Origin of the sequence: Cryobacterium algoritolerans, assembly GCF_004402785.1 — a bacterium.
Lineage (GTDB): Bacteria > Actinomycetota > Actinomycetes > Actinomycetales > Microbacteriaceae > Cryobacterium > Cryobacterium algoritolerans.
On the sequence record NZ_SOFP01000057.1, the window covers coordinates 1 to 48,906 of the forward strand.

41 protein-coding genes are annotated in these 48,906 nt (G+C 68.3%); 13 read left to right on the forward strand and 28 right to left on the reverse strand.

Features of this window, described 5'->3' with window-relative positions; all coding sequences use genetic code 11:
• Positions 1 to 1,153 (forward strand): ABC transporter permease (locus E3O19_RS17845; RefSeq protein ID WP_166804566.1); only part of this gene is annotated, 1,153 nt, incomplete at its 5' end.
• A gap of 21 nt (positions 1,154 to 1,174) precedes the next feature.
• Here the strand turns inward: E3O19_RS17845 and E3O19_RS12580 are convergent.
• Both E3O19_RS12580 and E3O19_RS17960 read right to left on the reverse strand, forming a co-directional pair.
• Positions 1,175 to 2,770 carry an ABC-F family ATP-binding cassette domain-containing protein gene (locus E3O19_RS12580; RefSeq protein ID WP_134568109.1) on the reverse strand — a complete coding sequence of 532 codons (1,596 nt, stop codon included), beginning with the start codon at positions 2,768 to 2,770 and terminating at the stop codon, positions 1,175 to 1,177.
• A gap of 247 nt (positions 2,771 to 3,017) precedes the next feature.
• Positions 3,018 to 3,179 carry a hypothetical protein gene (locus E3O19_RS17960; protein ID WP_174776937.1) on the reverse strand — a complete coding sequence of 54 codons (162 nt, stop codon included), beginning with the start codon at positions 3,177 to 3,179 and terminating at the stop codon, positions 3,018 to 3,020.
• A 337-nt stretch (positions 3,180 to 3,516) separates the two neighbouring features.
• Between E3O19_RS17960 and E3O19_RS12595 the strand changes: the two genes are divergently transcribed.
• A complete protein-coding gene (locus tag E3O19_RS12595) occupies positions 3,517 to 4,452 on the forward strand; it encodes a DNA-3-methyladenine glycosylase family protein (protein WP_174776938.1) in 936 nt (311 codons plus the stop codon).
• 343 nt (positions 4,453 to 4,795) lie between these two features.
• Here E3O19_RS12595 and E3O19_RS12600 read toward each other — a convergent pair whose 3' ends face one another.
• The 6 genes from E3O19_RS12600 to E3O19_RS12625 are packed head-to-tail and all read right to left on the reverse strand — an operon-like array spanning position 4,796 to position 11,001.
• Complete coding sequence (locus tag E3O19_RS12600) at positions 4,796 to 5,899, reverse strand: VIT1/CCC1 transporter family protein (protein WP_134568111.1); 1,104 nt, start codon at positions 5,897 to 5,899, stop codon at positions 4,796 to 4,798.
• Entirely contained in the window at positions 5,896 to 6,195 is a 300-nt protein-coding gene (locus E3O19_RS12605; protein ID WP_134568113.1) for a hypothetical protein, read from the reverse strand. Before E3O19_RS12605 ends, E3O19_RS12600 begins: the two co-directional genes overlap by 4 nt.
• A complete protein-coding gene (gene gatB / locus E3O19_RS12610) occupies positions 6,195 to 7,700 on the reverse strand; it encodes an Asp-tRNA(Asn)/Glu-tRNA(Gln) amidotransferase subunit GatB (protein WP_134568115.1) in 1,506 nt (501 codons plus the stop codon). The genes E3O19_RS12605 and gatB overlap by 1 nt, the downstream gene beginning before the upstream one ends.
• A complete protein-coding gene (gene gatA / locus E3O19_RS12615; RefSeq protein WP_134568117.1) occupies positions 7,700 to 9,247 on the reverse strand; it encodes an Asp-tRNA(Asn)/Glu-tRNA(Gln) amidotransferase subunit GatA in 1,548 nt (515 codons plus the stop codon). The genes gatB and gatA overlap by 1 nt, the downstream gene beginning before the upstream one ends.
• A 2-nt stretch (positions 9,248 to 9,249) precedes the next feature.
• Positions 9,250 to 9,546: an Asp-tRNA(Asn)/Glu-tRNA(Gln) amidotransferase subunit GatC gene (gene gatC, locus E3O19_RS12620; protein WP_134507059.1), complete on the reverse strand. Its 297-nt coding sequence runs from the start codon at positions 9,544 to 9,546 to the stop codon at positions 9,250 to 9,252.
• Between the two features lie 36 nt (positions 9,547 to 9,582).
• Positions 9,583 to 11,001, reverse strand: a complete 1,419-nt coding sequence (locus E3O19_RS12625) for an alpha/beta hydrolase (protein WP_134568119.1) — start codon at positions 10,999 to 11,001, stop codon at positions 9,583 to 9,585.
• A gap of 253 nt (positions 11,002 to 11,254) precedes the next feature.
• On the opposite strand from E3O19_RS12625, the gene E3O19_RS12630 reads away from it, so the two are divergent.
• Together E3O19_RS12630 and E3O19_RS12635 are read left to right on the forward strand one after the other, a co-directional pair.
• Positions 11,255 to 11,779, forward strand: coding sequence for a PadR family transcriptional regulator (locus E3O19_RS12630; RefSeq protein WP_134568121.1), 525 nt, complete (start codon positions 11,255 to 11,257; stop codon positions 11,777 to 11,779).
• Positions 11,776 to 12,555: an alpha/beta fold hydrolase gene (locus E3O19_RS12635; protein WP_134568123.1), complete on the forward strand. Its 780-nt coding sequence runs from the start codon at positions 11,776 to 11,778 to the stop codon at positions 12,553 to 12,555. The genes E3O19_RS12630 and E3O19_RS12635 overlap by 4 nt, the downstream gene beginning before the upstream one ends.
• 2 nt (positions 12,556 to 12,557) lie before the next feature.
• On the opposite strand, the gene ligA is transcribed toward E3O19_RS12635, so the two are convergent.
• The 3 genes from ligA to E3O19_RS12650 form a co-directional block, all read right to left on the reverse strand.
• Positions 12,558 to 14,858 (reverse strand): NAD-dependent DNA ligase LigA, encoded by a 2,301-nt coding sequence (gene ligA, locus E3O19_RS12640; RefSeq protein ID WP_134568125.1) that lies wholly within the window; start codon positions 14,856 to 14,858, stop codon positions 12,558 to 12,560.
• Entirely contained in the window at positions 14,851 to 16,011 is a 1,161-nt protein-coding gene (gene mnmA, locus E3O19_RS12645) for a tRNA 2-thiouridine(34) synthase MnmA (RefSeq protein WP_241981361.1), read from the reverse strand. The genes ligA and mnmA overlap by 8 nt, the downstream gene beginning before the upstream one ends.
• Positions 16,012 to 16,174: 163 nt before the next feature.
• A complete protein-coding gene (locus tag E3O19_RS12650; RefSeq protein ID WP_134568127.1) occupies positions 16,175 to 17,362 on the reverse strand; it encodes a cysteine desulfurase family protein in 1,188 nt (395 codons plus the stop codon).
• Positions 17,363 to 17,444: 82 nt separating this feature from the next.
• Here E3O19_RS12650 and glgX point away from each other — a divergent pair, with 82 nt between their 5' ends.
• Both glgX and ybaK read left to right on the forward strand, forming a co-directional pair.
• Positions 17,445 to 19,487 carry a glycogen debranching protein GlgX gene (glgX, locus tag E3O19_RS12655; RefSeq protein ID WP_134568129.1) on the forward strand — a complete coding sequence of 681 codons (2,043 nt, stop codon included), beginning with the start codon at positions 17,445 to 17,447 and terminating at the stop codon, positions 19,485 to 19,487.
• A gap of 24 nt (positions 19,488 to 19,511) precedes the next feature.
• Positions 19,512 to 20,006: a Cys-tRNA(Pro) deacylase gene (gene ybaK / locus E3O19_RS12660; RefSeq protein ID WP_134568131.1), complete on the forward strand. Its 495-nt coding sequence runs from the start codon at positions 19,512 to 19,514 to the stop codon at positions 20,004 to 20,006.
• 220 nt (positions 20,007 to 20,226) lie between these two features.
• On the opposite strand, the gene glgP is transcribed toward ybaK, so the two are convergent.
• Positions 20,227 to 22,812 (reverse strand): alpha-glucan family phosphorylase, encoded by a 2,586-nt coding sequence (gene glgP, locus E3O19_RS12670; RefSeq protein WP_134568133.1) that lies wholly within the window; start codon positions 22,810 to 22,812, stop codon positions 20,227 to 20,229.
• An 81-nt stretch (positions 22,813 to 22,893) separates the two neighbouring features.
• Between glgP and E3O19_RS12675 the strand changes: the two genes are divergently transcribed.
• Both E3O19_RS12675 and glgB read left to right on the forward strand, forming a co-directional pair.
• A complete protein-coding gene (locus tag E3O19_RS12675) occupies positions 22,894 to 25,008 on the forward strand; it encodes a maltotransferase domain-containing protein (protein ID WP_420898612.1) in 2,115 nt (704 codons plus the stop codon).
• Positions 25,005 to 27,272, forward strand: coding sequence for a 1,4-alpha-glucan branching protein GlgB (gene glgB, locus E3O19_RS12680; RefSeq protein WP_134568137.1), 2,268 nt, complete (start codon positions 25,005 to 25,007; stop codon positions 27,270 to 27,272). The genes E3O19_RS12675 and glgB overlap by 4 nt, the downstream gene beginning before the upstream one ends.
• Positions 27,273 to 27,364: 92 nt before the next feature.
• Here the strand turns inward: glgB and E3O19_RS12685 are convergent, their stop codons facing one another.
• Both E3O19_RS12685 and E3O19_RS12690 read right to left on the reverse strand, forming a co-directional pair.
• Entirely contained in the window at positions 27,365 to 28,333 is a 969-nt protein-coding gene (locus E3O19_RS12685) for a tetratricopeptide repeat protein (RefSeq protein ID WP_134568139.1), read from the reverse strand.
• Positions 28,330 to 30,144, reverse strand: coding sequence for a DUF8094 domain-containing protein (locus E3O19_RS12690; RefSeq protein ID WP_134568141.1), 1,815 nt, complete (start codon positions 30,142 to 30,144; stop codon positions 28,330 to 28,332). Before E3O19_RS12690 ends, E3O19_RS12685 begins: the two co-directional genes overlap by 4 nt.
• A gap of 234 nt (positions 30,145 to 30,378) precedes the next feature.
• On the opposite strand from E3O19_RS12690, the gene E3O19_RS12695 reads away from it, so the two are divergent.
• Both E3O19_RS12695 and E3O19_RS12700 read left to right on the forward strand, forming a co-directional pair.
• A complete protein-coding gene (locus E3O19_RS12695) occupies positions 30,379 to 31,992 on the forward strand; it encodes a DivIVA domain-containing protein (RefSeq protein WP_134568143.1) in 1,614 nt (537 codons plus the stop codon).
• A 23-nt stretch (positions 31,993 to 32,015) separates the two neighbouring features.
• Positions 32,016 to 33,065, forward strand: coding sequence for an AI-2E family transporter (locus tag E3O19_RS12700; RefSeq protein ID WP_134568145.1), 1,050 nt, complete (start codon positions 32,016 to 32,018; stop codon positions 33,063 to 33,065).
• Here the strand turns inward: E3O19_RS12700 and E3O19_RS12705 are convergent.
• The 9 genes from E3O19_RS12705 to rpsB form a co-directional block, all read right to left on the reverse strand.
• On the reverse strand, positions 33,062 to 33,787 hold the full coding sequence (locus E3O19_RS12705) for an alpha/beta hydrolase (protein WP_241981363.1): 726 nt from the start codon (positions 33,785 to 33,787) through the stop codon (positions 33,062 to 33,064). The genes E3O19_RS12700 and E3O19_RS12705 overlap by 4 nt on opposite strands.
• A 47-nt stretch (positions 33,788 to 33,834) precedes the next feature.
• Entirely contained in the window at positions 33,835 to 34,137 is a 303-nt protein-coding gene (locus tag E3O19_RS12710; protein WP_134568148.1) for a hypothetical protein, read from the reverse strand.
• Between the two features lie 103 nt (positions 34,138 to 34,240).
• Positions 34,241 to 34,846, reverse strand: coding sequence for an aggregation-promoting factor C-terminal-like domain-containing protein (locus E3O19_RS17965; RefSeq protein ID WP_174776939.1), 606 nt, complete (start codon positions 34,844 to 34,846; stop codon positions 34,241 to 34,243).
• 114 nt (positions 34,847 to 34,960) lie between these two features.
• Positions 34,961 to 35,509 carry a DivIVA domain-containing protein gene (locus tag E3O19_RS12720; protein WP_134568150.1) on the reverse strand — a complete coding sequence of 183 codons (549 nt, stop codon included), beginning with the start codon at positions 35,507 to 35,509 and terminating at the stop codon, positions 34,961 to 34,963.
• Positions 35,510 to 35,555: 46 nt separating this feature from the next.
• Positions 35,556 to 36,569 carry a phosphatidate cytidylyltransferase gene (locus tag E3O19_RS12725; protein ID WP_338145099.1) on the reverse strand — a complete coding sequence of 338 codons (1,014 nt, stop codon included), beginning with the start codon at positions 36,567 to 36,569 and terminating at the stop codon, positions 35,556 to 35,558.
• 15 nt (positions 36,570 to 36,584) lie between these two features.
• The gene (gene frr, locus E3O19_RS12730) at positions 36,585 to 37,139 is read right to left on the reverse strand and encodes a ribosome recycling factor (protein WP_134568152.1); all 555 of its coding nucleotides are present in this window, start codon (positions 37,137 to 37,139) and stop codon (positions 36,585 to 36,587) included.
• 31 nt (positions 37,140 to 37,170) lie between these two features.
• Positions 37,171 to 37,884, reverse strand: coding sequence for a UMP kinase (gene pyrH, locus E3O19_RS12735; protein ID WP_420898613.1), 714 nt, complete (start codon positions 37,882 to 37,884; stop codon positions 37,171 to 37,173).
• A gap of 134 nt (positions 37,885 to 38,018) precedes the next feature.
• Complete coding sequence (gene tsf / locus E3O19_RS12740) at positions 38,019 to 38,846, reverse strand: translation elongation factor Ts (protein WP_134568155.1); 828 nt, start codon at positions 38,844 to 38,846, stop codon at positions 38,019 to 38,021.
• Positions 38,847 to 38,856: 10 nt separating this feature from the next.
• Complete coding sequence (gene rpsB / locus E3O19_RS12745; RefSeq protein ID WP_134568157.1) at positions 38,857 to 39,789, reverse strand: 30S ribosomal protein S2; 933 nt, start codon at positions 39,787 to 39,789, stop codon at positions 38,857 to 38,859.
• A gap of 321 nt (positions 39,790 to 40,110) precedes the next feature.
• On the opposite strand from rpsB, the gene E3O19_RS12750 reads away from it, so the two are divergent.
• Entirely contained in the window at positions 40,111 to 40,638 is a 528-nt protein-coding gene (locus E3O19_RS12750; RefSeq protein ID WP_166804567.1) for a M23 family metallopeptidase, read from the forward strand.
• On the opposite strand, the gene E3O19_RS12755 is transcribed toward E3O19_RS12750, so the two are convergent.
• Both E3O19_RS12755 and E3O19_RS12760 read right to left on the reverse strand, forming a co-directional pair.
• Positions 40,616 to 41,569, reverse strand: coding sequence for a tyrosine recombinase XerC (locus E3O19_RS12755; RefSeq protein ID WP_134568160.1), 954 nt, complete (start codon positions 41,567 to 41,569; stop codon positions 40,616 to 40,618). The genes E3O19_RS12750 and E3O19_RS12755 overlap by 23 nt on opposite strands.
• The gene (locus tag E3O19_RS12760) at positions 41,557 to 42,489 is read right to left on the reverse strand and encodes a phosphodiesterase (protein ID WP_134568162.1); all 933 of its coding nucleotides are present in this window, start codon (positions 42,487 to 42,489) and stop codon (positions 41,557 to 41,559) included. Before E3O19_RS12760 ends, E3O19_RS12755 begins: the two co-directional genes overlap by 13 nt.
• Before the next feature lie 201 nt (positions 42,490 to 42,690).
• Between E3O19_RS12760 and E3O19_RS12765 the strand changes: the two genes are divergently transcribed.
• On the forward strand, positions 42,691 to 43,179 hold the full coding sequence (locus E3O19_RS12765; protein ID WP_134568164.1) for a hypothetical protein: 489 nt from the start codon (positions 42,691 to 42,693) through the stop codon (positions 43,177 to 43,179).
• A gap of 110 nt (positions 43,180 to 43,289) precedes the next feature.
• Entirely contained in the window at positions 43,290 to 45,650 is a 2,361-nt protein-coding gene (locus E3O19_RS12770; RefSeq protein WP_134568166.1) for a beta strand repeat-containing protein, read from the forward strand.
• A gap of 89 nt (positions 45,651 to 45,739) precedes the next feature.
• Here the strand turns inward: E3O19_RS12770 and E3O19_RS12775 are convergent, their stop codons facing one another.
• The 3 genes from E3O19_RS12775 to E3O19_RS12785 all read right to left on the reverse strand — a co-directional run.
• Positions 45,740 to 46,876: an alcohol dehydrogenase catalytic domain-containing protein gene (locus tag E3O19_RS12775; protein WP_420898614.1), complete on the reverse strand. Its 1,137-nt coding sequence runs from the start codon at positions 46,874 to 46,876 to the stop codon at positions 45,740 to 45,742.
• A gap of 36 nt (positions 46,877 to 46,912) precedes the next feature.
• Entirely contained in the window at positions 46,913 to 48,169 is a 1,257-nt protein-coding gene (dprA, locus tag E3O19_RS12780; RefSeq protein ID WP_134568168.1) for a DNA-processing protein DprA, read from the reverse strand.
• The coding region (locus E3O19_RS12785) for an ATP-binding protein (protein WP_134568170.1) at positions 48,166 to 48,906 on the reverse strand (741 nt) is incomplete at its 5' end. The genes dprA and E3O19_RS12785, both read right to left, overlap by 4 nt.

Genomic DNA, 48,906 nt, shown 5'->3' on the forward strand with positions numbered 1-48,906 from the left:
CGCGGGGCTCCTCGCCGCCGGCCTGCCGGCGCCCGGTTCGGTGGCGTTCGGCGCCGGCTGGGCGGTCACGGGGGCGTGTTTCGCCGGCCTGGCCGCAGCGACCGCGCAGGTCACCACGGGCTCACGAGCCGCCAGCGGGCTGGCCCTGGCGGGGATCGGGGCCGCCTATCTGCTCCGGGCCGTCGGCGACCTCTCCGAAGCCGGACCAGGCTGGCTGTCCTGGCTGTCGCCGATCGGGTGGAATCAGCAGATCAGGGCCTTCGCGGGTGACCACTGGGGTGTCCTGGCACTCCCTCTGGCCGCCACGGCGGTGACCACAGCCGCGGCGTTCTTCCTGCGTCGTCGCCGGGACCTCGGCAGCGGGATGATCACGGAGCGCTCCGGTCCCGCGGCGGGCCGGCTGGGGACGCCGCTCGGCCTGGCCTGGCGCCTGCAGGCCCCCACCCTGCTGGCGTGGACCATCGCGCTGGCCATCCTGGGCCCGGTTCTCGGAACGATCGCGCACACGGTTGCCGATCTTCTCAACTCCCCTGGTATGAAGGCGATCGTCGAGCGGCTCGGCGGCAGCCAGGGTCTGACGGAAGCCTTCCTCGCCGCCGAGATCGGGCTGTTCGGCACCATCGTCGCCGCCTACGGAGTCGTCGCGGTGTCCCGGCTCCGGGGTGAGGAATCCGCGGGGCACGCGGAGGCGCTCCTCGCAACGTCGGTCGGGCGGGCCCGGATGCTCGCCGCTCACGGCGGGCTGGCCCTCGCCGGTGTCGCCTGGCTGCTGATCGTCGCCGGTGCCGGAACAGGCGCCGGTCATGCCCTCGCCCTGGGCGATCCGAGCCAGATCGCCCGGGTCACGATCGCGGCGATCGCGAGGATCCCGGCCGCGTGGGTCGTCGTGGGACTGGCCATCCTCATCTGGGGCCTCTGGCCCCGGGCCACTGCGGGCGTCTGGGTCGCCTACATCGCGTTCATCCTGGCCGGCGAGTTCGGCACTCTGTGGGGCGTGCCCCAAGTGGTCATCGACCTCAGCCCGTTCGCGCACTCGCCGCTCCTGCCGGGGCCCAACCCGGACCTCGACGGCCTGCTCTGGCTCACGGTGGTCGCTGTCGCGTTCCTGGCCGGGGGAACGACGGCGTTCCGCCGACGCGACCTGGCTCCCTAATCTTCCGCCAGGCGGTGCCGGTCAGGCCGCGCGCACCTCAATCTGACCGGGCACCGCGCTGTCGCCGCCGAAGACGAGGTGCCGGTTGGCGATCTTGTCGCTGAAGAAACGGTCGTGGCTGACCACGACCACGGCGCCGGGGAAGTGCAGCAGCGCCCGCTCCATCACCTGGGTGCTGGACATGTCGAGGTGGTTGGTCGGTTCGTCCAGCAGCAGCACGGATGCGCCGGAGAGCAGGCACTGCGCCATCGCGACGCGCGCACGCTGGCCGCCGGACAGGTTGCCGATCTTCTGTTTGAGGTCAGCTTCGGAGAACTGGAACATCGACAGGAACCGGCCGACGGACTTCCGGGTTGCCGTGAAAGCCAGGCTGCCGGGCATCGCGTTGACGGCGTGGGTGACCGTGTCGGTGTCGTCGAGTTCGGCGAGGACACGGTTGTAGGACACCACGGCGGTCCCGTTCGCCCAGGCGACCTCGCCGGAGTCGGCCCGTTCCTCGCCCGTGAGCACCCGGAGCAGGGTGGTCTTCCCGCTGCCGTTGGCGCCGAGGACCACGATCCGGTTGCCCCGCCTGATCTCGAAGCTGAGCCCTTGGAAGAGCACCTTGTCGCCGTAGGACTTGCCGAGCGATTCGACTCGGCAGAGGACATCCTTCACGTGCAGGCCACCGTAGATCTCGGTGATGATCTGGTCGACGGGTCGCGGCGTGCGGGCCTTCTTGATCTTGGACAGCTGGTTTCCGAGGTCCCGGGTGGCGGCCTTCGCGGCTTCCCGGCGATCGGCGATCCCCTCCGCTTCGAAGGCGAGCAGCTCTGATTCGTGCACGAACTGCTGTTCCAGGTTCTTGAGCCTGAACTGCTTCTGCACCACGTACTCGCCGAAGTTGCCCGGGTACTCGTGCAGGTGGAAGTTCTCGACCTCGATGATTCGGGTAACGACGGCGTCGAGGAACCTGCGGTCGTGGGAGACGATGATCGCGGCCCCCCGGAAGGTGCGGAACCAGGCTTCCAGCCACTCGACACCGGCCACGTCGAGGTAGTTGGTGGGCTCGTCCAGCAGGAGAACGTCGGGGCCCTCGAGCAGGATCTTGGCCAGCGCGGCGCGGTTGCGCCACCCGCCCGAAAGCTCGTCGATCGAGCAGACCCGGTGGGCCTCGTCGAAGCCCAGGGTGGTCAGTGCGGTGTCGATGCGGCGGGTGTAGTCCCAGCCGTCGAGCCTGTCCATGTCCTCGAACAGCTCGGCCTGGCGGTGGATGAGCCGGTCCAGTTCCGCGCTGCCCGACGGGTCGGCCGCGATGGCCGCGTCGATCGACGCCAGTTCGGCTTCGATGGCCTTGATCGGGGCGAAGAGCTCGTCGAGCACCTCGAGAATTGTGGATTGGCCGTTCAACTCAGAGAACTGGGAGAAGTAACCCACCTTGATGTCGGCGTCGAGGCTGACGGTGCCGGTGTCCGGAAGGACCTGGCCGAGGACCAGCTTCAGAATCGACGTCTTGCCCGACCCGTTCTTGCCGATCAGACCGACCCTGTCGCCGGTTTCGAGGCGGAAGAACGCCTCGCGCAGGATCTGCGCGTTTTCAAAGCGGACGCTGACGTCGTTCAGCCGGATCAGGCTCATTGCTGCCTCTCGAGGGGCGGTTCAGGGGCACCCGTGGGACTCCGGTGCGGTGTCCCTGGAAGCGCAGGGCCATGGACGATTCTACAAGGGCGGCTCCCGGGCGGGTGCTGGCAGCCGCACCAGGCATCCGTCACGGGCTGCACGGGCTCGCCGGATGGTCACCAGGTGGAATCCCCACGGATGAGGACGTCGGACCCGCCGTCGATGTAGACGATCTGCCCGCAGACGTGGGTGTTCTCCTCGCTGGTCAGTCAGGCCAGCAGGCGGGCGACGGCATCGGTTCGATCAATCTGTTCAGCAGCATCGGCACCATCTGGGCGAGCTGGTTCCTGGCCTCCGCCGTGCGTTCCTCGCCTCGGTCGAGGAAGGCCGCGAGGAGGGTGTCGTGGGGTTCGAACAGCGCTGCCATCGACGACACGGCGACCGCGCGCGGCGCCGGGGAGGCCGATCCAGCCGATCAAGCCGGCGACGACGGCCGCGACCAGGATGGGCAGGCCGGGCTGCACGAACGGCACGACGATCACAGTCGCGAGGGCGCACGCCGCGGCGACGCCCCGCGGGTGGAACAGGGCGTTCATCCGCATGCCGTAGACCGCGTTCCGGATGCCGAGCCGCGCAGCCGGCCGAACGCGTACACTTTTGCGAAACGATCGCTCCGATCGAGACGCTCCTGCCCGGCATCTGCCCGAGTGCACGCTCGCCCCTGCGGCACGCCGGGAGTTGGATGGCTACGCCCGACGAGGACAATGACTCTCCCAACCACGATTTCCCCGGATGCCGCCTCCACCTGGCACCCCCGGCATCCGACCGACGTCGCCCTCACCCTCGCCCGCCTGCGGCACGGCCGGGCCGACCCGACCCACCAGGTCGCCACCGACGGATCGCTCTGGCGCACCACACTCACCGTCGATGGACCGGCCTCGCTGCGGTTCGCGCAGTCGGACCTGCACACCATCACCTGCCAGGCCTGGGGCGCCGGCGCCCGGGCCGCGATCGACGCGGCACCCGCGATGGTCGGTCGGGATGATGACCCGGCCGGATTCGACCCCGCCCATCCTGTGCTCGACGGCGCGCACCGGCGGCATCCAGGCCTGCGCATCCCGAAGACGGGACGGGTGATGGAGGCGCTGATCCCGGCGATCCTCGAGCAGCGGGTCATCGCCGTGCAGGCGACCGCATCGTGGCGGCGGTTGGTGCACGCGTACGGCACGCCGGCCCCCGGCCCGACCCCCGGCCCCATGATGGTCGTGCCGACCGTGCGCGCCTGGCAGCTGATCCCGTCCTGGGAATGGCACAAGGCCGGCGTCGATCCGCAACGGTCACGAACGGTGATGGCTGTCCTGGACGTGGCGCGGCAACTGGAGCGCTGCGTCGACCTGTCCCCGGAAGAGGCGGCGACCAGGCTCCGATCGATGCCGGGCGTGGGGGTCTGGACGGCAGCGGAGGTCGCCCAGCGGGCCCTCGGCGACGCGGATGCGCTCTCGGTCGGCGACTACCACCTTGCCGGGTTCATCGGGCACGCCTTGTTCGGCGTGGAGTTCGACGACCGGCAGCTGGTGGCGGCCATGGAGCAGTGGCGGCCGCACCGCTTCCGGGTGGTGCGGCTGGTGGAGAACAGCGGCGTGGCCGGGAGACCCCGGCGCGGGCCGCGGATGCCGTTCGTCGACCACCGCGCGCACTGATCGGGAGTCGCCAAACTCGGAGTCGCCGCGACCGCGTCGAAGAGCAGTCCGAGCTGCTGTTGGGTGATGCTCACCGGAGTGGCCATACCCGCACACTACGACCAGCCACCGACATCCGCAGGCACCCACCCGGCCCTCACGATGGGCTGTGGATAACCTGATCAAAGGAGATTTGTGGAGCACAAGCCAGACGTGATTTCGACAGGCTCAACCACCGACGGTGGTCGAGTTCGTCGAGACCAGGTGCGGCGATTTCGACAGGCTCAATCACCGGGACGGAGGACAGGCCTGCAGGTATTCGACGAGCTCGGCCACCGGGGAGAGGCCCGTTCACCGACGGCGATCACGCCAATGACGTGCCGAAGAGCAGTCCGAGCAGGTAGGTGACTCCGGCGGCGCCGAAGCCGATCAGCAGCTGTCGGAGGGCACGTCGCAGAGGTGGTCCGCCGGAGAGCAGCCCGACGATTGCGCCGGTGGCCAGGAGGGCGAGGCCGACCAGCACGGCCGCCACGATGATCGCCGCCGGCCCGCTGAGCCCGAACAGGTAGGGAAGGACGGGCAGGATCGCCCCTGAGGCGAAGAAACAGAAACTCGACGTTGCCGCGCCGAGGCCGGTGCCGATCGCCTCGTGCTCGTCGACCGCGGGCGAGAGAGCGCCCCGGGGAGCGACTTCGACCGGACCGGTGGCGATGGCCACCGTGCGCAGCACCTCCCGGGCGTGCACCTCGGCCCGCTCCGGGCTCATTCCCTGCGCCCGGTAGACCAGGGTCAGTTCGTTGGCCGCAAGGTCGAGGTGGGACAAAACCGTTCGGGTGGCCGGGTTCGGGGTGGATGCCTCGAGCAGTTCCCGCTGGGAACGCACGGACACGTACTCCCCCGCTCCCATCGATAGGGCGCCGGCGAGCAGCCCGGCGATTCCGGTGAAGAGGATTGTGGCCGTCGGAACACCGGTGGCCCCGATTCCGAGCACCAGGGCCAGGTTGCTCACCAGGCCGTCGTTGATGCCGAAGACCGCGGCACGGAAGGTTCCGGCCAGGCGCTGGCGACCACGGGCCGCAAGGCCGCGCACGACCTCTTCGTGGATGCGTTCGTCCGCGGCCATCGTGCTGGTGGCATCCGCATCGTCGTCGTAGGGCGAACGCGACTCGGCCCGCTGGGCCAGGGCGAGTACGAACACCGAGCCGAACCTGCGGGCCAGGAAACCGAGGAAGCGGGTGCGTATGGCGCCGCGCCGCGGCGTCCCTGCCTGGTCTCCGAGGAGGTGCCGCCAGTGCGCTTCATGGCGACCCTCCGCCTCGGCGAGGGCGAGCAGGATTTCCTTCTCCTCCCCGGTGCGACGCGCGGCCAGGTCACGGTAGACCGCAGCCTCGGCCTGTTCGTCGGCCAGATACTGTCGCCACCGACGGATGTCCGCCACGCCGGCCGGGCGCTCGTGGGTCACGCTCATGCTTCCGGTGCGGCTTGGAGGTGACTCTGCGTCACCCGGGCGGACTCGTGCGGGCCAGACCCGTCGAGGCCGTAGAACGGTTCGTCGAATTGCACGACCCAGACCGCCTCGCGCAGGGTCACCGGGGCGTAGAGCGCGGCGCCTTCCATGTCCCCGCCGGCCACGATCACCCCGCTCGGGTCCGGCGCGTGGGAATCGGGGTAGTTGCTGCGGTCGAGTCGCACCAGGACCTGGACCCCCACGCCGAACCCGGTTCGCCCGGGTTCGGCCGGCCGCTGCTTCTTCCCGAATGCCATTACTGCGCCGTTCCGGCTCTCTCCAGCACGAGCTCCCGCACCCGGGCGGCATCCGCCTGGCCGCGCATGGCCTTCATGACGGCGCCGATCACGGCGCCCGCCGCCTGCACCTTGCCGTCGCGGATCTTCGCGAGCACGTCGGGCTGCGCGGCCAGGGCCTCGTCGATCGCCGCGATGAGCGCGCCGTCGTCCGACACAACCACGAGGCCGCGCAGCTCGACGACCTCGAGCGGGGTGCCCTCGCCGGCGATGACGCCCTCGAGCACCTGGCGGGCAAGGCGGTCGGTGAGCGTTCCTGCCACGACGAGTTCGATCAGGGCGGCAACCTGAACGGGGTGCACGAGGGAGTCGGCTGCCACGCCGGCCACGTTCGCGAGCCTGGCCACCTCACCGGTCCACCACTTGCGGGCGGCCTGGGCTGCCGATCCGGCGGCGATGGTGGCCTCGACGGCGTCGAGCAGGTCGGAGTTGACGACGTCCTGGAACTCCAGGTTCGCGAAGCCCCAATCGGCCTGCAGCCGCTTGCGCCGGGCGGCCGGGGGCTCCGGCAGGGTTGCACGAAGCTCCTCGACCCATTCGCGCGACGGCGCGACGGGCACGAGGTCGGGCTCGGGGAAGTAGCGGTAGTCGTCGGCATCCGACTTGGGCCGGCCGGCGGAGGTGATGCCGGTGTCCTCGTGCCAGTGCCTGGTCTCCTGGGTGATCGTACCGCCCGCGGCCAGCAGCGCCGCCTGGCGCTGGATCTCGTAGCGCACGGCGCGTTCGACCGAACGGAGCGAGTTGACGTTCTTGGTCTCGGTGCGCGTACCGAGGATGTTCGATCCGCGGGGGCGGAGGGAGACGTTGGCGTCGCAGCGCACATTGCCCTCCTCCATCCGAGCGTTGGAGACGCCGAGACCCTTCACGATCTCGCGAATCGCGGCGACATAGGTACGCCCGATCTCCGGGGCGTCAGCCTCGCCGCCCTCGATCATCTGGGTGACGATCTCCACCAGGGGCACCCCGCCGCGGTTGTAGTCCACGAGGGAGTAGTCGGCGCCTTGGATGCGCCCGGTCGCGCCGCCGACGTGGGTGAGTTTTCCGGCGTCGTCCTCCATGTGGGCGCGTTCAATATCGACCGTGACCAGGCGACCGCTTTCGAGCTCGATCGTGAGTTGGCCGTTGAACGCGATCGGCTCGTCGTACTGCGAGGTCTGGAAGTTCTTCGCGGTGTCCGGGTAGAAGTAGTTCTTGCGGGCGAACCGGGAGTACTCGGCGATCTCGCAGCCGAGGGCGAGCCCGAGGCGGATGCTCGACTCGATCGCCTTGGCGTTCACCTGCGGGAGTCCGCCCGGCAGGCCGAGGCAGGTCGGGCAGGTGTTCGTGTTGGCACCCTGGCCGAATTCGTTGGCACAGCCGCAGAACATCTTGGTCTTGGTGTTGAGTTCGACGTGCACCTCGAAGCCGAGCACCGGCTCGAACAGTTCGAGGGCCTTGTCGTAGTCCATCAGTTCGGCTTTTTTCATCAGACGACTCCCTCTTCGCTGGCGAACATTTCGGTGGGCGCGAGCTCGGGCGCCTGGCTGAGCAGGGTGTGGCCCCAGGACGCCTCGAGTAGGCGCTCAACGGCGGCACCGAAGGTGTACAGGCGGGCATCCAGTTTCGCCGGCGCCATGATCTGCAGGCCGACGGGGAGCCCATCTTCGGGAGCGAGCCCCATCGGAAGACTCATCCCCGGCACGCCGGCAAGGTTCGCCGGGATCGTGGTGACGTCGTTCAGGTACATCGCCATCGGGTCGGTCATCTTCTCACCGAATTTGAAGGCCGTGGTGGGAGCGCTCGGCGACACCAGCACGTCGACCTGGGCGAATGCCGCGTCGAAGTCGCGCTGGATGAGCGTGCGCACCTTCTGGGCGCTGCCGTAGTACGCGTCGTAGTACCCGGCGCTCAGGGCGTAGGTGCCGAGGATGATGCGACGCTTGACCTCGGGGCCGAAGCCGGCGTCGCGGGTGGCCGCCATCACCCGTTCGCTGGTGAGGGGGCCCTCGGCCGGGTCGACCCGGATGCCGAAGCGCACCGAGTCGAATCTGGCCAGGTTGCTCGACGCCTCCGCGGGCAGGATCAGGTAGTACGCGGCGATCGCGTACTCGAAGTTCGGTGCGCTGACCTCCACGATCTCCGCGCCGGCCTGGGCGAGTAGGGCCAGGGTCTCCTCGAAGCGCTGCTTGACGCCGGGTTGGAATCCCTCGCCGGCGAGCTCCTTGACCACGCCGACGCGCACGCCCTGCAGTGCGCCGTCGGCCAGGCCGGCGCGTGCGGCGGCAGCCATCGACGGCCAGGAATCGGTGAGCGACGTCGAGTCCAGCGGGTCGTGCCCGCCGATGACATCGTGCAGCAGGGCCGCGTCGTAGACCGTGCGGGTGACGGGACCGACCTGGTCCAGCGAGGACGCGAGCGCGATCGAGCCGTAGCGGGAGACGCCGCCGTAGGTGGGCTTGACTCCGACGGAGCCGGTGACGGCGGCAGGCTGGCGGATGGAACCGCCGGTGTCGCTGCCGAGGGCGAGGGGAGCCTCGAAAGAGCTCACCGCGGCTGCCGAGCCGCCTCCCGACCCGCCGGGGATCCGGTCGAGGTCCCACGGGTTGTGCGTCGGACCGTAAGCGGAGAACTCGGTCGACGAGCCCATCGCGAACTCGTCCATGTTGGTTTTGCCGAGCGGAATCAGTCCGGCGTCGCGCACGCGCCTGACGACCGTGGCGTCGTAGGGCGGGATCCAACCCTCGAGGATCTTCGAGCCGGCCGTGGACGGCATGTCCTGGGTGGCGAGCACGTCCTTGATGGCGATCGGGACCCCGGCGAGCGGGCCGAGCACGTCGCCGGCGGCGCGGCGGGCGTCGATCCGGGCGGCGGTGGCGAGGGCGGCATCCCGTGCCACGTGCAGGAAGGCGTGCACATCGGTGTCGATGGCGGCGATGTGGTCGAGGTGGGCACGGGTCACTTCGACGGAGCTCACCGACCGGTCGGCGAGCAGTCCGGACAGATCGGCGGCAGACAGCTTGATCAGGTTGGTCATGGTCATTCCTCGTCCAGGATCGCGGGCACTCGGAACTTGTCGCCGTCGTGGTCGGGCGCGCCGGAGAGCGCCTGTTCGACGGTGAGCGAGGGAACGACCGTGTCGGGGCGGAAAACGTTGGTCAGCGGCATCGGGTGGCTGGTCGCCGGAACGTCCGGTGTGGCCACTTCGGCTACCTTCGCGACGGAATCGACGATCTGGCCGAGTTCCGTGGTGAGGCGGTTGATCTCCTCCGGGCTGAGGTCGATCCGGGCGAGGTTGGCCAAATGCGCTACCTGCTCGGCCGTGATTTCAGACATGTTGCTCCGATTATCGTCGAGGTGGATTCCCCAATTCTATTCGGAGCCGTCGGTGACCAGATCCGCGTTGTCCGTTCCGATCAGGGCCATGTTGTGCAGTGACTCACTGCCCCGGTCGAAATAGGCGTTGTGGCCGATAGAACCGGCCAGCCAGGTCCCGGTGAGCCGATCGCGCGCACCGAACACCCCCAGGGGCCGGGCGCCGTACGATTGTGCGCCCGGGTCACTGCCGAAGAAAGCACTGTTGACCGCCGGGTCCCAGTCCGCCTTTCCCACGAACACGTTGCCGTTGGCCACGCTCAGGCTGTCGACGGACTGGATCTGGCTGCCGGGAGAACCGACCAGGACCAGCGCGTCAACCTCGAACGACCCGCGCGACAGGGCCGTGAGCGCGACCGTCGAGCCGTAGGAGTGCGCGAACACCGAGACGAATGGCTGGTCGCCGATTCGGTCTGAGCGGATGCCCTGCGAGTACTTCTCCAGGAAGTCGGCGCCGGCGACGGCGTGGTCGAGGCCCCCGACGCTGAACAGGTCCGGCGCTTCGTAGCCGATCCAGGCGACGACCGCGATGCCCGCGGCGGCCGAACCCCGGCCGCTCGCGGCCCGCTCTGCGAGCACGGTGCGCTGCTCGCCGTAGAGGGACGCCGCTGTCGCGGTCCAGTTCACGATCTGAGGCTCGACACCGTAGTTCATGCCCGGCACAAGGTAGCTGACGTAGGCGGCGGCGTCCGGGTTGCCCAGGGCGATGGCGGCCCGGCCACCCGCCACCGTGTCCAGGACGATCAGGGATCGGCGGGGACCCCCGTCGGTCGGGCGGAGGGCGACCTGGACCTGGGTCAGGATGGCGCGCTCCCGCGTGGCGGCATCCCGCGACGTGTCGTCGAGTGTGCCGGCGAGCCGGCGATCCACCTCGGCCAGGCTCTGGCCCAGGTAACGGGCGTTGGCCCGGCCGCGCTGCCGGAAGGGGATGCCGTCGAGGTTTCCGACCAGCCGCGGCGCCCCGGCAAGGAGGGACGACCGCTCGGTGCCGTCCAACCCGGTCCACCACCCGGTGACCTCGGTAGCGGCGGGGGGCACGGCCAGCAGGGAGTCGACCTGGCTGGGGAACTCTGCGACGAAGGTGGAGATGTCGCCGACCGACAGCCGCGACAGGCCCGCGAGCAGGCTGGCTCCAGACAGCCGTCGCACTGACTCAAGACCGGCGTCCGCTCCCGTCACCACAGACGCCGCCGGTTGCACCGCGACGCCCGGCTCCCCCGCGGTGCCGATCCCGGCCGCCGCGCGTGGGGACGATGAGCCGGTCGACACCGAGCCGGTCGAGACCGCGAGGTCCAGCCTGAGCGGCGTGGACAGGATGATGACCCCCACCGGCGCCGGGGCGACCGAGACGGGAACGACCGAGACAGGAACGACCGAGACCCGGGCGGTGACCGCCGGGGACCTGAGCGAGTGCACTCCAAAGGGCTCACTGACCGTGTGGAAAGCCAGTGAGGCGGTTATCAGTGCTGCCGCCGCTAAGAGCAAACTCGGGTACGTCCCCTCACGAACACCGAGCAGTCGGGTAGCTCGACGTGAAACACAAGGCCTGCACCTCCAGAATACTGAAACGGCGACGCGGTTGACCGGTCGCATTCCCCCCTCTAGAGGGGTGTTTTTCGCCGAAAACTTATACTTGTCAAGTCTTATATATGTATAGTCTTATACAGTCATGTCATTGAAATACGCCATCCTGGGGGTTCTCAAACTGAAACCCCACACGGGCTACGACCTCAAGAAGACCATCGAAGCGTCCGTCGCCCACTTCTGGTCCGCCGACCAGTCGCAGATCTATCGCACGCTGGCCCTCCTCGTGACCGACGGCCTCGCGGAAGTGGAAGTGATCGCCCAGGACGGGCGCCCCGACCGGCGTGTGCACCGGATCACCACGACCGGCCTCACCGCGCTGCGCGAATGGCTGGCCTCGCCGCTGCCCCCGGAGACCCCCCACGACGCCTTCCTGGTGCGGGTCTTCTTCGTCGGCGAACTCGGAATCCCCGCCGCGGCCGGCCTGCTGCAGTCTCGACGGGACGAGGCGGATTCCGCCCTCTCACGGCTCACCGCGCTGGTCGGGCAGGAGCGCGGCGAACCCGTCGATCTCGCGCACGCCCTCCGGCGCGCGACTCTCCGGAACGGGATCCGGCACGCCGAAGCCGAGCTGGCCTGGCTGGACGAGACCGTGGCGGCGCTCCCGTGAGCTACCCACTCGAACACGGCGCCGAGGCGACCGGCACCGAAACCATCGTGTTCCTGCACGGCGGGTCCGTCGCCGCCTGGTCCTGGCAGCCGCAGGTCGCCGCCCTGCCCGGCCGCCACGTGCTCACCCCTGACCTACCGGGCTTCGGTGACCGCTCCGTCGCGGACTGGCGCTCACTCGAAGAGACCGCCGACGACGTGGCCGCCATCATCGCCAAGCACGCGCACGGCGCCCGCGCGCACCTGGTCGGGCTCTCCCTCGGCGGTCTTGTGGCGGTGCAAGTCATGGCGCGCCATCCCGGCCTGCTGCACTCCTGCCTCGTCTCGGGCGTTCCCCTGGACGGCATTCACGGCTTGGCCCGCTTCGTCAACACCCTGCACCTGCGCCTGTGGGGCCGTCGCTGGTACTGGCGCGCGCAGTCGAAGGCCTTCGGACTGCCCGCGGATGCGGTGACCCTCTTCGTCGAACACGGCCTCGGAATCCGGCCGGACAATGCCGCGCGCGTCTTCGAGGACGTGAACTTCGGCGTCAGCCCCGCGGGGCTGGATGGTTACCTCGGACCGCTCCTCGCCGTGGCGGGCGAGAAGGAATCCCGGCTCGTGCGGGACAGCCTGGCCACGCTGCGGGCGCTCCTGCCGCAGACCCGGACCTGGATCGCGCCGGGGATGCACCACGTCTGGAGCATCGAGGACGCAGAGTTGTTCACGCGAATGGTGGTCGGCTGGGTCGACGACGGAACCCTGCCGGCGGGCGCCTCCCTGGCCGCGGCCGACTGAGTTCAGTCGGCCGGGACTGCCGGGACTGCCGGGACTGCCGGGTCGGCCGGGGTCTCCCCCGCGCCGTCCCCGAGAGCGGCGGCGCCCTTCGTCAGGAGCAAGTGGAACCCGGCGGCGTCCAGAACACGGACTCCGAGTTGCTCCGCCCTGGCCAGCTTCGACCCGGCGCCCGGCCCGGCGGCGACGAAGTCCGTGTTCTTGGAGACGCTGGAAGCGGATTTGCCGCCGGCGGAGATGATGGCCTCCTGGGCCTCCTCCCGGCTATAGCCGTCGAGGGAACCGGTGGTGACGACCGTCAGCCCGCTAAGCAACCCACCGGCCGCGGCCGCGGCCCCCGGCCCCGGGTGTCCCGGCGTCGTGAACTGCACGCCGGCACGGGTCCACTGGTCCACGATGTCCCGGTGCCAATCGACCTCGAACCAGGCGATCAGGGCGTCCGCGATGATGCCGCCGACCCCGGCGACCTCGGCGAGTTCATCCCGCGAGGCGGCGCGGACCAGGTCAAGGGTCCCGAAGTGGCCGGCGAGAGCGCGCGCGGCGACCGGGCCCACGTGACGGATGTTGAGGGCCACCAGCAACCGCCAGAGCGGCTTGGTCTTCGCCAGCTCGATCTCGCCCAGCAGCTTGATCGCGTTGGAGGAGGGCTGCAGCCCGGTTATCCCCTGCTTCTTCTCCGCGGCCGACGGGTTTCGGCGGAACGGCGTGCGCAGGCGGGTGGAACCGTCCTCGTCCTCGCGGGGCAGTCCGGTCTCAGCATCCCGCACGACCACCTCGATCGAAAGCAGGTCGGCCAGGGTGAGGTCGAACAGCCCGGCCTCGGTGGAGAGCGGCGGCTTGGTAGGCACCGTCGGCTGGGTCAGCGCGGCCGCAGCGACCTCGCCGAGAACCTCGATGTCCAGCGCGCCCCGCGAACCGATGTGTTCGACCCGACCGCGCACCTGCGCGGGGCAGCTGCGCGCGTTCGGGCAACGCAGATCGATGTCCCCCTCCTTCGCCGGGGCAAGCGGGGTGCCACACTCCGGGCAGTTCGCGGGCATCACGAATGCGCGTTCGGTGCCGTCGCGGAGTTCGAGCACCGGACCGAGCACTTCGGGGATGACGTCGCCGGCCTTGCGCAGCACGACGGTATCGCCGATCAGTATCCCCTTGGCCCTGACCACGTCCTGGTTATGCAGCGTGGCCTGGCGGACCTCGGATCCGGCGACCCGCACCTTCTCCATCACCGCGAATGGGGTGGCTCGTCCGGTGCGGCCGACGCTCACGATGATGTCGAGCAGTTTGGTGTGGACCTGCTCAGGCGGGTACTTGTAGGCGATGGCCCAGCGCGGGGCCCTGCTGGTGGCACCGAGTTCGGCGTGAAGTGCGAGTTCGTCGACCTTGATCACGATGCCGTCGATCTCATGTTCAACGCTGGCGCGGTGCACACCGTAGTACTCGATGAACTTCGCCGCCCGTGCGGCGGCCGGCTCCACCTTGAAGTAGGTACTTGTCGGTAGACCCCAGCCACCCAGCAGCCCGTAGACCTCGGACTGGGCGGCCACGGGCGGGTTGACCCAGGCGCCGATGCCGTGCACCAGCATCCGCAGCCGGCCGAGCCTGGCGCGCATCAGGCGAAGCGGTTCCTTGGCCTTGCCCTCCGCCTTCTGGCGCAGCGACCCGCTCGCCGCGTTGCGCGGGTTCGCGAAGACCCGTTCGCCTGCGGCGGCCTGCTCGGCATTGAGTTCACGGAAGGCCTCCACCGGGAAGAAAATCTCGCCCCGGACCTCGATCAGGTCGGGGTGGCCCGTGCCGGCAAGGCGTCGCGGAATCCCGGGGACCCAGCGGATGTTCTCGGTCACGTCTTCGCCGACCACGCCGTCGCCGCGGGTCGCCGCGGTGACCAGCACGCCGTGTTCGTAGCGGAGGTTGATGGCGAGGCCGTCGATCTTGAGCTCGCAGAGGTAGTGCACGGTGCGGCCTGCGTCTCGCTCCACCTTCGTGGCCCAGTCGTCGAACTCCTCGATCGAGAACACGTTGTCGAGGCTGAGCATGCGCTCGGCGTGTTGCACCGGCGCGAAGAGGCTGGTTTCAGCGCGGCCTCCGACGGTCTGGGTCGGGCTGTCCTGGCTGGCCAGTTCGGGAAATTCACGCTCGAGGCCGGCGAGACGGTGCACCAGGGCGTCGTAGTCGGCATCCGAGATGACGACCTCGTTGCGCTCGTAGTAGGCGTCCCTGGTGGCCAGGATCCGCTTGGTGAGTTCGGTGACCTCCGCTGCGGCCTGATGCAGGGCGGCCGGGGTTTCGGCGGCCACGCCGTCAGGCATGTGCGGCGGCGACCGAGGGAGCGACAGGGACGGCGCTCACAGTGCGGTCGATGGTGCACTGGCCGAGCACGCGGGTGCCGAGGTAGACCACGGCGGTCTGCCCGGGCGCGACGCCGGTCAGCGGCGTGGCAGGCAGGATCCGGAGTTCCACCCCGTCGATGCCGTCGCCGGTGCCCCGGTCGGTCGAGACCACCTGGGCCACAGCGGGCACCGGGTCGGCGTGGGCGCGGATCTGCACGTCGCAGTCGAACGCGATTTCCGGGTGCGCGGGGGCGACGCCGCACCAGGTGAACTTCGTGCCGGAGATCTCCTTGATCGCGAGTGCTTCCTTCGGTCCGACGACGACCGTGTTGGTGATCGGGCGCACCTCGAGCACGAACCGCGGCTTTCCGTCAGCGGCAGGGGTTCCGATCTGCAGGCCCTTGCGCTGCCCGACGGTGAATGCGGCGGCACCCTCGTGCCGGCCGAGGGTGTTGCCGTCACGGTCGAGGATGTCGCCGGTCGCCGACGGCACGCGCTCGGCCAGCCAGCCGCGGGTGTCGCCGTCGGGGATGAAGCAGATGTCGTAGGAGTCGGGCTTAGTAGCCACGGAGAAGCCGCGCTCGGCGGCTTCGGCGCGCACCTCGGCCTTGGACGGGGTGGCCCCGAGCGGGAACATCGAGTGTGCGAGCTGGTCCTGGGTGAGCACACCGAGCACATAGGACTGGTCTTTGGCCCAGGCGCTGGCCCGGTGCAGTTCACGGTTGCCGTCGGCATCCGTCAGGATCGTGGCGTAGTGCCCGGTGGCGACGGCGTCGAAGCCAAGGTCGATGGCCTTCTCGAGCAACGCAGCGAACTTGATCCGCTCGTTGCAACGCATGCAGGGGTTGGGGGTGCGACCGGCGGCGTATTCGGCAATGAAGTCGTCAACCACGTCGAGCTTGAACCGTTCGGAGAAGTCCCAGACGTAGTACGGGATGCCGATGATGTTCGCTGCACGCTGGGCGTCCATCGAGTCTTCGACGGTGCAGCAGCCACGGCTGCCGGTCCGAAGGGTTCCGGGCATCCGGCTCAGGGCCAGGTGCACGCCGACCACCTCGTGTCCCGCCTCGACCGCGCGGGCTGCGGCGACGGCGGAGTCCACCCCACCGCTCATTGCTGCCAAAACCTTCACCTGTCGAGTGTAATCGCGTGCGACGGTTTGGCCAACGCGCCTCCTCCGCCGCTGCGCGCCCGGTGTGCCTGGCGCGCAGCGGCGGAACTGGCGCGCACGACGGTGACGAGGGGCAGCGGTGACGAGGGGGCAGCGGTGACGAGGGGGCAGCGGTGGCGAGAGCTCAGCGCCCGGGGACGCGGTCGGCCATGCCGGCCCGGGAGGCGTGGGCGTGGGCGGCAGGCAATGCGGCCAGCAGGGCGTCGACGTCGGCCATGGTCGAGGTGCGGCCGAGGGTGATCCGAAGGGCTCCCCGGGCCTCCACCTCGCTGCGGCCCATCGCCCGGAGCACATGGGAGGGTTCCGGAATGCCCGCCTGGCACGCCGAGCCGGTCGACACGGCAACACCGGCCGCGTCGAGCAGGAACAGGAGCGAATCGCCCTCGCAGCCGGGAAAGCTGAAGTGAGCCGTTCCGGGGAGGTGACGGGCCGGGTCCGGGTCTCCGTTGAGCAGCGCCGTCGGTACCACCGCGAGCACCCCGTCCACGACGGCCTGCCGGAGCCGGGCGATCCGCGCGTTCTCCCCGGGCAGGTCGTCGCCCGCCGCCGCAGCGGCCACGGCGAAGGCCACGGCCGCCGCGACATCCTGGGTGCCGCTTCGTACCTGACGCTGTTGACCGCCGCCGTGCAGCAGCGGCTCGACGGTCGCACGCCGGGAGAGGATCAGAGCGCCGATGCCGACGGGGCCGCCTATTTTGTGAGCCGAGACGCTCACCGCGGACACTCCCCCTCGGCTGAGGACGCCGAAGTCGATCGGGACGTGCCCGTAGGCGGCCACCGCGTCGACGTGCACCGGGATGCCGTGGGTCGCCGCGAGCGCGGCGATCTCCTCCACGGGCTGGATCGTGCCGACCTCGTTGTTGGCGGCCAGCAGGGTGACCAGGGCGATCTCGTCTGGGTGGGCGGCGATTGCGCGGGCGAGCACGGCCGGGGCGACCCGGCCGTGCTCGTCCAGCGGCAGCCAGTCGATCACCGCGCCCTCGTGCCGTTCAAGCCATTCGACGGTGTCGACGGTGGCGTGATGTTCCCCGCCGGGAACCAGAATGCGCCGACGGGGCGTCCGGGCCCAAAAGAGCCCCTTGATGCCGAGGTTGACCGATTCGGTGCCGCCCGCGGTGAAGACGACCTCGATCGGGTCGCAGCCGACGCTGGCCGCCACGGTCTCGCGGGCTTCCTCGAGCATCCGTTTCTTCAACTGGCCCTGGCTATGGATAGACGCCGGGTTGCCCACGACCGTCATCGCTTCGGTGAACGCCGCGATGGCGCCGGGAAGCATCGGTGTCGTCGCGGCGTGGTCCAGGTAGACCGCCATGGGGATCCTCCGCAGGTTTTCGGGCATCGGCAGGTCTGATTGTGGTCAGAACAGACCGTCTGTACTCATTACTCTAGAACCCATGACTTCCGCTGACCCCCTGCGCAACCTCGGCGTCCGGCTGGGGGCCAACGGTGGTGAGTTGCGCGTGTGGTCGAAGAATGCTGACGCCATGGAACTGTGCATTTTCGACCAGACCGATCCCAACTGGATCATCAAGACCGTTCCGATGGTCAAGGACGCCAACGACGTGTGGTTCGGGCGATCCCGTACCCTCTCCCCCGGCCGTCGCTATGGAATCCGGGTCTCTGGTCCTGCCTCGGCAAGGAATTCGTTTCACCCGGAGAAAACCCTGATCGAACCGTATTCCCGGGGCCTGGTGCGGGTCGGCCCCGACCAGTGGCAATCCTCCGTCGTGGACGGTGGCTTCGACTGGGCCGGGTCTGCCAAACCGAAGATCGCGCTCGACCACACGGTCGTCTACGAAGCCCACGTGCGCGGGCTGAGCAAGCTCAATCCGGCGGTCCCCGCGGAGCTGCGCGGGACCTACGCCGGCCTCGCCCACGAGTCGACGATCGGCTACCTGAAGAATCTCGGCGTCACCGCGGTGGAACTGCTCCCGGTGCACGCGTTCGTCTCGGAACAACGCCTGATCAAGCAGGGCCTCACCAATTACTGGGGTTACAACACCTTCAATTTCTTCTCTCCGCACGCGGACTACGCCACCATGGCCTCGCAGTCCGCCGGCCCGGAGGCCGTGCTGCGGGAGTTCAAGGGCATGGTCAAATTGCTGCACGAAGCCGGCCTCGAGGTCATTCTCGACGTGGTCTACAACCACACAGCGGAGGAGGGACCGAACGGTCCGGTCAGCAGCCTGCGCGGCATCGACAACGCGACCTACTACCGGCAGAACGACAACGGCGCGTACATCGACGTCACCGGCTGCGGCAACACCCTCAATGTTTCGCACGAGGTGCCGCACCGCCTGGTGCTCGACTCGTTGCGCTACTGGGCCAACGACGTGCAGATCGATGGATTCCGATTCGACCTGGCGGCGACACTCGGCCGTGACGGCAACGTCGAATACCAACGGGACCATCCACTGCTCACCACTATCCGGACCGACCCCGACCTCGCCGGTGTGAAGCTCATCGCCGAGCCGTGGGACATCGGGCAGGGCGGCTGGCAGACCGGCAACTTCGCCGATGGCTGGACAGAATGGAACGATCGCTACCGGGACCGGATGCGCTCGTTCTGGCTGACCGACCTCGCCGCGGCGCGCGACGGGCACGCGGGCAGCGGCATCGGCCGATTCGCGACCCGTCTGGCGGGGTCGTCCAACACCTTCTCGCAGGAGCGCGGGCCGCTGGCCTCGCTGAACTTCATCACCGCCCATGACGGTTTCACGATGGCAGACCTCACCGCGTACAACGTCAAGCACAACGTGGGCAACGGCGAGTCGAACCGGGACGGCACCGACAGCAATAATTCGTTCAACCACGGCATCGAGGGTCCCACCCGGAACACCACCATCCTCACCACCCGGCGCAAGGCCATGCGCAACCTGCTGGCCACGCTCCTCCTCTCTGCCGGCGTGCCGATGATCACGGCCGGCGACGAATTCGGGCGCAGCCAGCGCGGCAACAACAACGCCTACTGCCATGACAGCGAACTCACCTGGCTGAATTGGGACCTGGACGACTGGCAGGTCGACCTGCACCGGGTCAGCCGGCGCCTGCTCGAACTGCGCCGGGAGAACCCGGCCCTCCGGTCGGTGCGATTCGGTCGCCCGGGCGAAACGACCCTGAGCGCCAGCGAAATGAACTGGTACAACGCTCTGGGCGAGTCGATGTCCGAGGAGGACTGGCATTCGTCGAATGAGCGCACGCTGCAGTACCTCGCGGCGAGCACCCCCGAGCACGAGGAATTCAACCGGATCCTGTTGATCGTGCAGGGTCGGGAAGCGGATGTCACGGTGACCCTGCCGGTGCACACGGGAGTCGTCTCCTACACGCTGCTCTGGGACTCCAGCCATGACGACATCAGCGACGCCGTGATCGAACATCTCCCCGGCGCCCGTCTGCTCGTCCCCGGCGCGTCGATGCAGCTATTCCGGGCCCACTAGCGTCGGTCCGGGGAAGACAGGGGTATGGGCAGGCGGGTGGAACACGGTGCGGGAACCCCCGCCACGCTCGCCCTCGAGAGGGCCGGTATTGTCTTCACCCCGCACCTGTACGAGCATGACGCGCACGCGAGCAACTTCGGCCTCGAAGCGGCGGAGAAGCTCGGTCTCGACCCGGCCCGGGTGTTCAAGACCCTCCTCGCCGAGGCGGACGGCGCCCTCGTCGTCGGCATCGTCCCGGTCACCGGCCAGCTCGACCTGAAGGCGCTCGCCGCATCCGTCGGGGCGAAGAAGGCGGTCATGGCCGATCCGAAGACGGCGGAACGCAAGACCGGCTACGTCCTCGGAGGGATCAGCCCCATCGGGCAGAAGACCCCGTTGCCCACGGTCATCGACGAGGACGCCCAGCTCTTCGACACCGTCTTCGTCTCGGGCGGCCGCCGCGGGTTCGACATCGAACTCGCCCCGGCCGACCTCGCCCGGGCGTCCGGCGCCGTGTTCGCGGCGATCTCCCGCGGTTGAGCATCGGTCTCCACGGATTCACCCGGCCCGCGCACAGGGCACCATCGTCTGGGGAGCGAGGTCCTGCCTGGAGTCGCGTGGTGGTCCGGCCCGCCCGATCGACTCGGTCGACTCGGCCGGCCCGATCGGCTCGGTCGACTCGGCCGGCTCGGTCGACTCGGTCGGCTCGGTCGACTCGGCCGGCTCAGTCGGCTCAGTCGGCTCGGCCGGCTCAGCCGGCTCAGCCGGCGACGGCGATCAGACCCATCTCAGCCGGGCTGATCAGCAGGTCGTTGCGGGGCACGACCCGAACGGTGTAGCCGAACGCGCCGCCGCGGTCCAGTTGGACCGTGCCGGTGAACAGGGTCGCGGCGCCGGCGGCAGGGCTGCCGGTGGTCTCCTGGTCAGGATCGGTCGCGGCCGCCAGTGCCAACGTGCTGGTGTCGCTCAGCTCGTCGTTGCCCAGGCTCTTTCCGTAGACGACCTCCACGGTCACGTCGCCCGGCGCCAGGCCGTTCAGCTGCACGTGGGCGCGCAGGTGCAGTTCGTCGCCGACCTGCGGCACGGTCGCGACGCCGCCCGATTCGACGTGGGCCACGGCCACCCCGGGCCAGGCCGCGACGATTCGGCTCTTCCAAACCGCGAGCTCGCGCGCGGCGCGGTAGTTGTTGGCGGAGAGCCTGGCCTCGGCCTGGCCGGCCGGGCGATAGAGCTTCTGTACGTACTCCCTCACCATCCGCCCGGCGTTCAGTTCCGGGGACAGCCCGGCGAGGGTGTGCCGGATCGACGACACCCATCGTTCGGGCACTCCGTCGGCGTTGCGGTCGTAGAACCGGGGAGCAACGTGGTGCTCGATCAGTTCGTAGAGCGCATCGGCCTCGATCCGGTCACGCTCGGCGGAGTCACCGGCGGCGTCCGCCGACGGGATCGCCCAGCCGTTCTTGCCGTCGAAATACTCCGGCCACCAGCCGTCGAGGATCGAGAGGTTGAGCGCGCCGTTCAGGGCCGCCTTCATTCCGGACGTGCCGCAGGCTTCGAGGGGCCGCAGCGGGTTATTCAGCCACACATCGGTGCCCGGGTACATCAGCTGGGCCATGCCGATGTTGTAGTCGGGAAGGAAGGCGATCCTCGTGCGCAGTTCAGGATCGGCCGCGAACTGGACGACCTTCTGGATCAGGCGCTTGCCCTCCTCGTCGGCGGGGTGAGACTTGCCGGCGATGACGATCTGGACCGGGTGCTCGGGGTGCAGCAGTAGGGCACGGAGCCGTTCGGGGTCGTGCAGCATCAGGGTGAGCCGTTTGTAGGTCGGAACCCGGCGGGCGAAGCCGATGGTCAGCACGCTCGGATCGAATACCTTCTTGGTCCAGGACGGAACGATCCCGCCCGGGTTCTGCACGAGCCAGGCGGCCGCGATCCGCCGGCGCGCATCTTCGACGAACTGGAGGCGCATCTGGCCGCGTACCTGCCAGAGGTCGTCATCGGAGACGGCATCGGACGCCCAGTCGGCCTCCGAGGTGTCGCTGGTGCCGAGGCGGTTCTGGGCAAGCGCAAGGAGCGCTGGGTCGGTCCAGGTGGGAGCGTGCACGCCGTTGGTGATCGAGGCGATCGGCACGTCTTCCGCGTCGAAGCCCGGCCAGAGTCCCTTGAACATCCGCCGGCTGACCTCGCCGTGCAGCTTGGAGACGCCGTTGGCGCGCTGCCCGAGCCGGAGGCCCATCAGCGCCATGTTGAAGACGTCGGGCGACCCGTCCTGGTAGTTCTCGGCGCCGAGGGCGAGGAGGTCCTCGACCGCAACGCCCGGCAGCAGGTCGGTTTCGAAGTAGCGCCGCACCAGGCTGCGCTCGAACCGGTCGATACCGGCCGCGACGGGCGTGTGGGTGGTGAAGACCGTTCCGGCACGGGCCACCTGGAGAGCCTCGGCGAAGCTGAGTCCCTCGCCGATCAGGCTGGAGATGCGCTCCAGGCCGAGGAAACCGGCGTGGCCCTCGTTGGTGTGGAACACCTCGGGGTCCGGGCGCCCATTGAGGTTGCTCCACAGCTTCACGGCGCGCGCGCCGCCGATGCCGAGGAGCAGTTCCTGCAGCAGGCGGTGTTCGCCGCCGCCGCCGTAGAGCCGGTCGGTGACCAGGCGCAGGTCGTCGGCGTTTTCCGGGATGTCGGTGTCGAGCATGAGCAGGCGGATCCGGCCGACCATGGCCTGCCAGACCCGGGCGTGCAGCGTGCGATTGTCCGGCAGGGCGAGGGACACCTGCACGGCCGACCCGTCGGCCCGGCGCAGCACCGACAGCGGCAGCCCGTCGGGGTCGAGCAGCGGGTAGCTTTCCATCTGCCAGCCGTCAGGCGAGATCGCCTGGCTGAAATAGCCCGCCCGGTAGAACAGCCCGACGCCCACCAGCGGCACGCCGAGGTCGGAGGCGCTCTTCAGGTGGTCTCCGGCCAGGATGCCCAGCCCCCCTGAGTACTGCGGTAGTGCGGCTGCGATGCCGAACTCCGGGGAGAAATACGCGATCGACTCTGGCTTCTCACCCTCGAGGCCCTGGTACCAGCGCGGCTGCTCGAGGTAGTCCCTCAGGTCGCCGCGGATGGAGTTCACCCAGGACACGTAGTCGTGGTCGCGCGACAGCGCCTCGAGCCTGGCCGGGTCGACGGACCCGAGCAGCGCCACCGGGTCGGCGCCGATCTCCCGCCACAACTCGGGGGCTATGTGTTCGAACAGCTGGCGGGTCGGCTCATGCCAGGACCAGCGCAGGTTGCCCGCCAGCTCATCGAGCGCAGCAAGCGACTCGGGCAGGACGGTACGGACGGTAAATTTGCGGATCGCCTTCACGGACCTAAGCCTAGGGCCGGGATGTCTCCAGCACGTTATCGCGCACAGCACCGGGCCGACATTTCGCGCTACGGTCAATATGTGGCTAAGACAGTAAAACGCGCAGGCGCGGCTCCTGAATCCTCCGGTGCAACCCGGACCATCCCGAAGACCACCGTGGCGGCACGGCAGGCGGCGGCCGCGGCGACGACGACGCCCCGGGCGGCGAGGGTCGGACGCATCCCGATCCTCGACCTGTCCCCACAAATACCGGACAACCTCTGGCCCGTCAAGGCGTTCACGGGCGAGGTCGTCCCCTTCGGCGCGACGGCGTTCCGGGAGGGCCACGACCTGATCGGCGTCATGCTGCTGCTGACCAGCCCCGACGGCACCCTTACCCGGCATCCGATGAGCCCTGGCGCCCCGGGGACCGACCGCTGGGAGACCGAGGTCCTCCTGGGCAGCCAGGGCCGGTGGCAGTACCGCGTCCGCGCCTATGCCGACGAGTGGGCGACCTGGCACCACAACGCCTCCGTGAAGATCCCCGCGGGGATCGACGTCGAACTCATGTTCCTGATCGGGGCCGAGCTGCTCGCGGCCGCTGGCACCGACAAGGGTCGGCCGGTGGTCGAGCGGCGCCTGTTCGCCGCGGCAGCGAAGACCCTCGGCGATGTCAGCGCATCCGTCGATGCCCGACTCGCCGTGCTGGCTAGCCCCAAGCTGCTCGCCGCCGTCGCCGTGCGGCCGATCACCGGCCTCGAGTCGGTCTCGGAGCCACGCACTATCCTGGTCGAACGAACCCGCGTCGGCGTCGGCTCCTGGTATGAGTTCTTCCCCCGCTCGGAGGGGGCCGTGCGCCGCGAGGACGGTTCCTGGCAGAGCGGCACCTTCCGCACCGCCGCGAAACGTCTGCCCGCGGTGGCCGCGATGGGGTTCGACGTGGTCTACCTGCCGCCGATCCACCCGATCGGCCGCGCCTACCGCAAGGGGCCGAACAACACCCTCAATGCCGGTCCGGATGACCCGGGCTCGCCGTGGGCGATCGGCTCGGCCGAGGGCGGCCACGACGCCATCCACCCTGACCTGGGCACCCTCGCGGACCTCACCTTCTTCCTCGACGCCGCGAAGACGAGCGGAATGGAGATCGCGATCGACCTGGCCCTGCAGGCCTCCCCCGACCACCCGTGGGTCACCGCGCACCCGGAGTGGTTCACCACCCTCCCGGACGGTTCAATCGCGTACGCGGAGAACCCGCCGAAGAAGTACCAGGACATCTACCCGATCAACTTCGACAACGACCCGGCCGGTATCCGAGTCGAGGTGTTGCGGATCGTACGGCATTGGATCGCCGCCGGGGTGAAAATCTTCCGCGTCGACAACCCGCATACCAAGCCGCTCGACTTCTGGGAGTGGCTGATCGCCACGGTCGCCGACGAGGCGCCGGACGTGTTCTTCCTGGCCGAGGCGTTCACCCGGCCTGCCCTGCTGCAGGGACTGGGAAAGGTCGGTTTCCAGCAGTCTTACACCTATTTCACCTGGCGGAACACGAAGGAGGAACTCGAGGAGTTCTTCGACGGCCTCTCTCATGCAACGGCCGACTTCGTGCGCCCGAACCTGTTCGTGAACACCCCGGATATCCTCTCCGAGTACCTGCAGTTCGGTGGCCCGGCCGCGTTCAAGATCCGCGCGGCCCTGGCCGCCACCGCCGCTCCGACCTGGGGTTTGTACAGCGGATTCGAACTCTACGAGTCCGTGGCCCGCCCCGGCGCCGAGGAGAACATCGACAACGAGAAGTACGAGTACCGTCCCCGCGACTTCGCTGCGGCCGAGAAACACGGAGCCTCCCTGGCGCCCTACCTCACGCGGCTCAACCGGATTCGGGCCGAACATCCTGCCCTCGGCCAGCTGCGCAACCTTGACATCCACGCCAGCGATGACGACGCAATGCTGGTCTACAGCAAGTTCCTCGACGCGCCTTTCACCGGCACGGGAGAGCCCGATGCGCTGATCATCGTCGCGAACGTCGACCCGCACTCCGTGCGGCAGACCGTTGTGCACCTGGACGTCACCCGGTTCGGCATCGCGGAGGGTGCGTCGTTCGAGGTGGAGGACCTGATCACCGGGGCCAGGTGGACCTGGACCGCCGACAACTTTGTTCGCCTCGACGCATTCACCGAACCGGTGCACATCCTGCACGTGAAGGGACCAGTCACATGAAGCATGGCCACCAGGATTCATCCATTGCGAAGAACCCAGCCCCAGCGAAGGATGCCTCGCCGGCGCTGCCCGTCATCCCCGCCCAGATCCTCGAGGCGGTCGCGGAAGGCCGGTACTACAACCCGCACGAGATCCTCGGCCAGCATCTGCTGAGCCAGTCGAGCACCGGCGCCCAGGCGATCAGCGACCCGCTCACGGTGATCCGGGCCCTGCGGCCGCTCGCCACCGAGGTCTTCGCCATCCTCTCCACCGGCGCGCACATCGAACTGGCGCACCTCGGCCACGGGATCTGGCAGGGCGTCAGCACCCTGGGCCTGCACGACTACACCCTGGAGGCGCGCTACAGCGACGCCCCGACCTGGGTCGTCGACGACCCGTACCGGTTCCTGCCCACCCTCGGAGAGCTCGACCTGCACCTGCTCGGCGAGGGCCGCCACGAGCGTCTCTGGGACGTGCTCGGGGCACACTACCGGCCACACGCCGGCGCGATGGGCACAACAGCCGGGACGTCGTTCTCGGTCTGGGCTCCGCACGCGCGAGCGGTTCGGGTGATCGGCGACTTCAACGGCTGGAGCGGCGTGCTGCACTCCATGCGCAATATGGGCAGCACCGGCGTCTGGGAGCTCTTCGTGCCCGGGCTCACAGCCGGCTCCAACTACAAGTTCGAGCTGCTCGCCCAGTCGGGCGACTGGGTGCGCAAGGCCGACCCGATGGCCCGTTACACCGAGATCCCGCCGAAGACGGCGTCGGTCATCGGCGAGACCCGGTACGAGTGGGCGGATGCCGCCTGGCTGACCGCGCGCGGGGCGACCGACCAGCACAACCGGCCGATGAGCATCTATGAGATGCACGTCGGGTCTTGGCGACCCGGTCTCGGCTACCGCGACCTGGCGGATGAGCTCATCGGCTACCTCGAAGAACTCGCCTACACGCACGTCGAGTTCATGCCGCTGTCCGAGCATCCGTTCGGCGGTTCCTGGGGCTACCAGGTCACCGGGTATTACGCGCCGACCAGCAGGTTCGGACACCCGGACGACCTGCGCTACCTGATCGACCGGCTGCACCAGGCCGGGATCGGCGTGATCATGGACTGGGTCCCCGGGCATTTCCCGAAGGACGACTTCGCCCTGGCCCGGTTCGATGGCCAGGCCCTCTATGAACACCCCGACCCTCGCCGCGGCGAGCAGATGGACTGGGGCACCTACGTCTTCGACTTCGGCCAGAAGCAGGTGCGCAACTTCCTCGTCGCCAACGCGCTGTACTGGCTCGAGGAATTCCACATCGACGGCCTGCGCGTCGACGCCGTCGCCTCCATGCTCTACCTCGACTATTCCCGCGAGGACGGCCAGTGGGAGCCGAACATCTACGGCGGCAATGAGAACCTGGAGGCGATCAGCCTGCTCCAGGAGATCACGGCCACGGCCTACAAGCGCAACCCCGGCACGGTGATGATCGCCGAGGAGTCAACGAACTGGGGCGGGGTGACCGCGCCGACCTCCGGCGGTGGGCTAGGCTTCGGATTCAAATGGAACATGGGCTGGATGCACGACTCCCTGGAGTACATGCAGGTTGACCCGATGTACCGCTCGTACCACCACAACGATATGACCTTCTCCTTCGTCTACGCCTTCAGTGAGAACTTCCTGCTGCCGATCAGCCACGACGAGGTCGTGCATGGCAAGGGTTCCCTCGTCGCGAAGATGCCGGGCGACTCGTGGCAGCAGCTCGCGAACGTGCGCGCATACCTGTCATTCATGTGGGCCCACCCCGGCAAGCAGCTCCTGTTCATGGGCCAGGAATTCGGCCAGCGGTCGGAGTGGAGCGAGTCACGAGGCCTGGACTGGTGGATGCTGGACCAGCCGGCCCACCGCGGCTTGTTCAACCTCGTCGGCGCGCTCAACCGCATCTACCGGGACACCCCTAGCCTGTGGGCGCGCGACAATGATCCGGGCGGCTTCGAGCTGCTCGACGGCGGCGCAGCCGCCCAGAACGTGATCTCGTTCCTGCGCTGGGACAATGACGGCAACCCCGTCGCCTGCCTGTTCAACTTCTCCGGACAGCCGCACACCGGCTACCGGGTCGGACTGCCGTTTGCCGGCATGTGGGACGAAATCGTCAACACGGACGCAGAGATCTTCGGTGGCTCCGGGGTGGGCAACCTCGGCGCCGTGGACGCGGCCAACGAGCCCTGGGCCGGCCGGCCGGCATCCGCAACCCTGACCCTTCCGCCACTCGCCGGCCTCTGGTTGCGTCTGCGCCGCTGACCCCGCCCACCGCGAGAGCGCACAATCGGCCCCTTCAGTTCTCCTGAAGGGGCCGATTGTGCACCCTCGCGGGAAGGAGGAAGGCGGGAGTGTCAGTAGAGCAGGGCGGTGAGGCGGGACCGGGTCGGCGGAACACGCGGGTCGTCCTGGCCGATGACCTCGAATAGATCGAGGATGCGCTCGCGGATCCTGTTCTTGCCTGAGGGGTCCTGGGTCGGGAAGAGCGCCAGCAGACGGTCGAAGGCGTCCTCGATATGCCCGCCGGACAGGTCGAGGTCTGCGACGAGCAACTGGGCGTCGAGATCCCCGGGCTCCGCAGCAGCCTCGGCGCGGATCCCGGCCATGGTCTTGCCGTGCAGGCGCGCCAGCAGGCCGACCTGGGCGAGGCCGGCGATGGCCATCTGGTCGCGCGGATCCTGGGCGACCGCGGTCTTGTAGAGGGCGGTCGCGGCGGCGTAGTCGCCGCGTTCGATGGCCTCGTACGCCTCACGGTGCAGCGGCGGCAACTCGGGTTCGACCGGAACCGACGCCTCCGCCGTTTCCTCGGCGTCCCCCGTGTGTTCCGGTGCGACGGCGGTGCCGGTGACCCCGTGCTCGGCCGCCAGCTGCAGCACCCGCTGGAGGACCTCACGCACCTGGCCCTCGGGGATCGCCCCGTTGAAGAGCTGCACCGGCTGCCCTCCGATGACGGCCGCGACGGTCGGGATCGATTGGGCCTGGAACGCCTGAGTCAGCTGCGGGTTAGAGTCGACGTCAACCTTGGCCAGCACGAAACGGCCCTCGTACTCGGCGACGAGCTTCTCGAGGATGGGGGTGAGCTGCTTGCACGGCTCGCACCATTCGGCCCACAGGTCGACGATGACGGGCACAGTCATGGACAGCTCGAGCACCTCGCCGAAGTTCGCGTCGGTGCCCTCCAGGGTGAGGCTCGGCACCGGCACGGAGGTCGGCGCGGCCCCGGCCGCTGTCGCCCCGGGGATGGCCGCAGGTGGCCGGTTCACCAGCGACGACAGGTCGACGGCTCCGCGCATGTTGACGCCGGACGGTGGCACAAGACTCATGGAAGCTCCGTGGATGAGATCAGACCCTGGGCGAAGCCAAGGAGGACGATTTTTTCGGATGAACCGGCGGCCGGCACGTGGAAGAAAAGCTGGTCGCCGTAGGTGCTCTTGATTCCCTTAGCGGTCGCCGACACGCCCGACAGCGCCTTACTGGCACCCTCGGGACTGACCGTTGCGCCCGCATCGACCGGTTTCACGGTCTCGGTCTCCGTGATGCTGACGGCGACGATGCTTCCGGAGTCGTTGGTCGCCAGGGCAACCGGCGAACCGGCACCGACGGTGGCCGCGAAGTCGATCGACGCGGTTGTCGGCAGTGCGGCCCGTTTCTCGTTCTTCTTGTCCAGTCCGACCTGGGTGCGGAAGGTGTCGCCCTTCATCTGGAACAGGCCGTACGACGGGCTCTTGTCGCCTTTCAGCAGGATGTCGGCGTAGGCCGCCGCCACTTCACCCGGCGGCAGGAGCAGCAGTTTCGAGTCCGGGGCGATGATCGGCGCGCCGATGGTGGCCGGTGCGACATCCGGAACCTTGGCCGCGGCCTCGAGCTGCACCGCGTACTCGACCAGGTAGGCCGAGCGGGGCGTCTCCTGCCTGAGCACGATGGCCGTCGGTGCGACGGCGGCATCGTTCGCGCTCTGGATGACCGTCATCACGACCCGCGGCCAGGTCGAGGATTGCTGGGGAAGCGTCAGTGTCAGCGGGGCAGCCGGCAATGCGGGCAGGCCCGGGTAGTCAGCAATGGCCGCCCGGATCTTGTAGTTGGCCAGGCGCTGTTCCAGGGCCGGGCCGGTGAACCGGGCGGCGAGGGCGTCACCGCTCAGCTTGGCATCCGCATCCGTCGCGAGAACAGCTATCCGTCGCACAATTCGTTCGAGCTGGGGCACCGTCACCGCGGGCGGCGGCACATCCTTCACGACCTTGGGCACGTCGCTGGCGGCGGTGGTCGAACTGGCTGCCGCATCGGAGGTCGCGGGCGAACTGGGCCAGAAATCCGCCGAGCAGCCGCTGAGCACGAGGCCGGTCACCAGGAGGATGGGCACGGTCGCGACCAATTTGCGGGTGATGGAACGGCGCGGACCGGTGATCTCGCTCGCCTTGATGGATTTGGGGCGGGGCACCCGGGGCAGCCGCGGCATCCGCGGCCCGCGGGGCAGGTTTCGGCGGGGACCGTGGGAACGGCGCAGGTGGATGAGCGCCCACAGGTAGAGGATCAGCCCGATGATCGCGAGCACACCGCCGCCGGCGATCAGGGGACCCGCCATCGGAGTCGAGTTGTCGGACGGCCAGGTGAGGGTGATCTTCGACGGCGCGGGCTTCGTGCCGTTCGAGGCGACGATGACGGCGATGCCGTCCGGCACATTGATCGTGGTGGTCAGCGAGCCCTTGCCGCTGAACTCCTGCAACCACAGGTCGGAGCCAACCGGGTCGGTGCTCGGCCTGGCCTCGGGGGCAACGGCGGGGGCATCCGTCGACGCCTTATCGGCCGGCGGCGCTTCGGTGAGCTTGCTGCTGAGCCTGGCGGTATTCCTGACCTGGCGGATGTCGTCATACGGCTCGTCGGCGAGCCAGGCCTTGACGTCACCCGACCGCCCATACGCGGCGAAAACAGTGTCCGATCCGGTGATGGTGAGCGTCTGGCTGCCGGGAAAGGCGGTGAGGGCACTGGGCTCAATGACCGCGAACCTGACATCGTCGGCGACCGTGGTGCTCAGGGTCGCCGAAGCCGGTTCGAGAAAGACCGTCCGCTGGGCGATGCCGAGAACAATCATCACGGCCGCGAGGACGAATGCCACAATGGCAAGAACAAAACGCACGTAAACCCTCCTGTGTCGCCGGCCGCCGGGTGCACGCTCTCACGCGCACCTCCCGGATTCGAGCCCGGGTAGCAGCAGACAGGACGTCTCACGATACTGGGTGCCGCTGAAAGGCGCCTAATAGCCCCGTCAACTCGAAGACGCGTCGCGGTCGCCCGGACAGACTAAAATTATCACGGCCCTGCCCCGAACGAACCCGCAGGCGGGGTCAGAGTCCCATTATGAGGAGATAGCGTGCCGACCGACGATGCTGATTTCACCCAGGTTTTCCGTGGCTACGACAAGGAAGAGGTCGACAAGGCGCTGCAGGGTTTGCGTCGAGACCTGATCCAGGCGAACAGCCAGGCCACCGAGGCCGCCAGGGAGATCAAGCGTCTGGCCGCGCACATCGACGACTTGAACGCCGAAATCGAGGAAGTGGGCAGCCCTACCTTCTCCGGCCTCGGCACCAAGCTAGAAAACACTCTTCGGGTCGCCGAGGAACAGTCCACCCGGGTCATCGCCCAGGCCGATATCGACGCCGAGCGTCTCCGCTCCTCCGCCGCCGCCGAGGTCGACACCCTCCGACGTGAAGCAGCCGACCGGGCCGAGCGCGTCCTGTCGGATGCCGCGGTGAAGGCCGAACGCATCCTCGAAGACGCCACCGCAGAGGCAGACGATCTGCTTGCCGGCGCACACGATGACTACACGACCCTCACCCAGGACGGCGTGCAGGAGGCCGCCGCCATCCGTGGCGCGGTCGCCACCGAGGCCGCGGAATTGCGCGCCACCGTCAAACGTGAGGTGGCGGCCATCCGTTCTGAGGCCGAGCGGGAAGCCGCCGAGGTGCGGGTCGTGGCCCAGAGGGAGGCCACGGAGGCCCGGGAGATCGCGGCCGGCCTCACCCGCGAGACCGAGCTCACGCGGGCCGAGGTCGCGCACGAACTGGACCAGCAGCGTGCCGACCTGGCCAGGGAGACCGAACAGGCCAGGATCGACCTCGCCGCGGAGACCGAGCAGGACCGCGTCGACCTGGCCAGGGAAACCGAACAGGCCAGGTTTGACCTCGCTCATGAGACCGAGTTGGCCAGGGTCGAGCTGGCGATCGAGATCGAGCAGGCACGGGTCGATCTCGAACGCGAGATCGACCTCGCCCGCGCCGATCTTGCCATCGAGAGAGAACAGGCCCAGACCGACCTCACCCGGGACATCGAGCGCCAACGGGTTTCCCTCGCCCGTGAGATCGAGAAGGCCAGGGCCGATCTCGCCGCGGAACTCGAGCAGTCCCACGCCGACCAGGCTCGCGACAACGAACAATCCCGCGCGGACTTCACGGCCGACAGTGAACAACTTCGAATCGACCTGGACAACCAGCTCACCGCCGCGCGGAAGCGCGGGGAGCACGAGGGTGCGAGGCTTCGCCGCGAGATAGACCAGACCAGGGCCGACCTCGACATTGAGCTCAAAGGCCGCCGCGACGAGGCCGAGCAGGGGCACCTGGCGCGCCACCAGGAGGCCGTCGCGCAGACGCAGAAGTTCCTCGACGAGGCGGCTCGCCAGTTGGCCGACACGAACAAGCGGACCGCGGAGTTGCGCGCGTTGAACGACCGGCTCGACACCGGGGCCAGGAACGACGCGAGGATCGCCAAGAAGGCGGCCGAAAACAACGCAGAGCGGATCGTGAGTGAGGCCGAAACCAAGGCCGGCGCCCTGGTGGCCGAGGCGGAGGCCCGCACACGCGCCCTGGTCACCGACGCTGAAGAGCGCCTTTCTCAGATTAGGATTGAACGCGACTCGGTTGCCGGCTACTTCGAGAGCCTGCGCGGCCTCCTGACCCAGGCGGAAAGGGTCGCGGCCACAGACGATTAGACCGAAGCAGGGGGAGCCTCAGAGTGAAGATCCAGAACGCGTTCCGAGTCGGACTGGTCGGCACGCTCGGTGTCGGCCTCGGGCTGCTCATCATCAGCTCGCTCGTCACCCTGCAGACGATCATCACGTACGTCGGTGCTGCCCTGTTCATCTCTCTGGGCCTCGACCCGGCCGTGTCCTGGCTGGAGAAGAAGAAGTTCCCGCGCTGGGCCGCAATCCTCACCGTGCTTGTCGCCGTTGTCGGCGTATTGACGGGTGTGGTCTTCGCAATCGTGCCGATCATCGTCGACCAGGTGGCCAAGCTCTCCAGGGCTATCCCCGACCTGGTCAAGTCGGTGAACACGTCGACCTTCCTGGCGGACATCCAGCGTCAATTCCCTGGCCTGAAGGTGAACGAGATCGTCGCCTCGATCACTGATTACCTCGGCGGCAACCTGACCACGATCACGACGACCCTGATCCAGTCAGGACTCGCGGTGGTCAGCGGCCTGTTCGGCGGGTTGATCATACTCATCCTGTCGCTCTACTTCACCGCCTCCCTGCACAGCATCAAGCGGGCGATGTACCAGCTGGTGCCGGCGACGAAGCGCGAACGGTTCGCCGATCTGACCGAGCAGATCACGACGGCCGTCGGACGCTTCGTGATCGGTCAGGCGGCGCTTGCGCTCTGCAATGGAGTATTCAGTTTCATTTTCCTCTCGATCATCGGGGCGCCGTTCCCGGCGTTGCTCGCCCTGATCGCGTTCCTGCTCTCCCTCATTCCCCTGGTCGGTACGATCAGCGGTTCGGTAATCATCGTGCTGACCTGTCTCGTGCCGGGAATCGGGAGCTCTCCCCTGACCGCCCTCGTCGCGGCGATCTACTACCTGGTCTACATGCAGGTCGAGGCTTACCTGCTCAGCCCCAACATCATGAACCGAGCGGTGTCGGTTCCCGGCGCGGTCGTCGTCGTCGCCGCCCTCGCCGGTGGACAGTTGCTCGGCATCCTCGGCGCGCTGATTGCGATCCCCGTCGCCGCCTCTGTGATCATGATCATCAAGCAGGTCGTCATCCCGAGGCAGAACGGGCTCTAACTCGGTACCGCCTGGCCTGCCCAGATGCTGGGCAGCGGTGCGGCCGACGGATTCACGACGGCGACGATCTCGTCCAGGATCCGCCGGGTCTGGCTCTCCCCCACCCACAGGTGCTTTCCGCCGTCGACGGCGATGAACCGGGTGCCCGGCACGCTCGCGAACCGTTTGCGCGCCTCGTCGGGACGCAGGTAGTCGTCGTGTTCGGGAATGATGGCCACGAGCTGACGTTCATCGCCTGCCCAGGCCGCCAGCTCAGCATCCGTCGCCCGGTGAAGCGGCGGGGAGAGCAGGATGGCGCCGCGGATCGGATGCTCGAGGCCATACTTGACGGCGAGCTCGGTGCCAAACGACCAGCCGACGAGCCACGGGTTCGGCAGCCCCCGTTCGGCGACGAAGGCCATGGCCGCAGCGACATCGGCGCGTTCGGCCTCGCCGTCTCCGAAGGCGCCGTCGCTCGTTCCCCGAGGAGACGTGGTTCCGCGGGTGTTGAACCGCAAAACGGCTAGTCCCGCCTGGGCGGGCAGACGTCCGGCGGCCTTGCGGAGGATATGGGAATCCATGAATCCACCGTGCGTCGGGAGAGGGTGCAGGGTGACGAGGGTCGCCACCGGCGGGCGATCCACCGGAATGGCAAGTTCCCCGACCAGGGTGAGACCATCCGTCGTGTGCAACTCGATGTGCTCACGTACTGCAGGCAGCTCGATCCCACCCCTGATTTCGATGACATTCGGGCTCACAGATGCTCCTTCTCGGTCGGCACCGGGCGGCGTCATTTGATCTTCCAGCAGTGTGCGTGCCAGTGGCGGCGGGCCGCGAGGTCGGCGGCCTCGCCCATCAGCCCGTCACCGCGCCAGGCGACGAGGTGGGCCCGGCCGGGTTCGATCTCCAGGTTGCAGCCCGGGCAGATGTAACTCTTCCCGGCCCGCGCCGCGTCGACCGGCTGGACAGTCCAGAGGCCGTCGCGTCGGGTTTCCGTGCGGCGCCAGCCGGCCCGCAGCCGGTCAAGGCCGTCGCCCTCGCCGAACTCACCCGATCCGGAGCGGTGGCCCCTGGGTCGGTTGGTGCGTGGCATTGGGCAAGTCTACGTCGGTGGAGCCGGACCCGGGGACGCCGAACGCCCGACCGGAAACGGACAGTGCCCGGGACTGGGTACCGTCGAATAACTACCGACTGTCTCAGTACCAGCCGTTATCGACGGAGTGCGCCCAGGCGCCACAGGGCGTGCCGTAGCGGCCCGTAATATACCCGAGACCCCACTCGATCTGCGTTCCGGCGTTGGTCTCCCAGTCGGCGCCTGCGGACCCCATCTTCGAACCAGGCAGGGCCTGAGGGATCCCATAGGCACCGCTGGACGAGTTCGCGGCGTTGACGCGCCAGCCGGACTCCTTGTTCCAGAGAGATACGAGGCAGTTGAACTGGTCGTCGCCCCACCCTCGGGCGTTGACCTTGTCGCGGGCAACCGCTTGGGCGGAACCGGGATCGGGCACGGCTGCCGAAGGGGCCCTGCCGCTCGAGCTGGCCGCGGATTTGGCGGCGACCGGAACGGGCTTCGGCTTTTCGGTAACGGTGAAGTTGTCGCGGGTGATGGTGTTCGCGTATGCCCCCGCGACCTGGATTTCCTGGACGGACTGGCCGCCGAAGCGATCGCCGGCGATCTGGAAATACGGGGATGCTGTGGCTCCGGAGTACGGGTCGACGACGCTCACGAGCACGAAGGCCGCCGCGGCGGTGAACGCGAAGGTGAACAAAGACGCCTGGTCGCGGGAACGGGATCGTCGCATCCGTGGTCTGTCGGGCCTGCTGGCCGATTCGGACGCGATGATGTTCAGATGTCTACCCACGATTTGTCGAGCCTAGCCCAGATTCGGGATAACAGCCAGATAACGGAGCCGGATTCAGCGAACCGCCAACATCACGTCGACGACGGCATCGAGGACCGCGTCGACCTGCGCCTCCCGGTAGCCGCCCCGTTCTGGCTTGAAGACGGCCCCTCGGACGTCGTCGACCGTGACCGGGAATCCCGCGTCGAAGTACTTGACGAGCTTGTTCGCGAACCGGTCGACATCCGATCGGCTGTAGCCGACGCTGAGGAAACTGGTGCGGGAGAAACGGTGGCCGGCGGGTCGACTGAGCCGGTTGACGAGCACCTGCGCTTTCGCACGGGTGTCCTCGAGCCAGGCCTGTTTTCCCCCCGTGCGGGACGCTAGGTCGCGGTCCCGGGAAGCGAAGGCGTCTTCGAGTCGTTCCAGGGCCGCGTCGACGTGCGCGGGCGAATAGCCGCCCCTTTTCATGGCGAACGCCGTGTGCCGGATCGTCTCGGCCGTGAGCTTCGCGCTGTCGTCCGAGCCGTCATAGGCCCGCCGGGCCGCCGCGAGGAACTCATCGACCTGGGTTGCGCTGTAGCCGAGCGTCTTCTTGGGCGTGCGGGGGAAGGTGGTGGTCACTGTTTCATTCTGCCCCACCCTGCCGACGGTGTCGAAAGCGGGTAACTCAGGCGAAGATCAGGTAGAGCGCGTAAGCGGCGGCCGCCGACGGCAGGATCGAGTCCAGCCGATCGAGGAAGCCCCCGTGGCCCGGCAGCCAGGAACTCATGTCCTTGATGCCCAGGTCCCGCTTGATCAGGGACTCGGCCAGGTCGCCGAAGGTCGCGCTAAGCAGAATGACGACACCGAAGATGAGCCCGAACCACCAGGGCTGATGCAGCATGAAAACCGCGAGGACGACACCGGCGATAAGGCAGACCGCGCCGGCGCCGGCGAATCCCTCCCAGGTCTTCTTGGGGCTGATCGTCGGGACCATCTTGTGCTTACCGAAGCTCAGGCCGGTCGCGTAGGCGGCTGTGTCAGCGGAGATGACGAGGAGGAGGAAGGCGAGCGTCCACCATTGCCCGTCGGGCTGAGCGGCCAGCAGCACTGAGAAACTACCCAGGAACACCACGTACGACTGGATGAAGAACCCGGAGCCGATGTCACCCAGCACGTCGAGGGCGGGTGACCGGTGAGCCGGCAGAATGAGCAGCGCCACGCGCCAGAGCGCTATCAGTACGATGCCACCCAGCATCGCCAGCCACTGGCCGGCCGCCCCGAGGTAGAAGGCCGCAGGGACGACCGACACTGCCGCTAGCACGACGGGGATGCGGGGAACGTTCCAGCCCACGTGGCGGAGGGCCTGGGCCAGCTCGAAGGCGGTGAGGCCGACAAACGCCGCCGCGCAGACCATGAACAGCTCTTTGATGAAGATCAGGCTGAAGAGCATGAACAGGCCCAGGGCGAGCCCGATCAGAATCGCCAGGATCAGGTTGCGACCGGTGCGGGCCTCGATCCGTTCGGTCGTCGCATCCAACTGCGCCCGCGTGGCCTGCACCTGCCGTTCGAAGTCGGCGCGGGTCGACTGCATCTGCCGCTCGAGGTCGGTCCTGGCCGCGTGTACCTGCGCCCGGAACTCGGCACGACTGACGCCGTGCGCGCGCTTGGGCGGCAGTTCCTTGTTCGGATCGTCCGACATGACGCTGATTCCGCCCTAGATCTCGAGGAGTTCGGCTTCTTTGCGTTTGAGCGCATCGTCGATGGCGTCCACGTGGGTCTTCGTGATCTGCTCGAGTTCCTTTTCGCCTCTGGCCACGTCGTCGTCGCCGACTTCGCTCTTCAGCGCGTCGAGCTCGTCCTTCGCCCGGCGGCGAAGGTTGCGCACCGAAACCTTGGCGTCTTCGGCCTTCGTGCGAACGATCTTGACGTATTCCTTGCGACGGTCGGCCGTGAGCTCGGGAAGCGTGGCCCGGATGACGTTGCCGTCGTTGCCGAGGTTGGCGCCCAGGTTCGGGGTGTCGCGGATGGCCTGCTCGATGTCGCGCAGGGCACCCTTGTCATACGGGCCGATCAGCAGCGTGCGCGCCTCCTGGTTCTGCAGGGACGCGAGTTGCTCCAGCGGCGTCGCGGTGCCGTAGTAATTGACCAGGATCTTCGCGAACATCTGCGGGTTCGCACGTCCGGTTCGCACGGTCGCGAAATCGTCCTTGGCGGCTTCGAGTGCCTTATGCATGCGTGCGGTGGCATCGGACAGAACATCCGTGATCACGGTGACTCCTTCTTCGGTGGCTTCAATAATCCTAGTTGGAGACGAGGGTTCCCAGATCGGCGCCGAGAATGGCGGCGGTCACGTTGCCGTGCGGTGCCATGCCGAAAACCTGCATCGGCATCCCGTTGTCCATGCAGAGGCTGAACGCCGTCGAGTCGACCACCTTGAGGCCTCGCTGGAGGGCATCCTGGTAGGTGATGTGGTCGATCTTGTGCGCGTCCGGGTCAGTGCGCGGGTCCGCGGAGTAGACCCCGTCGACGCCGTTCTTAGCGACAAGTACGATATCGGCGTCGATTTCGAGGGCCCGCTGGGCGGCGACCGTGTCGGTCGAGAAGTACGGCAGTCCGGCGCCGGCGCCGAAGATGACCACGCGGCCCTTTTCCAGGTGGCGCTCGGCCCGGCGCGGGATGTACGGCTCCGCGACCTGGGTCATCGCGATGGCAGATTGGACCCGGGTTTCTGCGCCCGCCTGTTCCAGGAAGTCCTGCAGCGCGAGGGCGTTCATCACGGTTCCCAGCATTCCCATGTAGTCGGCGCGACCTCGATCCATGCCGCGCTGGGAGAGTTCCGCTCCGCGGAAGAAGTTGCCGCCGCCGACGACGATGGCGATCTCAACCGTCTTGGCCGCCTCGGCGATTTCGCGGGCGAGTGCGCTGATCACGTCTGGGTTGACGCCGAGGCTCCCTGCACCGAATGCTTCACCCGACAGTTTAAGGAGGACCCTGCGCTTTTTACTCGGCTTCATTTCCGTGTCTGACATGCCCGTGAGTGACCTTCCGTTGTGCCTGTTCTAAAACTACTGTGTGCGCTACTGGGTGCCCACACAGAGAAAGAGACCGGATTGCGACTGCAACCCGGTCTCCCTCATTGTGAATCCTGTTACGCACCGACCTTGAACCGGGCGAAGCCCGAAACGGTCAGTCCGGCATCGGCCAGGACCTTGCTGACGGACACCTTGTTGTCCTTGGCGTAGTCCTGCTCGAGCAGGGCAACCTGCTTGAAGTACGCGTGGATGCGACCCTCGACGATCTTGGGCAGTGCCGCTTCGGGCTTGCCTTCGTTCTTCGAGATCTCGGTGACGATCCGGCGCTCGGCCTCGACGGCGTCCGTGGGGACGTCGTCCTTGGTGAGGTACTCCGGGTTCGCGAACGAGATGTGCTGGGCGACGCTGCGCGCGGTCTCAGCGTCGTCGCCGGAGTAGCCGAGAACAACACCGACCTGCGGGGGCAGGTCCTTGCTGGTCTTGTGCAAGTAGATCGCGAACTTCTCACCCTTGACGGATGCGACCCGACGCAGTTCGAACTTCTCGCCGATGATCGCGGCTTCGCCGTCGATCAGTTCGCCGACGGTCTGGCTGCCGGCCGGGGCGGCCAGTCCTTCCTCGACCGTGGTCGCGCCGGCTGCGGCAACCGCGTCCAGGACCTTGTCTGCCAGTGCGACGAACTTGTCGCCCTTGGCGACGAAGTCGGTCTCGCAAGCGAGTTCGATCAGGGTGGCGGTGTCGCCGGTTTCCTTGGCCGCGACGAGACCCTCCGAGGTGGAACGGTCGGCGCGCTTGGCGTTGCCCTTCGCACCCTTCATCCGGAGGATTTCGACGGCCTTTTCCATGTCGCCTTCGGCTTCGACGAGGGCGTTCTTGGTGTCTACCATGCCGGTTCCGAGACGCTCGCGCAGCGCCTTGACGTCTGCGAGGCTGATGCTTGCCATACCCGAATCCTTACTTGGCTTCTTCGGTGGGAGCGTCGGCGGCAGCGACTGCTGCGGCTTCCTCTTCCACAACGGGGACCTCGTCGGCGACGGCCTCGGCTGCGACCTGCTCGGCGGCGACGGTTACGGCGGCAACCTCAGCGGTCTCGGCGGAGGACTGCTCGGGGGTCGCGTCTGTTGCAGCGGCTTCACCGGTCTGCAGCAGCTCGGCTTCCCAAGCGGCGAGGGGCTCGACTTCGGCCTCCGGCTTGGCGTGGCGCTGGATGAGGCCCTCGGCCGCTGCGTCCGCAATGATGCGGGTCAGCAGGCCGACGGAGCGGATGGCGTCGTCGTTACCCGGGATCGGGTACTGAACGTCGTCAGGGTCGCAGTTGGTGTCGAGGATTGCGATCACGGGGATGCCGAGCTTGCGTGCCTCGTCGATGGCGAGGTGCTCTTTGTTGGTGTCCACAACCCACAGCGCGGACGGTGTCTTCGTGAGGTTGCGGATACCGCCGAGGCTCTTGTGCAACTTGACGAGCTCGCGCTTCTTGATGAGCATTTCCTTCTTCGTGAAGCCGCTCTTGGCGGTGTCCTCGAAGTCGAGCTCCTCGAGCTCTTTCATGCGGGCCAGACGCTTGGAGACGGTCTGGAAGTTGGTGAGCAGGCCACCGAGCCAGCGCTGGTTGACGTAGGGCTGGCCGACACGGGTCGCCTGCTCCTGAATCGATTCCTGCGCCTGCTTCTTCGTGCCGACGAAGAGCACGGTGCCGCCATGGGCGACGGTCTCCTTGACGAAGTCGTAGGCCTTGTCAACGAACCCGAGGGACTGCTGCAGGTCGATGATGTAGATGCCGGACCGCTCGGTGAAGATGAATCGCTTCATCTTCGGGTTCCAACGGCGGGTCTGGTGCCCGAAATGCACGCCGCTGTCGAGCAGCTGGCGAATGGTTACGACGGCCATGAGCCGTACTCCTTGTCCGGCGCGCCTGCAGGGCAGAGCAACGCCAATCGGTTTGTGTCGTGATCGGATGATCACTACTCCTGGTGCCCGGCGCGCATCCGCCTGCTTCCGGGGAAGCGAGGACCGAGTGGATGCGGAGGCCGAATGGGCACGCGTAGTCAGCGCACGCAGCGCTGCTTTGATGAGTTTAGCACCCACGCAGAGGGCCGCCGTGCGCGTCCCGGGAGCGGGGTTTTCCGCCACAGTCATGGTCGGGACCGCCCTGTCCACGAATGCGCGCCCGGCCGACAGAGCGGACATCGAATGCCCAACGGTGGGGGCATGCAGCTTCCCGGTCTCTTCGTCGCTGCCGCGCTGGCGGCCGCCTCCTTCTTCGTTCCCTTCGCCGTGCCCCCGACCGAGCCGTGGGTCTGGCCGCTCACACCGCCTCACCGGGTGCTCGCCGAGTACGTGGCGCCTGCCACCGACTACTCCGCCGGGCACCGCGGCCTCGACCTGGCCGCCAACGGCCTGACCGCGGACGTCGGGGCACCGGTCTTCGCCGTTTCCGCCGGAGTGGTGTTCTTTGCGGGAACCGTCGTCGACCGTCCCGTGCTCTCGATCCGGCACGCCGGCGATCTGTCGTCGAGCGTGGAGCCCGTGACCGCGGTCGTCTCGGCGGGTGAGGCGGTCGCGCGCGGCCAGCTGGTCGGGTATGTCGCGCCGGGTGGTCACTGCTCTGCCAGGTGCGTGCACCTGGGGGCGCGCCTCCACGGGCGGTACGTGTCCCCCCGGCTATACCTTGGCGGCGTCCGCCGGGCAGTGCTATTGCCGCTCGAGGGCCCGGCTACGCCCGGGGGTGCGCGTTGAGGTAGCTCTGCTTGAGCCGCTCGGCCGACACGTGGGTGTAGATCTGGGTGGTGCCCAGGCTCGCGTGGCCGAGCAGTTCCTGGACGGCCCGGAGGTCGGCGCCACCGTCGAGTAGATGGGTGGCCGCCGTGTGGCGCAGGGCGTGCGGGCCGGCCGGGCCGTTGCCCGGCACGTCGGCGAGGAGGGCGGCGACGAGACGGTACACGGCCCGCACGCCCAGACGCCTCCGTGCGGTGCCGAGGAACAGGGCCCCGACCTCGAGCGCGGATGCCTGAGCGGGGAGTTTCGCTGCGGCCAGCACCGGGCGCCCCCGGTCGAGGTACGCGAGGATGGCGGACTGGGCGGGCACGCCGAACGGCACCACCCGCTCCTTCGATCCCTTTCCGGTCACCCGCACGGTGAGCCGGTGCAGGTCGACGTCGCCGGCCTCCAGGCCGACGAGTTCGGAGACGCGCAGCCCAGACGCATAGAGCAGTTCGACGATCGCGAGATCGCGCAGGGCGTGCGGCTCGCTGTCGGCCGCTCGGAGCTCGAGGTGGCCGAACAGGTCCTGCATCTGGGCGCGGTTGATCACCCGTGGGAGGGTGCGGCCCGGCTTGGGCGAGCGCAGCCGGATCGCCGGGTCGGCCGGGCTCGCCCCGGTGTGCGCCAGCCAGGCCGTGAAACCTCGCGCGGTGGCTGACCGGCGGGCGATGGTCGCCCGCGCCAACCCCGACTGGCTGCCCACCCAGAGCCAATCCCGGAGGAGATCAAGGGTCAGGGCTGAGGACTCGACTACGCCGCGCCCCTCGGCGAAGGTGAGCAGCCCGGCCAGGTCGCTCCGGTAGGCGCGGACGGTGTGCGGCGAGAAGCCGCGCTCCACGGCCAGGTAGACGGCGAAGTCCTCGACGGCAGCGGCCAGGCTCACGGTCCGCCCAGTCACGCCACGCATCCGGCCGAGTCGACCTGGCGGGAGAACGCCTCGGTGCGTTCCTCAGGGCTGAGTGACTGCATCCGGGCGAGGAAGGCCGCGTCGAATCTGGTTGCGACGTCGAATTCGCCCAGCGGCACGGTCGAGTGCACGATCTGGTCGTCGTAGACGTGCACCAGGTTGATCGACTGCCCGCCGCTCTGCCCGACCAGTTCCCCCTGCGGGGCACTCGCGTCGAGGGTGTAGCAGGTCGCGGCGGCGACGGAAACCGGGATGCCCGCGAACATTCCGGTCGTGGCGTAGTGAAGGTGACCGCCGAGGATGGCCCGGATATCGCTGCCGGCGATCACCTGGGCCAGCCGCGCCTGGCTGCGCAGTTCCAGGATGCTCATCAGTGGAATCATGGTGGGGATCGGCGGGTGGTGCAGGGCCAGCACCGTGCCGTGGGGTGCGGGCTCGCTGAGCAGGTCGGCCAGCCAGTCCAGCTGGGACCGGGTGAGGTCTCCGTGGTGGTAACCGGGAACGCTGCTGTCCAGTGCAATCAGGCGCACTCCCCCGAGGTCGAACACACCATCGACCGGCGCATCGGACTCGGCCTCAGACCCGGCCCGTCCGAGGAGTTCGGTGCGGAATGCGGCCCGTTTGTCGTGGTTGCCCATCACCCAGACGATTTCGGCGCCGAGTCGGTCCGCCGACGCCTGCACGAGACCGCGCACCCGGCGGTAGGCATCCGCCTCTCCGGTGTCGGCGATGTCGCCCGTGAAGACGAGGGCGTCCGGGCGCAGCCCGGAGCGTTCGAGCTGGGCCAGCGCCCGGCGCACGGGGCTGTCGGTGTCCACGGTCCCGTAGAGGGTGCGTGAACCGCCGAGGAAGTGTGTGTCGCTGATGTGGGCGATCAGATGGGACGCGGGCGGGTACTGGCCCAGTTGCACGACTGACATGACTCACCTTTCGTCGTGTCGACCACACTACGGGCTGCCTCCGACACCAGCCGGTCGCTAGATGAGCCCTCTAGTGGGGGCGCCGAGTCCCCGTTCTGGGGGTTTATCGGGCCTAACGCTCCATGCGGGACCGCTCTAGGTTCCATCACGTGTCCTCACAAATGAGGACAGTCGAGACCCGAACCGATTGAAGGGCATCACATGACCACGAACATCTCGCCCCTGGAAACCGCCGGTAACGCCAAGCCGAAGCGGGTCAGGGGCATCGCGCTCGTCGCGGCTGCACTGCTCCTGGTTGGCGGAGGCGGAGCGTTCGCCTACTGGTCGACGACCGGTCAGGGCACCGGATCCGCTGCCAACGCCGCCGCCAACGGCACGCTTGTCCTCACCGCGACGTTCGATCCAGGGCTCGCACCCGGCAACTCCGTGCCGGTGACGTTCACGGCGCAGAATGCGGGCACGTCCACACTCCACCTCGGAACGATCACCTCGGTCGTCACCACGTCCAACGCGCTGTGTCTCGCGTCGGACTTCACCATCTCGCCGGTCACCTTTGACACCACGCTGAAAGGCAAGACCCCCGGGGTCGTCACGCTCTCTCCCACGGGGCTTCTGTCCTTCGCCGACACGGCCAACAACCAGGACGCCTGCAAGAGCGCCGTGGTCACCCTGACGCTCAGCTCCAACTAGCACGAGCACGAGCGGGCGGGCTCTCCCCGAGCCGGTCCGCTCGTGCGGCTCTACCTGCGTATCCAGATTCTTGAACGTCCAGGCTCGTTCGATCGCTGTGAGAGGTTGACGTGACTTTCCTCCGTCCCCGCCGTTCCGCGTCCGGAAACACCCGCCTCCCGTTCGTCGGGCTGACCGCCGCCGTCACCCTGGCCGTGCTGGTGGTGTCCGTCACCAGTGGTGCCTCCGCGTACTACACCGCCCCCGGGCAGGGCTCCGGCTCGGCCTCCCTCGGCACACTGCTGCCGCCCACCAACATCCTCGTTCCCGCAACCAGCTCCGGTGCCGTGCACCTCAGCTGGACGGCATCCGCCGGCGCGCTCGCCCCGACCGGCTACTACGCCACCCGCACCGAGACCGGCACCGCAGCGACCGCTCCGGCCTGCGGCACCAGCCCAACCTCCACCGTGGCCACGGTATCCTGCGACGACCTGTCCGTGATGTCCGGTGGATACACCTACACGGTCACCGCGGTTTATCGGGGCTGGACGGCGAAGAGTGCACCCAGTGCCGGCGTCGTAGTGTCGAACCCGACGAAACTCGCCTTCCAGGCCCAACCGTCCAACGCGACCAGCGGCACCGTCTTCGCTTCCCAGCCCAGCGTCGCGATCCAGAACGCCGCCGGACAGACCGTGACGACCAGCAGCAGGGCGGTCACCCTGGCGATCACCGGGTCACCCGCGGGAGCGAACCTCACCTGTGCGCAGAACCCGCTGACCGCCGTGTCCGGCATCGCCACCTTCACCGGCTGCCAGGTCGACAAGGCCGGCACCTACACGCTCACCGCCACTGCAACCGGGCTCACCGCGGCCACGAGCAGCAACGTCACCATCGCGGCCGGTCCCGCCACGAAACTCGGCTTCACCACCCAGCCCACCAGTAGCACGGGTGGTACGGCATTCCCCACCCAGCCCGTGGTCACGGTGCTGGACGCGTTCGGGAACACCGTCACCACCAGCAACGCCCCCGTGAACCTCAGCATCACGAGCTCCACAGTCGCCACACTCAGGTGCACCTCTGCCAACCCGCTAACGGCAACGTCCGGTGTTGCCTCCTTCGCCGGCTGCCAGATCGACAAGACCGGCACCTTCACACTCACGGCAGTCTCCGGCTCCCTGATCTCCGCCGCGAGTGCCGCCCTGACCATTTCCGTTGGCACAGCGAAGAAACTGTCCTTCACCCAGCCCACAACCAGCTTCTCCGCCACCAGCCAGACCACGTTCCCCTCGGCCAACCAACCGGTCGTCACCGTCCAGGACGCCGGCGGAAACGTCCTCCCCGGCAGCGCCGCCACGATCAGCCTCGGCCTCACGACACCTGCCGGTGCCACCCTGGCCTGCGCACAGAACCTGCTCACCGCCGTGTCCGGCATCGCCACCTTCACCGGCTGCCAGATCGACAAGGCCGGCACCTACACGCTCACCGCCACTGCAACCGGGCTCACCGCCGCCACGAGCAGCAACATCACCGTCACGGCCGGTCCCGCCACCAAACTGCTCTTCACCACCCAGCCTTCCAACGGCACCGGCGGGACAGCATTCCCCGGCCAGCCCGTGGTCACGGTGCTGGACGCGTTCGGGAACGCCGTCACCACCAGCAACGTCCCCGTGAACCTCAGCATCGCGCCTCCTGGAGGCGCCACGCTCACATGTACAACCAACCCGCTCACGGCCGCATCCGGCGTCGCGGCCTTCACCGGCTGCAACATCGACAAGCCAGGCACCTACACCCTCACTGCGGTCTCCGGGTCCTGGACCGCCGTGTCCAACAGCCTGACCATTGTCGTTGGTTCCGAAGCGAAACTCGCTATTGCTTTCCCGACCAGCACGGCCACCAGTCAGATCGCTTTCCCCAACCAACCCGTTGTCACCGCTCAGGATGCCGGCGGCAACACCGTCACAAACAGCACCGCGACCGTGACGCTGAGCCTCACCAACGCATCCGGGGCCGCCCTGTCAGCCTGCGCTTCCACCAGGACAGCGGGCGTCACGACCTTCACCGGTTGCCAGATCGACAAAGTCGGCGCATACACACTGACGGCAACGGTGAGTGGCCCCATCACCGCCACGAGCAACACCGTCACGATCTCGGCCGGAGCTGCATACAAACTCGCCTTCACCGGATCCTTCCCTGCGGGCAGCTACAAGAAGAACACCGTCTTCGGGTCGCAGCCGGTTGTCACGGTGCAGGACGCCTTCGGCAACACGGCAGCCGTCGCTGTAAGCGTCACACTCTCCGTGACTGCGGGCCAGGGCGGCTCACTGTCGTGCACAACGAACCCCCTGACTTCCGCCGCCGGTGTGGCCAACTTCGGCAACTGCCAGATAATCACCAGTCAGGGTAGTGGCAACAAGGAGACCGGGCCGTATACGCTCAACGCGGTCGCTCCGGGGCTCGCGGCCGCTATCCCCACCACCGTCACCATCACCTGAGCTGAACTGAACTGAACTGAACTGAACTGAACTGAACTGAACTGAACTGAGCCGAACCGAGCTGAGCTACGCAGTGCGCCGCCGAAGAGTCACCGGTCCATCCGGAACAGGCGGCGCACAACCCGTCCGTCGGCGAGCGCGTCCAGACCCTCGTTGAGTTCGGCGATCGGCCTCGTGTCCGTGTGCAACAACTCGACGGGGAGCTTGCCATCGCGCCAGAGCTGCAGGTACGCGGCGATGTCCCGGGTCGGCACGGAGTCGCCCATGTAGGAGCCCAGCAGTCGAACGCCCGTACCCGCGAACTGGAGGGCCTGCACGGTGAGCTGTTGCTCCGGGTTCGGCAGCCCGACCGAGACGAGCGCTCCACCCCGGGTGAGGAGACCGAGGCAGGCCTCCATGACCCGGGCGCTGCCCACCGCTTCAATGGCCACATCGACGCCGTCGCCGGCGTGTTCGGCCACGAGGGCGACCGCCTGCTCGGGCGGACCGGCGATGTCCGCACCGCACTTCAGGGCGAGCCGCTGTTTTTCCGGCAGCGGATCGATCGCGATCACCGTGGTCCCGGAGACCTGGGCGGCCGCCATGACGGCCATCAGCCCCACCGCTCCCAATCCGAACACGATGATGGATTGGCCAGGCGCCAGCCGGGCCGTGTTCAGCACGGCGCCGATCCCGGTCAGGGCGGCGCAGCCGAACATCGCGGCAACGTCGAAGGGAACGTCATCGTCGATGACGACCACGGATTCCCGGGCCACGAGCGCGAACTCAGAGAAGGCGGAGACACCCAGGTGGTGGTTGATCCGCTCACCGTTGGGCGAGGTGAGAGCGGCCGTTCCGTGCAGCAGATCTCCCGTGCCGTTGGCCTCCGCACCGCGGTGGCACAGCGCCGGGCGGCCCGCCGCGCACGCCCGGCACTCCCCGCAGCTGGGCACGAAGACGAGCACGACCCGGTCGCCGACCCGGACATCCGTGACGCCGGAGCCGAGCGCGGCCACAACGCCGGCCGCCTCGTGGCCGAGGGCCATGGGCAGCGGCCGGACCCGGGACCCGTTGATCACGGACAGGTCGGAGTGGCACAGACTGGCGCGTTCGATCTTCACCAGAACCTCACCGGCTCGCGGCCGCGGCACAGCCACCTCCTCCTGAACGAGCGGCGCGCTGGTCGAATATGGGCGGGGAACACCCGACCGTCGGAGGATGGAACTGAGCATCGTTGCTGGTTGCATGGTTCTCAACCTAACCCGGGTCAGCCTCACCACCCGCTACCCGCCGCGTACCCAACCAGTTTCCCGCTCCCGCACCGCTCCCTCCAGGCCGAGGGCGCCCAGCGCCCCCTGCACGGCCGCCGTGGACAGGCCCGCGCGGCGCGCGACGTCGGGCACGGTGCGCGGGGATCTCCCGCTGAGGGCGTCGAACACCCGGATCTGGTCGCTCGTGCGGCCCCCGAAACCCCCGCTGTCACCGTCGGCGGCCTGGAGGTCGAGGGTCAGGCTCAGCGTCCGCTCGCCGACGAGTTCGGCCATCTCCGCCGCCGTGGTCACGCACACGGCATCGTATTCGCGAATCAGCCGGTGGCAGCCGGCCGACGTCGGCGAGGTCACCGGGCCGGGCACCGCGCCCAGTGGGCGACCGAGGGCGGCGGCATGCCCGGCCGTGTTGAGCGAACCGGATCGCCAGCCGGCCTCGAGTACGACCGTGGCCGCACTCGACGCCGCGATCAACCTGTTGCGTTGCAGGAATCTCCATTTGGTCGGTGCCGCCCCGCAGGGCAGCTCAGAGACGACCGCGCCGTCGGCCGCGATGCGGCCGAGCAGCGCATCGTGGCCACTCGGGTAGAAACGGTCGACCCCCCCGGCCAGGAAGGCAACGGTGAGCCCCGAACTGGCCAGGGCCGCACGGTGCGCCATCCCGTCAATGCCGTAGGCCGCCCCAGACACGATCGTGAAGCCGCGGTCGACCAGACCGGCCGACGCCTCCATGGCGACGTGCTCGCCGTACCCCGTCGCCGCCCGCGCGCCGACCAGGGCAATCGAGTTCGGCAGCGAGGCGAGGGCCGGGGCGATGCCCCGCCACCAGAGCGCGATCGGGGCATGGGGCCCGAGGTCGTCCACCCCGCCCGGCCACACGTCGTCCCCAGGAATGGCGAGCTGCGCCGAAAGCCGCACGGCCTGTCGGAGAGCCCGGATCACCTCCGCCGACGACAACCGAGGTCGCCAGCGTTGCAGGGCCGGCTCCAGTTCGGAGCCGGAGCCTTCCGGGCCGCCGGTATCCGCGAGCATCGCCGCGAGCCTGCCCGAGGTGCCCGGATCGAGCACAGCGGCCAGGGCCGGGCCGGCTCCGAGCCGGTCGACCAGCACCCCGGCGGTGCCGTCTCCCGGCTCCGCAATGCAGGTCCACGCGGCCCGGGCAAACACCTCGCCCGCGACACCGGGCTCCATTTCGCCGTGCGGGGCATCTGTTGGGCGTACCCCGGCAGCAAGCTCGTTCACCGTGGCCTCGTCCAGTCCGAACTGCATCATGATGATATTCCCTTCCGGAGGTACAGTGCCTGCCCGACCTGTTCGGGGCCGGGCCTTCCAACCCCGCCGAGATCGGCGATCGACCACGCCACCCGGAGCACCCGGTCGTAGCCGCGCATGGTGATCCCCCCTCGCTCCAAAGCCCGGTCGAGGATCGCGGTCGTCTCCCCGGGGAGCCTGGCGTGAACGCCTCGCAGCCACGGCCCCGGTACTTCCGAATTCAGGGACCATGGCGTTCCCGCCAGCCGCTCGGCGGCCGCCGCCCTGGCCTGAACGACGCGCTGTCTCGCTGTGGCACTGGTCAGGCGCGGCGCGTCGGCGGCCAGGCGCAGCTGCGCGGCCGTGACCCGCTGCACCCTCAGCTGGATGTCGATCCGGTCCAGGAGTGGACCGGACAGTCGGGCAAGGTAACGCCGCCGTGCGCTCGGCGGGCAGCTGCAATCGAGGTCAGCGGCCCCGTACCGGCCGCAGGGGCAGGGGTTGGCGGCCATCACCAGCTGGAACCTGGCCGGGAACCGGGCCACGGCATTCGCGCGATGGATACTGATCACACCCGATTCGAGCGGCTGGCGGAGCGCGTCGAGCACGGCCGAACCGAACTCCGGCGCCTCATCGAGGAATAGAACGCCGTGGGAGGCTCGCGCCGCCGCACCGGGGCGGATCCGGCCGCTGCCCCCGCCCACCATGGCCGCGGCGGTGGCGGTGTGGTGCGGCGCCTCGAGCGGCGGCCGCGTCGC

Excerpts from the sequence above, each read along its gene's own strand:
- E3O19_RS12595 (WP_174776938.1), top strand. The coding sequence starts at position 3,517 with ATGACTCTCCCAACCACGATTTCCCCGGATGCCGCCTCCACCTGGCAC.
- ligA (WP_134568125.1), bottom strand. The coding sequence starts at position 14,858 with ATGCCTGACGGCGTGGCCGCCGAAACCCCGGCCGCCCTGCATCAGGCC.
- dprA (WP_134568168.1), bottom strand. The coding sequence starts at position 48,169 with ATGATGCAGTTCGGACTGGACGAGGCCACGGTGAACGAGCTTGCTGCC.
- E3O19_RS12775 (WP_420898614.1), bottom strand. The coding sequence starts at position 46,876 with ATGCAACCAGCAACGATGCTCAGTTCCATCCTCCGACGGTCGGGTGTT.
- E3O19_RS12710 (WP_134568148.1), bottom strand. The coding sequence starts at position 34,137 with ATGCCACGCACCAACCGACCCAGGGGCCACCGCTCCGGATCGGGTGAG.
- pyrH (WP_420898613.1), bottom strand. The coding sequence starts at position 37,884 with ATGAAGCCGAGTAAAAAGCGCAGGGTCCTCCTTAAACTGTCGGGTGAA.
- E3O19_RS12685 (WP_134568139.1), bottom strand. The coding sequence starts at position 28,333 with ATGAGTCTTGTGCCACCGTCCGGCGTCAACATGCGCGGAGCCGTCGAC.
- E3O19_RS12765 (WP_134568164.1), top strand. The coding sequence starts at position 42,691 with ATGACCACGAACATCTCGCCCCTGGAAACCGCCGGTAACGCCAAGCCG.
- glgB (WP_134568137.1), top strand. The coding sequence starts at position 25,005 with ATGAAGCATGGCCACCAGGATTCATCCATTGCGAAGAACCCAGCCCCA.
- E3O19_RS12580 (WP_134568109.1), bottom strand. The coding sequence starts at position 2,770 with ATGAGCCTGATCCGGCTGAACGACGTCAGCGTCCGCTTTGAAAACGCG.
- E3O19_RS12605 (WP_134568113.1), bottom strand. The coding sequence starts at position 6,195 with ATGGCATTCGGGAAGAAGCAGCGGCCGGCCGAACCCGGGCGAACCGGG.
- E3O19_RS12725 (WP_338145099.1), bottom strand. The coding sequence starts at position 36,569 with ATGTCGGACGATCCGAACAAGGAACTGCCGCCCAAGCGCGCGCACGGC.
- E3O19_RS12755 (WP_134568160.1), bottom strand. The coding sequence starts at position 41,569 with ATGCGTGGCGTGACTGGGCGGACCGTGAGCCTGGCCGCTGCCGTCGAG.
- rpsB (WP_134568157.1), bottom strand. The coding sequence starts at position 39,789 with ATGGCCGTCGTAACCATTCGCCAGCTGCTCGACAGCGGCGTGCATTTC.
- E3O19_RS12760 (WP_134568162.1), bottom strand. The coding sequence starts at position 42,489 with ATGTCAGTCGTGCAACTGGGCCAGTACCCGCCCGCGTCCCATCTGATC.
- E3O19_RS12650 (WP_134568127.1), bottom strand. The coding sequence starts at position 17,362 with ATGGCGGTCTACCTGGACCACGCCGCGACGACACCGATGCTTCCCGGC.
- E3O19_RS12600 (WP_134568111.1), bottom strand. The coding sequence starts at position 5,899 with ATGAGCGTGACCCACGAGCGCCCGGCCGGCGTGGCGGACATCCGTCGG.
- E3O19_RS17960 (WP_174776937.1), bottom strand. The coding sequence starts at position 3,179 with ATGGCAGCGCTGTTCGAACCCCACGACACCCTCCTCGCGGCCTTCCTC.
- gatC (WP_134507059.1), bottom strand. The coding sequence starts at position 9,546 with ATGTCTGAAATCACGGCCGAGCAGGTAGCGCATTTGGCCAACCTCGCC.
- E3O19_RS12750 (WP_166804567.1), top strand. The coding sequence starts at position 40,111 with ATGCAGCTTCCCGGTCTCTTCGTCGCTGCCGCGCTGGCGGCCGCCTCC.
- E3O19_RS12630 (WP_134568121.1), top strand. The coding sequence starts at position 11,255 with ATGTCATTGAAATACGCCATCCTGGGGGTTCTCAAACTGAAACCCCAC.
- gatB (WP_134568115.1), bottom strand. The coding sequence starts at position 7,700 with ATGAAAAAAGCCGAACTGATGGACTACGACAAGGCCCTCGAACTGTTC.
- ybaK (WP_134568131.1), top strand. The coding sequence starts at position 19,512 with ATGGGCAGGCGGGTGGAACACGGTGCGGGAACCCCCGCCACGCTCGCC.
- gatA (WP_134568117.1), bottom strand. The coding sequence starts at position 9,247 with ATGACCAACCTGATCAAGCTGTCTGCCGCCGATCTGTCCGGACTGCTC.
- tsf (WP_134568155.1), bottom strand. The coding sequence starts at position 38,846 with ATGGCAAGCATCAGCCTCGCAGACGTCAAGGCGCTGCGCGAGCGTCTC.
- glgX (WP_134568129.1), top strand. The coding sequence starts at position 17,445 with ATGACTTCCGCTGACCCCCTGCGCAACCTCGGCGTCCGGCTGGGGGCC.
- E3O19_RS17965 (WP_174776939.1), bottom strand. The coding sequence starts at position 34,846 with ATGCGACGATCCCGTTCCCGCGACCAGGCGTCTTTGTTCACCTTCGCG.